This window comes from Bacillus sp. FH, from assembly GCF_052216825.1.
Taxonomy (GTDB): domain Bacteria; phylum Bacillota; class Bacilli; order Bacillales; family Bacillaceae_G; genus Bacillus_A; species Bacillus_A paranthracis.
Map to the genome: position 1 here is coordinate 2602564 of NZ_JBQOUU010000001.1, position 57671 is coordinate 2660234.

56 protein-coding genes and 4 tRNA genes (1 of these 60 running past the window's edge) are annotated in these 57671 nt (G+C 35.5%); 13 read left to right on the plus strand and 47 right to left on the minus strand.

From position 1 onward, the window contains the following. Positions 1 to 106, plus strand: the end of a protein-coding gene (locus ACTT1L_RS13725; RefSeq protein ID WP_242277064.1) for an efflux RND transporter permease subunit. The gene continues 3011 nt to the left of window position 1, outside the view; only the last 106 of its 3117 coding nucleotides appear in the window; the start codon falls outside the window, past its left edge; its stop codon occupies positions 104 to 106. 28 nt (positions 107 to 134) lie between these two features. Here the strand turns inward: ACTT1L_RS13725 and msrB are convergent, their stop codons facing one another. Continuing rightward, positions 135 to 1100, minus strand: a complete 966-nt coding sequence (msrB, locus tag ACTT1L_RS13730) for a peptide-methionine (R)-S-oxide reductase MsrB (RefSeq protein WP_242277063.1) — start codon at positions 1098 to 1100, stop codon at positions 135 to 137. A 318-nt stretch (positions 1101 to 1418) separates the two neighbouring features. On the opposite strand from msrB, the gene ACTT1L_RS13735 reads away from it, so the two are divergent. Next, positions 1419 to 1892 (plus strand): hypothetical protein, encoded by a 474-nt coding sequence (locus ACTT1L_RS13735; protein ID WP_220779683.1) that lies wholly within the window; start codon positions 1419 to 1421, stop codon positions 1890 to 1892. Positions 1893 to 2170: 278 nt separating this feature from the next. Here ACTT1L_RS13735 and ACTT1L_RS13740 read toward each other — a convergent pair whose 3' ends face one another. From ACTT1L_RS13740 to lytS, 5 genes are all read right to left on the minus strand, one after another. After that, positions 2171 to 3205 (minus strand): AI-2E family transporter, encoded by a 1035-nt coding sequence (locus ACTT1L_RS13740; protein ID WP_442821952.1) that lies wholly within the window; start codon positions 3203 to 3205, stop codon positions 2171 to 2173. Between the two features lie 325 nt (positions 3206 to 3530). Further along, on the minus strand, positions 3531 to 4223 hold the full coding sequence (gene lrgB, locus ACTT1L_RS13745; RefSeq protein WP_000168869.1) for an antiholin-like protein LrgB: 693 nt from the start codon (positions 4221 to 4223) through the stop codon (positions 3531 to 3533). Between the two features lie 34 nt (positions 4224 to 4257). Next, positions 4258 to 4689, minus strand: a complete 432-nt coding sequence (gene lrgA, locus ACTT1L_RS13750) for an antiholin-like murein hydrolase modulator LrgA (protein ID WP_000104902.1) — start codon at positions 4687 to 4689, stop codon at positions 4258 to 4260. A 132-nt stretch (positions 4690 to 4821) separates the two neighbouring features. Continuing rightward, positions 4822 to 5562: a LytR/AlgR family response regulator transcription factor gene (locus ACTT1L_RS13755; RefSeq protein ID WP_000921833.1), complete on the minus strand. Its 741-nt coding sequence runs from the start codon at positions 5560 to 5562 to the stop codon at positions 4822 to 4824. Further along, positions 5540 to 7309 (minus strand): two-component system sensor histidine kinase LytS, encoded by a 1770-nt coding sequence (gene lytS, locus ACTT1L_RS13760; protein WP_000933579.1) that lies wholly within the window; start codon positions 7307 to 7309, stop codon positions 5540 to 5542. The genes ACTT1L_RS13755 and lytS overlap by 23 nt, the downstream gene beginning before the upstream one ends. A gap of 327 nt (positions 7310 to 7636) precedes the next feature. Here lytS and ACTT1L_RS13765 point away from each other — a divergent pair, with 327 nt between their 5' ends. After that, positions 7637 to 8935, plus strand: coding sequence for an MFS transporter (locus tag ACTT1L_RS13765; protein WP_001103440.1), 1299 nt, complete (start codon positions 7637 to 7639; stop codon positions 8933 to 8935). Between the two features lie 112 nt (positions 8936 to 9047). Here ACTT1L_RS13765 and ACTT1L_RS13770 read toward each other — a convergent pair whose 3' ends face one another. Next, on the minus strand, positions 9048 to 10616 hold the full coding sequence (locus tag ACTT1L_RS13770; RefSeq protein WP_071742901.1) for a BCCT family transporter: 1569 nt from the start codon (positions 10614 to 10616) through the stop codon (positions 9048 to 9050). A 364-nt stretch (positions 10617 to 10980) separates the two neighbouring features. Next, a complete protein-coding gene (locus ACTT1L_RS13775; RefSeq protein WP_061131924.1) occupies positions 10981 to 12051 on the minus strand; it encodes a nitric oxide synthase oxygenase in 1071 nt (356 codons plus the stop codon). 215 nt (positions 12052 to 12266) lie between these two features. Between ACTT1L_RS13775 and sodA the strand changes: the two genes are divergently transcribed. Continuing rightward, positions 12267 to 12893 (plus strand): superoxide dismutase [Mn], encoded by a 627-nt coding sequence (sodA, locus tag ACTT1L_RS13780; protein ID WP_000094046.1) that lies wholly within the window; start codon positions 12267 to 12269, stop codon positions 12891 to 12893. 88 nt (positions 12894 to 12981) lie between these two features. Here sodA and ACTT1L_RS13785 read toward each other — a convergent pair whose 3' ends face one another. Beyond that, entirely contained in the window at positions 12982 to 13863 is an 882-nt protein-coding gene (locus tag ACTT1L_RS13785) for an NAD-dependent epimerase/dehydratase family protein (protein WP_442821953.1), read from the minus strand. Positions 13864 to 13968: 105 nt separating this feature from the next. Beyond that, the gene (locus tag ACTT1L_RS13790) at positions 13969 to 14559 is read right to left on the minus strand and encodes an AmiS/UreI family transporter (RefSeq protein ID WP_000542569.1); all 591 of its coding nucleotides are present in this window, start codon (positions 14557 to 14559) and stop codon (positions 13969 to 13971) included. Between the two features lie 379 nt (positions 14560 to 14938). Between ACTT1L_RS13790 and ACTT1L_RS13795 the strand changes: the two genes are divergently transcribed. Next, entirely contained in the window at positions 14939 to 15340 is a 402-nt protein-coding gene (locus tag ACTT1L_RS13795; RefSeq protein ID WP_071742905.1) for a hypothetical protein, read from the plus strand. A 567-nt stretch (positions 15341 to 15907) separates the two neighbouring features. On the opposite strand, the gene galE is transcribed toward ACTT1L_RS13795, so the two are convergent. Together galE and trhA are read right to left on the minus strand one after the other, a co-directional pair. After that, on the minus strand, positions 15908 to 16924 hold the full coding sequence (galE, locus tag ACTT1L_RS13800) for a UDP-glucose 4-epimerase GalE (protein ID WP_000996533.1): 1017 nt from the start codon (positions 16922 to 16924) through the stop codon (positions 15908 to 15910). 186 nt (positions 16925 to 17110) lie between these two features. Next, complete coding sequence (trhA, locus tag ACTT1L_RS13805; protein WP_442821954.1) at positions 17111 to 17758, minus strand: PAQR family membrane homeostasis protein TrhA; 648 nt, start codon at positions 17756 to 17758, stop codon at positions 17111 to 17113. A gap of 164 nt (positions 17759 to 17922) precedes the next feature. Between trhA and ACTT1L_RS13810 the strand changes: the two genes are divergently transcribed. Continuing rightward, positions 17923 to 18483 carry a DUF1836 domain-containing protein gene (locus ACTT1L_RS13810; protein ID WP_000427879.1) on the plus strand — a complete coding sequence of 187 codons (561 nt, stop codon included), beginning with the start codon at positions 17923 to 17925 and terminating at the stop codon, positions 18481 to 18483. Between the two features lie 38 nt (positions 18484 to 18521). Here ACTT1L_RS13810 and ACTT1L_RS13815 read toward each other — a convergent pair whose 3' ends face one another. Then, the gene (locus ACTT1L_RS13815; RefSeq protein ID WP_001290603.1) at positions 18522 to 19967 is read right to left on the minus strand and encodes a DEAD/DEAH box helicase; all 1446 of its coding nucleotides are present in this window, start codon (positions 19965 to 19967) and stop codon (positions 18522 to 18524) included. Between the two features lie 477 nt (positions 19968 to 20444). On the opposite strand from ACTT1L_RS13815, the gene guaC reads away from it, so the two are divergent. Both guaC and pepF read left to right on the plus strand, forming a co-directional pair. After that, entirely contained in the window at positions 20445 to 21428 is a 984-nt protein-coding gene (gene guaC, locus ACTT1L_RS13820; protein ID WP_000432434.1) for a GMP reductase, read from the plus strand. Positions 21429 to 21562: 134 nt separating this feature from the next. Next, on the plus strand, positions 21563 to 23380 hold the full coding sequence (pepF, locus tag ACTT1L_RS13825) for an oligoendopeptidase F (protein ID WP_442821955.1): 1818 nt from the start codon (positions 21563 to 21565) through the stop codon (positions 23378 to 23380). Between the two features lie 186 nt (positions 23381 to 23566). Here the strand turns inward: pepF and ACTT1L_RS13830 are convergent, their stop codons facing one another. From ACTT1L_RS13830 to ACTT1L_RS13945, 24 genes are all read right to left on the minus strand, one after another. After that, a complete protein-coding gene (locus ACTT1L_RS13830; protein WP_000713636.1) occupies positions 23567 to 24445 on the minus strand; it encodes a radical SAM/SPASM domain-containing protein in 879 nt (292 codons plus the stop codon). A gap of 136 nt (positions 24446 to 24581) precedes the next feature. After that, the gene (gene rlmH / locus ACTT1L_RS13835) at positions 24582 to 25061 is read right to left on the minus strand and encodes a 23S rRNA (pseudouridine(1915)-N(3))-methyltransferase RlmH (RefSeq protein WP_001027003.1); all 480 of its coding nucleotides are present in this window, start codon (positions 25059 to 25061) and stop codon (positions 24582 to 24584) included. A gap of 59 nt (positions 25062 to 25120) precedes the next feature. Beyond that, positions 25121 to 25306, minus strand: coding sequence for a CxxH/CxxC protein (locus ACTT1L_RS13840; protein ID WP_048557323.1), 186 nt, complete (start codon positions 25304 to 25306; stop codon positions 25121 to 25123). Positions 25307 to 25359: 53 nt separating this feature from the next. Continuing rightward, positions 25360 to 26535: a S1C family serine protease gene (locus ACTT1L_RS13845; protein WP_098922102.1), complete on the minus strand. Its 1176-nt coding sequence runs from the start codon at positions 26533 to 26535 to the stop codon at positions 25360 to 25362. A 63-nt stretch (positions 26536 to 26598) separates the two neighbouring features. Continuing rightward, the gene (locus ACTT1L_RS13850) at positions 26599 to 27393 is read right to left on the minus strand and encodes an MBL fold metallo-hydrolase (RefSeq protein WP_000522836.1); all 795 of its coding nucleotides are present in this window, start codon (positions 27391 to 27393) and stop codon (positions 26599 to 26601) included. Beyond that, a complete protein-coding gene (locus ACTT1L_RS13855; RefSeq protein WP_048557321.1) occupies positions 27377 to 28219 on the minus strand; it encodes a two-component system regulatory protein YycI in 843 nt (280 codons plus the stop codon). Before ACTT1L_RS13855 ends, ACTT1L_RS13850 begins: the two co-directional genes overlap by 17 nt. Next, a complete protein-coding gene (locus ACTT1L_RS13860) occupies positions 28200 to 29516 on the minus strand; it encodes a YycH family regulatory protein (protein ID WP_431086691.1) in 1317 nt (438 codons plus the stop codon). The genes ACTT1L_RS13855 and ACTT1L_RS13860 overlap by 20 nt, the downstream gene beginning before the upstream one ends. Further along, a complete protein-coding gene (walK, locus tag ACTT1L_RS13865; RefSeq protein WP_000755380.1) occupies positions 29513 to 31354 on the minus strand; it encodes a cell wall metabolism sensor histidine kinase WalK in 1842 nt (613 codons plus the stop codon). Before walK ends, ACTT1L_RS13860 begins: the two co-directional genes overlap by 4 nt. 3 nt (positions 31355 to 31357) lie before the next feature. Next, the gene (gene walR / locus ACTT1L_RS13870; RefSeq protein ID WP_000971872.1) at positions 31358 to 32065 is read right to left on the minus strand and encodes a cell wall metabolism DNA-binding response regulator WalR; all 708 of its coding nucleotides are present in this window, start codon (positions 32063 to 32065) and stop codon (positions 31358 to 31360) included. A 402-nt stretch (positions 32066 to 32467) separates the two neighbouring features. After that, positions 32468 to 32540: transfer RNA gene (locus tag ACTT1L_RS13875), tRNA-Phe, on the minus strand. A gap of 41 nt (positions 32541 to 32581) precedes the next feature. Beyond that, positions 32582 to 32657: transfer RNA gene (locus ACTT1L_RS13880), tRNA-Asp, on the minus strand. A gap of 21 nt (positions 32658 to 32678) precedes the next feature. Then, positions 32679 to 32750 (minus strand) — tRNA-Glu (locus ACTT1L_RS13885). Between the two features lie 13 nt (positions 32751 to 32763). Continuing rightward, positions 32764 to 32839 (minus strand) — tRNA-Lys (locus ACTT1L_RS13890). Positions 32840 to 32979: 140 nt separating this feature from the next. Next, the gene (locus ACTT1L_RS13895; protein WP_000100224.1) at positions 32980 to 34269 is read right to left on the minus strand and encodes an adenylosuccinate synthase; all 1290 of its coding nucleotides are present in this window, start codon (positions 34267 to 34269) and stop codon (positions 32980 to 32982) included. A gap of 214 nt (positions 34270 to 34483) precedes the next feature. After that, entirely contained in the window at positions 34484 to 35845 is a 1362-nt protein-coding gene (dnaB, locus tag ACTT1L_RS13900) for a replicative DNA helicase (RefSeq protein ID WP_001286244.1), read from the minus strand. Positions 35846 to 35872: 27 nt separating this feature from the next. Next, positions 35873 to 36319 (minus strand): 50S ribosomal protein L9, encoded by a 447-nt coding sequence (gene rplI / locus ACTT1L_RS13905; RefSeq protein ID WP_000864231.1) that lies wholly within the window; start codon positions 36317 to 36319, stop codon positions 35873 to 35875. After that, positions 36316 to 38289 (minus strand): DHH family phosphoesterase, encoded by a 1974-nt coding sequence (locus tag ACTT1L_RS13910; RefSeq protein WP_001113897.1) that lies wholly within the window; start codon positions 38287 to 38289, stop codon positions 36316 to 36318. The genes rplI and ACTT1L_RS13910 overlap by 4 nt, the downstream gene beginning before the upstream one ends. A gap of 78 nt (positions 38290 to 38367) precedes the next feature. Next, complete coding sequence (locus tag ACTT1L_RS13915; RefSeq protein ID WP_442821956.1) at positions 38368 to 39303, minus strand: YybS family protein; 936 nt, start codon at positions 39301 to 39303, stop codon at positions 38368 to 38370. 80 nt (positions 39304 to 39383) lie between these two features. After that, positions 39384 to 39617 carry a 30S ribosomal protein S18 gene (gene rpsR, locus ACTT1L_RS13920; protein ID WP_000918873.1) on the minus strand — a complete coding sequence of 78 codons (234 nt, stop codon included), beginning with the start codon at positions 39615 to 39617 and terminating at the stop codon, positions 39384 to 39386. 45 nt (positions 39618 to 39662) lie between these two features. Then, a complete protein-coding gene (gene ssb / locus ACTT1L_RS13925; protein ID WP_000981967.1) occupies positions 39663 to 40184 on the minus strand; it encodes a single-stranded DNA-binding protein in 522 nt (173 codons plus the stop codon). Positions 40185 to 40210: 26 nt separating this feature from the next. Continuing rightward, positions 40211 to 40501, minus strand: a complete 291-nt coding sequence (gene rpsF / locus ACTT1L_RS13930; protein ID WP_001233779.1) for a 30S ribosomal protein S6 — start codon at positions 40499 to 40501, stop codon at positions 40211 to 40213. 191 nt (positions 40502 to 40692) lie between these two features. Further along, entirely contained in the window at positions 40693 to 41793 is a 1101-nt protein-coding gene (gene ychF / locus ACTT1L_RS13935; protein ID WP_000524669.1) for a redox-regulated ATPase YchF, read from the minus strand. Between the two features lie 115 nt (positions 41794 to 41908). Next, positions 41909 to 42106, minus strand: coding sequence for a DUF951 domain-containing protein (locus tag ACTT1L_RS13940; RefSeq protein ID WP_000436051.1), 198 nt, complete (start codon positions 42104 to 42106; stop codon positions 41909 to 41911). A 20-nt stretch (positions 42107 to 42126) separates the two neighbouring features. Beyond that, positions 42127 to 43008 carry a mechanosensitive ion channel family protein gene (locus ACTT1L_RS13945; protein ID WP_000382911.1) on the minus strand — a complete coding sequence of 294 codons (882 nt, stop codon included), beginning with the start codon at positions 43006 to 43008 and terminating at the stop codon, positions 42127 to 42129. A gap of 259 nt (positions 43009 to 43267) precedes the next feature. Between ACTT1L_RS13945 and yyaC the strand changes: the two genes are divergently transcribed. Further along, positions 43268 to 43864 (plus strand): spore protease YyaC, encoded by a 597-nt coding sequence (gene yyaC, locus ACTT1L_RS13950; RefSeq protein ID WP_001020719.1) that lies wholly within the window; start codon positions 43268 to 43270, stop codon positions 43862 to 43864. 20 nt (positions 43865 to 43884) lie between these two features. On the opposite strand, the gene spo0J is transcribed toward yyaC, so the two are convergent. The 10 genes from spo0J to rpmH all read right to left on the minus strand — a co-directional run bounded on the left by spo0J (position 43885) and on the right by rpmH (position 52929). Further along, positions 43885 to 44736 carry a stage 0 sporulation protein Spo0J gene (gene spo0J, locus ACTT1L_RS13955; RefSeq protein ID WP_001051838.1) on the minus strand — a complete coding sequence of 284 codons (852 nt, stop codon included), beginning with the start codon at positions 44734 to 44736 and terminating at the stop codon, positions 43885 to 43887. Then, positions 44729 to 45490: a sporulation initiation inhibitor protein Soj gene (soj, locus tag ACTT1L_RS13960; protein WP_000516114.1), complete on the minus strand. Its 762-nt coding sequence runs from the start codon at positions 45488 to 45490 to the stop codon at positions 44729 to 44731. Before soj ends, spo0J begins: the two co-directional genes overlap by 8 nt. 189 nt (positions 45491 to 45679) lie before the next feature. Beyond that, on the minus strand, positions 45680 to 46552 hold the full coding sequence (noc, locus tag ACTT1L_RS13965) for a nucleoid occlusion protein (protein ID WP_000799029.1): 873 nt from the start codon (positions 46550 to 46552) through the stop codon (positions 45680 to 45682). A gap of 104 nt (positions 46553 to 46656) precedes the next feature. Next, positions 46657 to 47376, minus strand: a complete 720-nt coding sequence (gene rsmG, locus ACTT1L_RS13970) for a 16S rRNA (guanine(527)-N(7))-methyltransferase RsmG (protein ID WP_001019621.1) — start codon at positions 47374 to 47376, stop codon at positions 46657 to 46659. A gap of 21 nt (positions 47377 to 47397) precedes the next feature. Continuing rightward, a complete protein-coding gene (gene mnmG, locus ACTT1L_RS13975) occupies positions 47398 to 49287 on the minus strand; it encodes a tRNA uridine-5-carboxymethylaminomethyl(34) synthesis enzyme MnmG (protein ID WP_000541033.1) in 1890 nt (629 codons plus the stop codon). A 46-nt stretch (positions 49288 to 49333) separates the two neighbouring features. Then, positions 49334 to 50710 carry a tRNA uridine-5-carboxymethylaminomethyl(34) synthesis GTPase MnmE gene (gene mnmE / locus ACTT1L_RS13980; protein ID WP_000393773.1) on the minus strand — a complete coding sequence of 459 codons (1377 nt, stop codon included), beginning with the start codon at positions 50708 to 50710 and terminating at the stop codon, positions 49334 to 49336. A gap of 226 nt (positions 50711 to 50936) precedes the next feature. Next, entirely contained in the window at positions 50937 to 51554 is a 618-nt protein-coding gene (gene jag, locus ACTT1L_RS13985; RefSeq protein ID WP_000022804.1) for an RNA-binding cell elongation regulator Jag/EloR, read from the minus strand. Beyond that, positions 51551 to 52318: a YidC family membrane integrase SpoIIIJ gene (spoIIIJ, locus tag ACTT1L_RS13990; protein WP_000727751.1), complete on the minus strand. Its 768-nt coding sequence runs from the start codon at positions 52316 to 52318 to the stop codon at positions 51551 to 51553. Before spoIIIJ ends, jag begins: the two co-directional genes overlap by 4 nt. A 52-nt stretch (positions 52319 to 52370) precedes the next feature. Beyond that, positions 52371 to 52718 carry a ribonuclease P protein component gene (gene rnpA / locus ACTT1L_RS13995; protein WP_000726630.1) on the minus strand — a complete coding sequence of 116 codons (348 nt, stop codon included), beginning with the start codon at positions 52716 to 52718 and terminating at the stop codon, positions 52371 to 52373. A 76-nt stretch (positions 52719 to 52794) separates the two neighbouring features. Next, complete coding sequence (gene rpmH / locus ACTT1L_RS14000; RefSeq protein WP_000831901.1) at positions 52795 to 52929, minus strand: 50S ribosomal protein L34; 135 nt, start codon at positions 52927 to 52929, stop codon at positions 52795 to 52797. A 565-nt stretch (positions 52930 to 53494) separates the two neighbouring features. Here rpmH and dnaA point away from each other — a divergent pair. The 4 genes from dnaA to recF all read left to right on the plus strand — a co-directional run bounded on the left by dnaA (position 53495) and on the right by recF (position 57633). Then, a complete protein-coding gene (gene dnaA, locus ACTT1L_RS14005; RefSeq protein ID WP_000428025.1) occupies positions 53495 to 54835 on the plus strand; it encodes a chromosomal replication initiator protein DnaA in 1341 nt (446 codons plus the stop codon). 178 nt (positions 54836 to 55013) lie between these two features. Beyond that, a complete protein-coding gene (gene dnaN, locus ACTT1L_RS14010; RefSeq protein ID WP_001212896.1) occupies positions 55014 to 56153 on the plus strand; it encodes a DNA polymerase III subunit beta in 1140 nt (379 codons plus the stop codon). A 127-nt stretch (positions 56154 to 56280) separates the two neighbouring features. After that, complete coding sequence (yaaA, locus tag ACTT1L_RS14015; protein WP_000821367.1) at positions 56281 to 56493, plus strand: S4 domain-containing protein YaaA; 213 nt, start codon at positions 56281 to 56283, stop codon at positions 56491 to 56493. A gap of 12 nt (positions 56494 to 56505) precedes the next feature. Continuing rightward, a complete protein-coding gene (gene recF / locus ACTT1L_RS14020; RefSeq protein WP_000470750.1) occupies positions 56506 to 57633 on the plus strand; it encodes a DNA replication/repair protein RecF in 1128 nt (375 codons plus the stop codon). The last annotated feature ends 38 nt before the right edge of the window (positions 57634 to 57671 follow it).

The window sequence follows — 57671 nt, forward strand, 5'->3', positions numbered from 1 at the left end:
TGTAACAGTAATTGGTGGATTAACAAGTTCAACATTATTAACACTTCTTATTGTTCCAATCGTTTATGAAGTATTAAGCAAGTTTAAAAAGAAAAAAGTAAAGTAACAAAAAAATAACCTCGCTAACTGCGAGGTTATTTTTTATTTCCAAACAAGATTAGGAAATCACCATAGCCTTCCTTTTCTAATTCCTCTGTTGGAATAAATCGAAGAGCTGCTGAATTTATACAATAGCGAAGTCCATTTGGTCCTGGACCATCTGGAAATACGTGGCCGAGATGTGAATCTCCTTCCTTACTTCTCACTTCTGTACGCGTCATATTATGACTCACATCCATTTTTTCCTTCACACTAGCTGACATAACTGGCTTCGTAAAACTAGGCCATCCACATCCACTATCAAATTTATCTAGAGAAGTAAACAAAGGTTCACCTGAAACGATATCTACATAAAGACCTTCTTCTTTATGATTCCAATACTCATTTCGAAATGGTGGTTCTGTACCATTTTCCTGTGTTACATAAAATTGCATCTCACTGAGTTTTTCCTTTAAATGAGCATTATCCTTTGGCCAATGTTGCTTAATAAACGCATCTCGCCCTGAGCCCTTACGGTATAACTCGTAGCGGAATTCATTTTTCTTATGATATCCTTGGTGATATTCCTCTGCGGGATAAAACGTAGCAGCTGGCAATATTTTTGTCGCAATCGGCTTTGAAAAGCGCCCACTCCTTGCAAGCTCTTCTTTTGAAACCTCTGCTTTTTTATGTTGTTCTTCATTATGATAAAAAATCACTGTTTCGTAAGACTGTCCGCGATCGTGGAATTGCCCGCCTACATCAGTCGGATCAATTTGTCTCCAATATATATTTAATAACTCCTCATACGGCATTTTATTTGCATCAAATGTAATTTGTACTGCCTCATAATGTCCCGTCGTTTCTGAACATACTTCTTTATATGTTGGATTCTCTTTATGACCACCTGTATAGCCAGAAACAACCTTTATAATTCCTTCCACCTCTTCAAATGGCGAAACCATACACCAGAAGCACCCTCCAGCAAATGTAGCTAATTCTACCTTTTCATTTACAACCATTCTTTCACCCCTATTCTATCTTCTCCTTACAGTATGGCATAAGAAACATCATGTTATAAAAGAAAAAGCATCGAACATCGATGCTTTTTTAATCTGTCTCCTTTGTAACGGACAGTAAAACCTCCAATGATTAAAGTTTGACTTTATTTACGAGGTTTTAAGGAATCTTGAAAATGAAAAGTATTATTTATTAGTAGCAAAATAAATATTTATATATTTGCCTTAAAATCTAATTCTAATAATATGGAATTGCAAATACATTTGTTGAAAATAAAATCATAAAGTGTATTAATTTACTTTAAAAGGAGAATTTGTGAAATGAAAAAGTTACTAGTATTACCAGCAATCGCTTTATCTTTAATTGGAACAGGGACAGCTGCAGCATCAGTACCAGAAACGCACATGAATAAAACTCCTGAAGTAACAGAAATTCAGCTAGGAAATGGCGATGATTCAATCATCATGTATTCATCATCAATATTACTAGGGAGTCAAACAGTCTCCTTTGATCATGGCTCTGGGTCCGGTTATTTTTGGAATAAATCTGGCGATGACCTTACATTTTGGATTCAAAACACAGGGCCAAGTACTTTACGCTATAAACTTATAAATTCAGCAGGCCATACGCTTTATCAAGAAAGTATAAGTCCAGGGGTGCAAAAAACTCTTTACTTTAGTACTAGTTGGTCAGATTGGGTATCAAGTGGAAAATATACCATCTCTGCATATACTGATCATGGCGGTGTTGATTCATTTAAATTTGCGGCAAGGGCATTTCCAGAAGGGTTTTAAGATCACAAAATATATTCATTTAATTATATATAAATATATATAATTATTAATTAAATTGTCTTTACGTTAATAATAAATAAAACCCCAAATCATGGACACTAAAAAAGTCTATGATTTGGGGTTTTGGTGCATTTTCACGCTCATTCCTCATTAATAATGGAAACGATGATAAAAGTGAGATACAGGAAATGAGCAAAATTATTTTTAATGAAATACAAAGGAGAATTCTTTTGTTAAATTATCCACTTTATAGGGTACAGTTCATTTCTTACTTCACTTTATTTTTTCCCAGTGTCCTTCTCCATTTCATCACTTGTCACATCTAAGACATCTAATAAGAAAATGAAGATTGGAATACCGATAATTAATCCCCATACACCTAAGAAGTGTTCCGAGAAGATTAATACCATAAACGTATAGAAAATTGGTAAGTTTGTTTTTTGTGACATAAACTTCGGATTTAACACGTAACTTTCAAGCGCATGAATGACTGTTACGATAACTAAAATATAAACAACGTACATAATACCGCCGATATTGTAAGCAATCATACAAAGCGGGAATAACGAAATGATAACCCCAGCTACTGGAATTAAACCAAGTAAGAAGATCATTAACGCTAAACCTAATAATTGTGGGAATCCTAATATCCATAATGCAATAACGGATAAAACGCAGTTAACAACTGCAATTAAAAATTGTGCCTCAATTACTTTTCCGAATGAACGTGCAAATTTCTTACCGAAGTACTCGATTTCAGTATAAAAAATTGCAAGTCTGCTCTCTTTAAATTTTGCAGTAAAAGCAACGATACGAGCTTTCTCCAATAAGAAAAATAAACTTAAAATTAAAGAAAGTAACACTTGAAGGCCAAATTTCCCAACATTCGTAATCGATTTATACAAAATGTCAACGCCTTGTCCTACATACTTCGAAAGTTCCATATGATTAACAGCATTAACTGCATACTTAATTAATTCACTGTCCGGTGGGTTTCTTAAAAATACGTTAAATTGATAAATCAATTGTGAAATTTGTATCGTTAATACTGGTAAATATTTAAATAGCGTAATAGCAATTCCACCAATTAACATGACATATAGAAATGCTATAATGAGTTTTCGATTAATGGGCATGAAATGATCTAATTTGCGGGAAATAAACTTTTGGAATCGATCCATTAAATACGTAAGAATAAACGTAATTAAAATTAAATTCAACATACTTTGCAGCCCGTATAACACGAGAGCAAGTATTACTAATACGAGTAACCTCTGAAATCCTTTGCTTTGAAACAGGTTTTTTATTTGCATAATCGACGAGTACTCTCTCCTGTCCTATAAAGTAAAACGTTAATAAGTAGATTTTTCTCTCTTTTCTACTTTTAATTATTCATTCATATTAAAATTTTTATAAGCTCATTATACGCCTACCTTAGCAGATCTATAGTAGCTTACTTCTTATTTTACAATACAATGACCTAATTCAAAACGTATTCTACACAGTATTAATGAAGATTTAAGGAAACTTACATTTTGTCACAATAGGTCTTACCACTACTGTAACATAAAAAGCAAGCTATCAGTAGGAATCTGTCCTACAAATAGCTTGCTTTTCTCATTTTTTAAGTAAGTTTTACTATCCAATGAATGGCATGAACATCGGTATGACAACTACCGTTACAACTCCAACTACTGTTACAGCAATACTTGCCATAGCTGCCTCTACTTCACCCATTTCAATTCCTACTGCCACTCCTAATGCATGACCTGCTGTTCCAAGTGCTAAACCTTTTGCAATTGGATGTTTCACTCTAAATGTTTTTAAGAATAACGCTCCTAATGCGTATACGATGACTGCGTTAAAGATTACTGCAAATGATGTAATTGCTGGTATACCACCAATACTTTCAGAGATTGGTAATGCAATTGCTGTTGTTGCCGCTTGTGGTAACATTGAATTCATTACTGCTGTATCTAGGCCAATTGCTTTTGCAACAATGAACACGACAATTACTGAACAAATAGATCCAACCACGATAGCTGATAAAATTTGCCACCAATATTTTTTCAACTTATCCACTTGTTTATATAATGGAATTGCAAACGCGATTGTTGCTGGCTCTAAGAAAAAGCTAATCATTTTTCCACCAGTATTATATTCTTCGAAAGTAAAGTTACCTACTTTTAAAAAGACAATCCCTAATACCATCGCTACGAATAATGGTGTGAATAAGAAGAACCCTTTTGAATGCTTGAATAATAATGTTCCGATTCCGTATGCGATTAATGAAACGACGATTCCGAAATATGGAGTCATTGTGCTTGCCATGTTCATTCCCTCCTAACAATATATACTAAAATGGTTACGCAACTTTTCCGTGCTTGCGTCCTTTATTTACTACTTTCAATTCTTTTGTATCTTCTGTTTCTTTTTTATCTTTTCCTAAAATAAATTGTGCAAATAATCCTGTTACAGCGAGTAAAATAACTGTTGCAACAACAATTACAGTTAAAATTTGTACAAAATATTGTCCCATTACACCAAGAGAATTAATAACCGAAATACCTGATGGGACGAAAAGGAATCCGATAATACCTGTTAAAGCTGTTCCAAGTGATTCAACTTGTTCCAATTTAATAACCTTTAAACATAATAGACTAAATAAAATGACTAACCCGATTACCGATGAAGGCATCGGAATTGGTAAATGTGTTGCAATAATATTAGAAATTAACATAATAGCTGAGAATATGAATGCTTGTGATAAGAAACTATATACTTTTTTCGTACTCATTTTGGCCACCTCTTTCGATTTGGTACCCTTATTGTATAGGATATAACTGCCTTAGTAAGCGTTTACATAACAGAACATCAAAAATACAGAATCAGTTACAAATATAAAAGGATGAAATACAAAAGCTGCTTCTTAAATACGAAGCAGCTTCTTGAGTTCTTTTGCATATGTACGACTAACAGGTACTTTTGATCCTTCTTTCATAATTAAATTATAAGTAGAATTGAACCACGGCTGGATTTCAGTAATATGATTAATATTTGCAATGAAGCTACGATGTACACGCATAAAACTTGCTTGCGGCAACTTCTTTTCCAAAATCACAAGTGTATCGTGTGTTATATATGTGTCCCTCATTGTTTTTACTGTTACTTTTCCATCCACAAGTCCTACATATATAATATCTTCAATATTCACAAGTACGATTGATTCTTCAATTGGTAATGCTAATTTATGCATATCTGCCGTTACATCTGCCCCTTTTATTTCTTGCTTCGTTTCTATTTGCGACTGCTTTTGTTTTTTATACTTCTTTAATGTTTGTACAATACGTTCTTCATCAAATGGCTTTAAAATATAGTCTAACGCATCTACTTCAAATGCTTGCAACGCGTATTGATCATAGGCAGTCGCAAATACAATGGCAGGTGGATTTTTCATCTTCTTTAATATATTCGCGATTTCAAATCCGTTATCATCAGATAACTGAATATCTAGGAAAACAATATCTGGTTTGTTTTTCATTAGCTCTTCTAATGCGTCCTCTACACAATCAGCCTCACCAATTATCTCAACTTCCTTCGTTCTTTCTAATAAATACTTTAGTTCATCGCGTGCTAACATTTCATCATCAACTACTAGTACTTTTAACAATCTTCTCTTCCTCCCCTACTTTTTTTGGAATAACAAAAGTAATCTCTGTCCCCTCGTTTAATTTACTTTCGATATGAAGCATCGTTTCTTTTCCAAATAGCCCAATAAGACGTTCATTAATATTATATAAAGCTGTTCCAGTCCCTTTCTTGGACGAAACTACCATCTTTCCTAATTGTTCTAAACGTTCTTCCTCAATTCCTTGCCCATTATCTTTTACTTCAAAATGAACCATACCCTCTTTTTCAAAAACATGCACTTCCACTTGGCATACTGGTTGCTTCTTCGGGAAAGCGTGTCGCAATGCATTTTCAACCAATAGTTGAAGAACAAATGGTGGTACTAAAGTTGTCTTTAGCTCTTCCTCAATATACACCTTTACTTCATACTTATTTGGAAACCTTGCTTGTTCTAGCGATAAGTATGCTTGTACATGGTTTAATTCTTGTTCTAGTGGAATCAATAACTGACGTGCCCCTTGTAAATTACAACGGAAATACACACTAAGCTGTAATAATAACTTCCTTGCTTTTTCTACATCTGTTCGGCATAAAGCTGATACTGTATTAATCGCATTAAATAAAAAGTGTGGGTTAATTTGTGCTTGTAATGCCTTTATTTCCGCATCTTGCAATAATTTACTTTGCAACTCAGCTTCCCCTAATTCAAGTTGTGTAGAGAATATTTTTGCTAACCCTTCTGCTAATTCCTCTTCCACACGACTTAACTGGTTAGGGTTTTTGAAATACAGTTTTAATGTCCCTATCGTATTTCCATGTGAAGTTAGTGGAATAACAATCGCCGCTTGCAAAGGGCATCCTTCATGTTGACAATTAATGACCTCACGTGATTTTGCCTTCATTATTTTTCCTGTGTGTAACACTTCTTTCGACAAACCAGTTATTAAACTATGTGAAGGAATATGGTGATCTGATGCTAATCCAACATGAGCTAATATTTTCTCTGTATCTGTTAAGGATACCGCATCAGTTCCTGTAAAGCGGTGAATAATTTGTGCCACATGCTTACACGATTCTTCTGTTAAGCCTTGGCGAAAATACGGTAACGTTTTATCTGCAATACGTAATACCTTATGAGTCTGAAGTGCCTTTGCATTCTCTTCCTGGCGCAAAATAGCTTGTATCATAGAAAGTAAAATAAAACTTCCAAAGCTATTTACAAGGATCATTGGTATCGCAATTGTTTTCACAATACTCATTCCATCCTCTACAATTAATAAGATCATAATCATTTCTAAAGAAACGATAAACACACTTAAAACTGCTGAAAATTTAGGCGTAATTGTACGATTATACTTTTTGAAAATGTATCCAATATAACCTGTTATAACCCCCGCTAAAATTGAAGAGATTGCACAACTTAGTGCAGTCGTCCCGCCAAGCATATAACGGTGAATACCAGCAATCGATCCTACTCCAATTCCAACGATAGGTCCGCCAAGCAATCCACTAATTCCAACACCCATAATACGTGTATTCGCGATTGTGCTCGATGAAGAAACACCCTGTAGCCAATTTTCATTCATAATCGTATTACCCGCTATTTCAATCCCAGTGTAATTGCTTACAATTGTAAACACCGAAAAAATACAAATAAGCTTAAGCTTATCTACATAACCATCTTGCTTATGAAGGAGGCGCCTAAATGTTTTAATATGCGAAAGTAAAAATCCTAAAATAACAATAAGTCCGACGCGTTCAATCATCATAAGTACTAAATTTAGCATCTGTGATTCATTCCTTTTTATAGTAGTTAGTTTTATTATCGGAAAATAGTGAAGTGGGCGTCAAGAAGAATGAAATACCTTTTGCAATATTTTACACATAACAATTCCCTCTTTATTTGACAATCTAATAGAAGAGTGCTAAAAATAAAGTAATATAATACAGTCCTTTAACCCAACCCCGTGAGGTTGAGAAGGAAGTCGGAATACAATATACGTATGTTCTTTTCTAGGAATACGTATGCTTTTTGGCCTTCTCATCATATCAGGTGAGAAGGCCTTTTGTTATTCTTCCATAGCGACTGTAGAAGAAAATAAGGAGGAATAATGATGAACGTCACTACTGATGTACAATCAACAACAGAGGAGACGAAAGGGAAAAGATATAAAACATTATTTGGGTCTGCGCTAGGATATGCAGCAGAAGGCTTAGATATGTTGCTCTTATCTTTCGTACTCGTCTACATTTTAAAAGAATTTCATTTAAGCCCTGTTGAAGGTGGGAACTTAACTTTAGCTACTACAATAGGAATGCTAATTGGGTCTTATTTATTTGGATTTATTGCTGACTTATTTGGGCGTATCCGTACGATGGCCTTCACAATCTTACTATTTTCACTCGCGACAGCACTTATTTATTTCGCAACAGATTATTGGCAATTATTAATTCTTCGCTTTTTAGTAGGAATGGGAGTTGGTGGTGAATTCGGAATTGGGATGGCCATCGTAACTGAAACATGGTCGAAAGAAATGCGCGCAAAGGCAACATCTGTTGTGGCACTTGGATGGCAATTCGGCGTACTAGTCGCTTCACTCCTACCAGCATTTATCGTTCCACACTTTGGATGGAGAGCCGTTTTCTTATTTGGACTCATTCCCGCACTACTAGCTGTCTATGTCCGAAAAAGTTTAAGTGAACCGAAAATATGGGAACAAAAACAACGATACAAAAAAGAATTGTTACAAAAAGAAGCTGAAGGTAATTTAACAACTACTGAGGCAGAGCAATTAAAGCAAATGAAAAAGTTCCCACTTCGAAAGCTATTTGCAAATAAAAAAGTAACGCTAACAACAATTGGTCTTATTATTATGTCATTCATCCAGAACTTCGGATACTATGGAATCTTTACATGGATGCCAACTATTTTGGCGAATAAATATAACTACACATTAGCAAAAGCGAGCGGTTGGATGTTCATCTCTACGATTGGCATGCTCATTGGAATTGCAACTTTTGGTATTCTAGCCGATAAAATTGGTCGCCGTAAAACTTTTACAATCTATTATGTTGGTGGTACTATATACTGTCTCATTTACTTCTTCTTATTCACAGATTCAACATTATTGCTATGGGGAAGTGCATTGCTTGGATTCTTTGCAAATGGCATGATGGGAGGATTCGGAGCAATTTTAGCTGAAAACTATCCCGCTGAAGCCCGTTCTACAGCAGAAAACTTTATTTTCGGTACTGGACGTGGTTTAGCTGGCTTTGGACCTGTTATTATCGGATTACTTGCTGCAGGTGGTAATGTAATGGGAGCATTATCTCTTATCTTCATTATCTATCCAATCGGTTTAGTTACAATGCTATTATTTGTCCCAGAGACGAAGGATAAAGTATTAGAATAGATTGAAACTACACAGTGTACGATCTTCCTTCAAGAAAGATAGTTATATAAATAGTAAAGAGGAAGCATCTCTAATGAAATGCTTCCTCTTTTGATATAAAATATACAATTATTTATTTTGATCTACTAGCTTTTTGGAACAAGAAAGAAGTTTGCTCTTCTTCTTTTACAATACCTTGTTTTAATGCTAGTTCCCCTGCCACTTTAGGCGCTAGCCATAGCATTGGGAACAACAGAACAGATACTGGGACAGCTGTTACTACGATGAATGATTGCAATGCATTAATACTTCCCTCACCCATATATAAAAGAATTGCCGCAACTGCTCCCATAATAAGCGACCAAAAAATTCGTAAGCTAATTCTAGGATCTCCGTCTCCAGTCACTGCCATCGAAATCGAATAAGCCATTGAATCTCCTGTTGTCACTACAAATAAAATTGTTAATAAAAGAAATGCCGGTCCAATAATATGAGAGAGTGGCAGTTGCTCTGTAATTGCAATCATAGCTGCCGGCATACCAGATTCACTTAATGCGGTCGATATAGAACCAGGATTCATTAACTCATAAAACACACCTGATCCTCCCAAAATCGTAAACCAAAACGTTGTAATAATAGGTGCAATAATTCCAATTGCAACGATGATTTCTCGAATCGTTCTTCCTCTTGAAATGCGGCTCACTAAAATTGCCATCATTGGTCCATATCCAATAAACCATCCCCAGAAAAAGATTGTCCACGACCCTAACCAACCTGTATCACCACGGTATGTGCTCATTGGAATAAATTCATTTACATAAAATCCAAACGAAGAAACAAATGCATCAATAATAAATCCACCTGGTCCACATAATAATACAAATACCATTAATAAAATCGCTAATTTAACATTTAAATCGCTTATAATTTGAATCCCTTTATTAATTCCTGTTACTGCAGATATAGTAGAAACCGCAACTACACAAATGATAATTGCTAATTGAGTAGTAAACACATCAGGAATATTAAACAACGCTTGTAGACCATAACTTGCTTGTAGCCCTAAAAATCCGATTGGACCAATCGTCCCTGCAGCTACCGCAATAATGGCAAATGCATCAATCATTGTTCCAAGCAAACTCTTTCGCAATTTCTCACCAAAAATAGGATATAAAAGCGTTCGAGGTTTTAACGGCATACCTTTATGATAATGCCCATACATCATAACTACCGCACTGATTGTACCTAAAATCGTCCACGCTAGGAAACCCCAGTGCATATAACTTTGTGCTAAAGCAGGCATTACTGCTTCTTTCGTTCCAGCAGATATACCTTCATGTATCGGCGGCACCGTCATCAAGTGGTACATTGGCTCTGCAGCTGCCCAAAAAACGCCACCTCCGGCAAGTAATGTCGACATAATAATAGCAAGCCACTTTGCCGTACTAATCTCAGGTTTTTCTAATCCCCCAAGTTTAACTCTTCCATATTTCGAGAACGCCATACACATTGCAACAATAAATGTACCAATTAATAAAACTTGCCAGAAGGCACCAAAATATTTAATTGAAGCTGCAAAACTGCTATTAATGACTCCCTCTACATAATTTTTATTTAAAAAAACCGCAATTACAAATAATAAAAGCGAACCACCACTAATAAGAAATACAGGCCAATCCGTTTTTCGACTCTTCATCCTCATTTACACTTCCTCCTTCCTCAGCAATCTAAAAAAACAACTTTATTATGTTTTATTGTTTACACCCAAAACACAATGATTATATAAGCATAATAATTTATCTATTTACTACACACTTATGTTGTCCCTAAAAATATGCTAAATCCCTTATTTAAAAGAAAATTTCTATTCCTCTTACATAAAAAAGCAAAATAAAAGACCTTATATTTCTATAAGGTCTTCGAAACAGAAATTTGATTATAACATAAGGAACTCCTTGGTTCAAAAAGCTCCTTCCAAAAATAACCGAGGGTAAAGGCTTCCATTTGCTACGTAACAGTAGTTAAAAAAAAATTATATTTTTACAGAAAATGCCCTATACTACAAACTATTTATGAAAAAAATTCGGCTTCAAAATTTCATTCGGATACGGTTTATGATAAATATGAGTAGTAGCTGGAGATAATGGCGGAATGAGCCACACCCAATTGCCCGTTACAATACGACCGGAAGCAGCTTCTTGCTTCTCAAATTGCTGAAATTGTTGCGCCGCAGTATGATGGTCAACAATACTGACTCCTTGTTTTTTAAAGGAATGTAAAACAGCCACGTTTAATTCAACTAATGCCTTATCTTTCCATAACGTACCGTTTCTTGATGTATCCAAATCCATCATTTCCGCAACTGCTGGAAGTAAATTATAGCGATCATGATCCGCTAAGTTACGTGCCCCAATCTCTGTTCCCATATACCATCCATTAAACGGAGCTGCTGTATAGGAAATACCGCCAATTTCTAAGCGCATATCTGAAATCATTGGAACCCCGTACCATTTTACTCCAAGTGACGAAATTGGGTATTCTGGGTGTTCAATTGGCACCTCTTTTACTTCTTCTTTCGGAATTTCTTTATATATCGGCGCTTTTCCATCTATAGAAAACACAAGTGGCAATACATCGAAATTCGTACCTTCTCCTTGCCAGCCAAGTTCTTGACAAAAATCTGTAAACACAGCGGAATGAGAGTCACCAATCACTCCCATTTCTGTTTTATATCCTGCATACCGAATCAATTGGTGATTATAAATTCGTATATTATTTTCTTCACCTTGATATTGCTTAAAAATTGTAATGGTCGGTTTCACTTTTCCGTCGTTCGTTGCATATTGAATATGATGAATTAATGCATTATATACACCTTCCTCATCATTTACTTCACGTGCATCTAATATGTGCATCTTACTCCAAAATAGTCTTCCGATACATCGATTACTATTGCGCCATGCCATTCGCGATCCGTGAACAAGTTCTTCAAATGTATGTTCATACGTCCCCGTCTTCTCTATTTCAACTCGAATTTCTTTCATGCGTTCTTCTATGAATTGTTCTTTATTAAGCTCTTTATAGCAAATCGTAATAAAATGACTCGCTTCCTCTATTAATTGCTTCGTTTTACTCATAAGCGATCTCCTTCTATTTCAACAAAACGTTACTACTTTACAGTATAAGCAAAAAGAATAAGAGTCACAAACGAAAGTCGAAGTGTTACTTTTATTGTACTATCTTTCAGAAAATTAAGAGATTACTATTGACTTTCATGAAAAATAGGTGTATTTTTTACTCAGGTAAATTATTTTTACCTAGACCAACTTTTAGAGAGAAAGGAGGAAATGTCATGTCTTCATTTCAATTGCCAAAGCTTTCATATGACTATGATGAACTAGAGCCATATATCGATAGCAATACACTTTCTATTCATCATGGAAAGCACCATGCGACATACGTAAATAATTTGAATGCCGCATTAGAAAACTATTCGGAATTACATAATAAATCTTTAGAAGAGTTACTATGTAATTTAGAAGCTTTACCAAAGGAAATTGTTACAGCTGTCAGAAATAACGGTGGTGGACATTATTGTCATAGTCTTTTTTGGGAAGTAATGAGCCCACGGGGTGGCGGCGAGCCTAATGGAGACGTTGCAAAAGTAATTGATTATTATTTCAATACCTTTGACAACTTAAAAGATCAACTGTCTAAAGCAGCAATTAGCCGTTTTGGAAGTGGTTATGGATGGCTTGTCCTTGATGGTGAAGAACTTACTGTAATGAGTACACCTAATCAAGATACACCTTTGCAAGAAGGAAAAATTCCATTACTTGTCATTGATGTATGGGAACATGCCTATTATTTAAAGTACCAAAATCGTCGCCCAGAATTTGTTACCAACTGGTGGCATACAGTGAACTGGGACCGGGTAAATGAAAAATATTTACAAGCAATTCAATCACAAAAACATTAGTCGTGCGTATAAGGTAAGTTTGGTAATGTAAAATTAGTATTGTCGAAATCCTCCAGAATCCCCCGGATTGCCACCGGGGGATTTATGATCATTTCATTGCATGTATGTAATAACGTAATACTTTTTCTATTTCTATTTTCAACCCTCGGAACGGGAATCCTAATTCATTAGCTTTTCCATTATGTAATGTACAATTAGTCAATTCATTATAAGGTGCTACATGATCTCCTACTTCTTGAATGAGTGATTTTATTCCCGTATTTTCTTCTATAAAATGAATAATTTCCCGAGTAGAAACTACCCCGTTGCTACAAGCATTAATTGGCCCTTCTATATCTTTCATCCCACACCAAGCTAAAAATTCCCCGGCTTCTTCTTCATGTATAAACGACAATTTTCCATCTAGATCATTCACTGCGATAGTTTCTTCTCTCACAATATGTTCAACGTAAAATTGTAACCTTTTCGTATAATCGTTTTCTCCAATAACAACCGGAAAACGAGCTGCAACAACTGGGAATGTTGCTTGTTGAAATACAACGGCTTCGGCTAATCTCTTTCCTTCACCATAATTGAAGTCATTCCTATCTCCATACGCGATTGCATACTCGTACGGATTAAAGTCTTCTTCTGATAAGCTTAGTGCAGGTTCATAGACAGCCATTGAAGATGTCATAACATACTTCTTCGTTTTCCCTCGTAACACTTCACATATTATCTTCGCTGCATTCGAGCTATAGCATAAATTATCGTATACAATATCATAACTTTTATCTGTTAGACGCTCTGTTAGTTGTTTTTCATCTTCTCTATCTACAATAAGTCTTTTTACTCTACTCCCAAAAAAATCTTCCGTAATTCCTCTCGTCGCAATCGTTACATCGTGCCCGTCTTGCAAAAGTGCTTCTACTAAATGTTTACCAAAAAATCTAGTTCCCCCTAGCACCAATACTTTTTTCAACTTTATCATCCCCATTTCGATAAATTGTAAAATACTACCTCTCTATTATAAATGCTAACATATAAAAAGCATGGAACTCGTTTAGCGATTCCATGCTTTTCTACAAAAAATATATTAACGTACTCGATATTTATAAATACAATAACAGAAGTATAAAATAGAAATTACAGATACATAAACCCATAATTCATATACGAATCCCTCTCCCCATACTCCCATAAAATAAAAGAGTGAAGGTAACGTCAATGTTACCCATGATTGTACGAAGGCAATCCTTCCAAGATATTGATTGATGTTCTTTTTTTGTGTATTTAATACAAAGAATAAATACCAAAGTAATGCCCACATAAACCACGTTAACGCATTCACAACATCGTGGAATTGAACAAATGAAACAACCATATAGAATAAAGCAATAATTGCTACCCAAATGCAGAACCAACCTAAACCGCTACTATCCATTCCTTTTATAAAAGTAACACCTACATATAAATAGGTTAATCCGAATAAGAAAGTAGCTGCATATGAATATACCGTCCAATTACTTTGATCAGAAATCATGATTAAATAGAACGGAATAATAATTTGTAGTGCACCCACAAATAAATTAAAAACACCTGCACTTTTCATCTCTGCTTTTCCTAATATAACAAGACTATTTAAAAATAAAGCTGCACCAGAAAGTAATAATCCTACATAACCCATGTATCCTCATGTGAAAACCTTACATTTTCACACTGTACCCTCCCTATCTTGTAAAAATTACATTATTCCTTATTCTCCTTCTTACTTACAACTCCATACAAAGTTTTTTCGAAAATAAGTCAGACTTCCTACCTTAAAAACAATAAAAAAAATCTCTTCGATACATGTCATACAGTGGTGATATTAATCAAAACGCATCACATAATAAAAACGCTTTCAATAATGCGCAACGCAATCAAAAAGCTAATAGGATTATTTGATTATAAACGCACTTTAACAATGATACAAGTATTGAATAATATATTTTCACTATCTCATTCTACTACTTATTCTCATAAAATATTGTACAATCATATTAATTTAGAAAGGTCTGTTATTTATGCCTTTTCATTATTCAATTCACTTTCCTATTTGCTCAACTGGAGTTTTAACGAGAGAACCCGCTACTGTTTCTGCAGTAGTAAACATTGTAAATCTAGATGTATATTACGAACACCCCATAAATCTAGAGGTTTGGGATTGGTCTAATTATTCTAATCCTGTAAAGTTACCTGTATTAATTGGTGAAAATGCAGAAGTAGAATTCCCATATGTTTTACAAGGCCATCATCTCGCAGTCTTTTATGCTAATTTAGATGAGACTATTGATTTGTATGAAATACGTATTTCTTATCCGGCTCACTCCAATATTATTGCAAATTATTTCGGACGAAGTCTCCCACCATATACAAGTCAAGAAGGAAACACAGTATATCACAAACAACTTGTTCGAATTCATTAATTCCTCCTATTATGTAATAGGTGGTGGTTCGTAATATATTCTTTCTTATGAGAAAATTGTATTACGGACCTAAAAGGCGATAGTACTCCTTAGCAGTTTTTGATTGTTCAAAATCCCCAATTTTGTATAAGGAATAGGCTTGAATCAAAACCTTTAATTTCTTTTAATAAATTTACATATGCTCGTTGAAATTGCTCTTATGTTGCTGGCTGATCATAAAGTGAAACTTTAATCAGTAGCATTTTACGGGTAGTTGATTACCCACCTATATCCTTTCCAATAATTTTCCTTATTTATAACAATACCTTTGTAACACTTTTCAATCTTCATTCACTTACTACTAGGCTATATTAAATGCACTTTCGTTCTAAGACGAGAAATAGAGCGTATACTTAATAATCAATATCTTTACTGACATTGAAAATATTGATTCCTACACGTGTTGCCAGTCAAATATTCCTATAAAACAGCGAACGTTCTTTTCTAGGTTAGCTAATAAACTTAGTAGAAAATGAATATAAAAAATGACCTCTTGCTTTTATGCAAAGGTCATTTTTTTATTTATCATTAAACTTCCAAATAGCCATTTTTATTATTTGATTGCCATCTCCAAGAATCTGCACACATTTCTTCTAATCCACGTTTTGCTTCCCATCCTAGTTCACGTTTTGCCTTTGATGCATCTGCAAAACATATTGCCACATCGCCAGGACGACGCTCTGTAATTTTATAAGGAACCTTTTTTCCTGAAACCCTTTCAAATGCTTCAACCATCTCAAGTACACTATACCCTGTACCTGTGCCCAAATTATAAGCATCTACTCCTGTTGTATTCAGTACTTTCTCTAGCGCTTTTACGTGACCTTTTGCTAAGTCTACAACATGTATGTAGTCACGGATGCCTGTTCCATCTTTCGTTGGGTAGTCATTTCCAAATACACTTAATTCTTTTAGCTTACCTACTGCCACTTGTGTGACATATGGCATTAAGTTATTTGGAATTCCATTTGGATCCTCTCCAATACGTCCACTTTCATGTGCACCAAATGGGTTGAAATAGCGAAGTAACGCGATACTCCATTCTCTATCTGCAAATGCTACATCACGCATAATTTGCTCAATCATTAATTTCGTTTGACCATATGGATTTGTTGCACTTAATGGAAACTCCTCTGTAATCGGTGACGTTTCCGGGATACCATATACAGTTGCGGATGAACTAAAAATCATCTTCTTTACATTATGTTTCTGCATTACTTCACATAGCACTAAAGTGCTCGTAATGTTGTTATGATAATATGTTAATGGAATTGCTACTGATTCCCCTACAGCTTTAAATCCTGCAAAGTGAATAACTGCTTCGATTGCATTTTCTTCAAAAATCGCGTCAAGTGCTTCTTGATTTAAAACATCTTCTTTATAAAACTTAAATTGCTTTCCTGTTATTTCTTTCACTCGATTTATAGATTCTACCGAGCTATTCGAAAGATTATCAACTACTATAATTTCGTAACCGCTATTTAGTAATTCTACACATGTATGACTACCAATATACCCTGCTCCACCTGTTACAAGTATTGCCATAATTATAGTCCTCCATATTTCATTCATTATAAACTTCTCAAAGTATATCACATATTTCTTATCCTATGTTTAATATGCGAACACATAAACTTACATTTTATCCCATAATAATTTTATAACATATACGATTCCAATCAAGTAATAAGAAAAACGCCACATAATTTTTGTTATGTGGCGTTTTTCTTATTAAATTACGTAACAATATACACTTAGAAAATGTGCAAGACTACCTAATAATACAAAAACGTGAAAAATTTCATGATGTCCCATATATTTAAACTCTAGCCATTTTGGCTTTGTTCCATAAATACATCCACCAATTGTATAAAAAATGCCCCCAAGTACTAAGAAAACAATGCCTCCTGTACTTAAATTCTCAGCTAACGGTGCAAAGAATAAAACAATTAACCAACCCATCGTAATATAAATTGCTGTCGATAACCATCTTGGACAATTAAACCAAAACATTTTAAACACAATGCCGCAAATCGCAGTTGCATAGACTAAACAAAATAATAGCAAACCACTTGCTGAATTTAATGTAATTAAGCAAAAGGGTGCATATGTACCTGCAATTAATATAAAAATCATAGAATGATCTAGCTTCCTAAAGAAGTAAATAACACGTTCATTGGCCACAACACTATGATATACAGCTGATGCCGTATAAAGGACCATCATTCCAATCCCAAACAAAATAACAGCTGTAATTGCAGCAAATGATGGCATCTTGATAGAAACTTTCACAAGCATAGCTAATAAGGCAATAAATGATAATATCGCTCCACCTAAGTGAGTAAATGCATTAACTGGTTCCCTTACGTAAGTATTCATAATAACACCCCTCATATAATTACATGTAGTTTTAATAACTACGTGTAATTATATACACATTTCTTTTTAAGGTCAACATTTACAATTTATTTGTTTCGTAATACCATATTTAAGGATGTATTAGACATTAAGTTCCACTAAGTTATAAAAGTGAGGGATTCTACGTGGAAAATATAAATGAATTACTTGAGACATTGCATTTAGAAAAAAATATTAAACTTGAGGATATTCCAAATGTCGACTTATATGTAGATCAAGTTGTCCAACTATTTGAGAATACTTATGCAGATACAACGAGAACGGATGATGAAAAAGTATTAACAAAAACGATGATTAATAATTACGCAAAAGGGAAACTATTCATCCCTATCAAAAATAAAAAGTATTCAAAAGAGCATATGATTTTAATTAGCTTAATTTATCAATTAAAAGGTGCTCTTTCCATTAACGACATAAAAAGTTCATTAGAAACTATAAATGACTCCTTATTAAATGATGATTCATTCGAATTAAATACGTTATACAAAAATTATCTTGCTCTTACTGAAAGCAATGTCGAAAGCTTTAAACAAGACGTAAATAACCGTGTTACAGAAGTAAATGAGATTTCTTCCTTAGAAGACACAAAGCTAGAAAAATTTCTACTACTAACATCCTTCGTGACTATGAGTAATATGTATAGACGTTTAGCGGAGCAACTAGTGGATGATTTAAAAGAATCATAAATAAAAACTATCCACCTATTAAAGTGGATAGTTTTTATTTACTTAATTGCTTCATGAACTTTTAGTTGTTTCCCTTTAATCGTTGTAGTCTTCATGACTTTCAAGACAAGTGGTCCTTTTCCATTTAATATTTCAACGTAAGAAACATTATCTTGTATCGTAATAATGCCTATATCTTCTGCTGTAATACCTTTAATTTTAGCGATTGTACCGACGAAATCTACCGCCCTAATTTTCTTTTTCTTCCCGCCATTAAAGTAAAGCTTCATAATGCCTTTGTTGATGTCTGCATTTTTATCTTTCTTTATAATTGGTTTCGCATGTATCTTTTCTTCAAATGCAGCTTTCCCTTTCATAACTTCTTCTTTTGAAGGTCCAATTGCCTTTGGAATTTCAAAGCCAATATACTCCTCAATCTCTTCTAAAAATCTATTTTCATATGGTGTTATAAATGTAATAGCTTTTCCACTATTTCCAGCTCGTCCCGTTCTTCCAGTACGATGTACATAGCTTTCTTTTTCAAGTGGAATATCATAATTAATAACATGTGTAATATTATCAATATCAATTCCCCTCGCAGCCACGTCTGTTGCTACTAAATAACGAAATTTTCCTTTTCTAAAATCATCCATGACTTCAAAACGATCTTCTTGTACCATACCACCATGTATTTTGTCACAAGGATAGTTAGCTCGTTTTAATTGTCTATATACATGATCTACATTTTCTTGTGTACGGCAGAAAATAATACAGCTATCAGGATTCTCAATCGTTGTTACATCTTTAAGTAGTGAAAGCTTCTCGTCTTCTATCGCCTCAAAAAGAGTATGTTCAATTTTATCCGTCGTAATCCCAGCCGCTTTAATTTCAATATGAGTTGGTGCATTCATATATGTACGTGATAACCTTTCAACATCTTCCGGTAAAGTTGCTGAAAATAGCATTGTCATTCTATTTGTAGGTAATTCATCAATAATTGCCTCTACTTGATCGATAAAGCCCATGTTTAGCATTTCATCCGCTTCATCAATCACTAAATATTTTAATCGCTCTAAAGAAAGGGTCCCTTTTTCAATATGATCCAATACACGCCCTGGAGTCCCTACTACAATATGCGTCTTTTGCTTTAACTCTAATTTTTGACGTGCAAATGGGGATTTACCATAAATTGCGGCGGCTTTAATTCTTTTGAATCGCCCTATATTTGTAATATCTTCTTTCACCTGTACCGCAAGCTCTCTCGTTGGTGTTAAAACTAATGCTTGTGGTTTATTCTCTGCCCACTCCACCATTTCACAAAGTGGAATACCAAATGAAGCTGTTTTTCCACTTCCCGTCTGGGACTTCACAACAAGATCCTTCTTTTGTAATGCGACTGGAATAACCTTACCTTGTACTTCTGTTGGATGATCATACCCTAAGCCAGTAAGTGCCCTTACAATTTCTTTACTTAATTTATACTCAAAAAACCCTTTTTCACTCATATATTAACCTCATTTTATTCTGTATTATTTTCTTTTTTATCTTTTGTATACGTTACTATCGCCCTACTTATTATACTTGAAACCTCACATAAAAAGATGGATTATGCCAGATTCATCTTTTTACATAGAAATAAACCTTATCATTTCATATATTGTTCAACTACTTGATAACATCTTTTGCTCGTATTGTTAGCATTAACCTTTTCATAGAATCCTACATCCACTCAAAAAAAATAAAAAGAATACATACATCCTTGTATAATTATCTTAATTTTTCAACCTTTTTTATAGACGAACAATATAAAACAAAAAACATTTTAAATTCGTTTTTAACGTTGTTTTTTACATATAAAATCTACTTTTTAAAAAAACGTTAAGAAATCCTTTGACTTTTTAATGAAAACAATGTAAATTATCATATGGACGAACATTTTTGATTAATAAAAATAAAATATTCGTATTTTAGGGGTGTAAATGATGGAAAACGTATTCGACTATGAAGATATTCAATTAATTCCTGCAAAATGTATTGTGAACAGCCGCTCTGAATGTGATACAACTGTCACTTTAGGTAAACATAAATTTAAATTACCTGTCGTACCTGCAAATATGCAAACGATTATTGATGAAAGAATTGCAACTTATTTAGCTGAAAATAATTACTTCTATATCATGCATCGTTTCCAACCAGAGAAACGAATCTCATTCATTAGAGATATGCAATCACGTGGATTAATCGCTTCTATTAGCGTTGGTGTAAAAGAAGACGAGTATGAATTCGTACAACAATTAGCTGCTGAGCACCTTACGCCTGAATACATCACGATTGATATCGCACATGGACATTCTAATGCTGTAATCAACATGATTCAACATATTAAAAAGCATTTACCAGAAAGCTTCGTTATCGCTGGAAACGTTGGAACTCCAGAAGCGGTAAGAGAATTAGAAAACGCTGGTGCTGACGCAACAAAAGTTGGTATTGGACCTGGTAAAGTTTGTATTACTAAAATTAAAACAGGCTTTGGAACTGGTGGTTGGCAGCTAGCTGCACTTCGCTGGTGTGCAAAAGCTGCAAGTAAGCCAATTATCGCTGACGGTGGTATTCGTACACATGGCGACGTAGCTAAATCTATTCGATTTGGGGCGACTATGGTTATGATCGGTTCTCTATTCGCTGGTCATGAAGAGTCTCCAGGGGAAACAATCGAAAAAGACGGCAAACTTTATAAAGAGTACTTCGGTTCAGCTTCTGAATTCCAAAAAGGTGAGAAGAAAAACGTTGAAGGTAAGAAAATGTTCGTTGAGCATAAAGGTTCTTTAGAAGACACTTTAATCGAAATGGAACAAGATCTTCAATCTTCTATCTCTTACGCTGGTGGAACAAAATTAGACTCCATTCGTACTGTAGATTATGTAGTCGTGAAAAACTCTATTTTCAACGGTGATAAAGTATATTAATTTTTAAATTTAACTCGAGGGACAAGCATTTTTATGCTTGTCCTTTTTCATATATAGAAATGTAAAATATTTTCATTTTACTGAATTTTCTAGTATCATATTTTTAGATACTTATAATAAGGGGGATATAATATATGAAAGATGTAATTGAGAAACGCTATATTCGTGCAGAAGTTCCTACTGAATTAACATGGGACCTCTCTGATTTATACGAATCTGATAAAGAGTGGGAAACTGCATTACGTGTATTAACAGATGATATAAAAAAACTTGATGCGTTTAAAGGACAATTACACAATAGCCCTACCACCTTATTACATTGCCTACTTTTAGAAGAAGAGCTTTTAATGAAGTTAACAAAACTATATTCATATGCAAATTTAAAAGAATCTACTGATCGTACAAATCCAGTTATTCAAGCGAACTCTTCCAAAATTGCCGCTTTATGGACGAAAGTACATACGGCGCTATCCTTTATTCATAATGAAATTCTCTCATTAGAAGAAGGCACAATTGAAAAATATTTAACGGAAGAAACAAAACTTGAACCTTTCCGTAAATCATTACTAGACATATTACAAAAAAGGCCGCACACGCTCTCTCCTGAAACTGAAGAAGCACTTGCTGCACTTGGCGAAGTACATAGTTCTCCATACAAAATTTACGGTATGACTAAATTAGCCGATATGGATTTTAACTCCATACAAGATGAACAAGGAAATGAACTCCCTGTGTCGTTTGCATTATTTGAAAGCAAATATGAGTTTTCTCCAAGCGCAGACATACGTAGGAAAGCATACTCATCATTTGTTTCCACCTTGAAACGATATAAGAATACAGTGGCAACAACATATGCGACTGAAGTAAAAAAACAAGTAACACTCTCTCGCTTACGCAAATTTGAATCTGTTACTCATATGCTTTTGGAACCTCAAAAAGTTCCACTTGAAATGTATAACAATCAACTCGATATTATTTATAAAGAATTGGCGCCTCATATGCGCCGTTTTGCAGATTTAAAAAAGAAAGTATTAGGACTCGATGAAATGCTGTTCTGCGACTTACACGCACCTTTAGATCCCGAATTTAATCCGACAATTACTTACGAAGAAGCTGGAAAACTTATTCAAGACTCTTTACAAGTACTCGGGGATGAATATAGTTCCATTATCGAAAAAGGATTCAAAGAAAGATGGGTCGACCTTGCAGATAACGTAGGCAAGTCAACTGGAGCATTTTGTTCAAGTCCATATGGTTCTCATCCGTACATTTTAATTACATGGCAAAATACGATGCGCGGCTGTTTCACATTGGCTCATGAATTTGGGCATGCTGGTCATTTTTATTTAGCAAATAAAAACCAGCGTATTATGAATGTACGTCCATCTATGTACTTCGTTGAAGCACCATCTACAATGAATGAATTACTATTAGCCCAGCATTTATTAGCGACGAATGACGATAAGAGAATGCGTAGATGGGTGATCCTGCAACTACTCGACACATATTATCATAACTTTGTTACTCACTTACTTGAGGGAGAATATCAAAGAAAAGTATACAGCCTAGCAGAAGAAGGTGGAGCACTTACAGCTACAACTTTAACTGAAATAAAAGCAAATGTACTTTCAACATTCTGGGGAGATTCCGTAAAAATTGATGAAGGTGCTGGATTAACTTGGATGCGTCAACCTCATTATTATATGGGCTTATATTCTTACACGTATTCCGCAGGCCTCACTGCATCTACTGCGGTGGCTCAAATGATTAAAGAAGAAGGACAACCTGCTGTTGATCGCTGGTTAGATGTACTTCGCGCTGGTGGTACGATGAAACCACTGGAATTAATGAAACATGCTGGAGTCGATATGTCAAAACCAGATACAATCCGCAGAGCTGTTTCTTACGTTGGTTCCTTAATTGATGAATTAGAGCGCTCTTATCAAGAATAAAGTGAAACTTTAATCAGTGGGGGCCATCCCCCACTGATTATTAGCCCTCACCAATCGGGCTTTTACGGACAGTTGATTCCCTACCTAACTTCTTTGCTTCCGCTGAATTTTGAGGTAGGAATCTTACTGCCCGGCAAATAGCGGGATAAAAAATAAGCCCTCGCTTTATGAGGGCTTATTTCATGTTTACTTTCCAAATCTTTTACGGTATCCACATTTTCTACATAGCTCTTCAACTGCAACTCTTCTGGAAAATCCATCAACAATGTTTGTTGCTCTTTCGCCTTCTATAATGTTAGAGAATGAATCATTATTAATATTTCCAAGGTTAATAATCCCTTCACCATCTAAACAACAAGGAATAACCGTTCCGTTCGCTAAAATACCAGCTTGATTTCGAAGCCCATGACAGAATCCTTTTCCATCATCCTCTTCTTCATGCAATGCTGGCCACTGGAATTCATAGTCTTGATTAATAAAGACACGTTCCGCAATTTTTATACCTTTTCCTGGTGTAAGCTTCTCTTCAATTTGATAAGATAAATTAAACTCATTTTCAATGATAGATAATAACTCTCTATTCTTCTGGATTTCAGCATTTGTTTTATTATCCTGCGTTAAGTTCCATAATCTAAGTGAAACGATTAAATCCGATTGACTTGTCGCCTCTCTAATGAAGGAAAGTATACTTCTTACATACCCCTCTTTGTCTTGTGAACCTGGGTGCCCATCAAAACTATGCAGTGAAAAATTCATTTGTCTTAAAGCAGGCTTATTTAACAATCTATGCCTTCTCTTATTAATTAACGTTCCGTTCGTTGTAATATTAACTTTAAACCCTTTTTCATGGCTTAAATCTAACAATTGATCTATTTTTGGATGCAGCAACGGCTCACCCTTCACGTGCAAATAAATGTAGTCTGTGTGTGGTTTAATTTGGTCTAACCTTTTCGCAAAATCCTCCACAGAAATGAATTGCTTCTGTCTTTCCGTCGGCGGACAAAAGCTGCACGCAAGATTACATACACTCGTAATCTCCAAGTAAAATTTCTTAAACTTCTTCACCTTTAACTCCTCACTTCTATGACTACTTATACTTTTTCCTCTTCATATTACAGCATACTTTTTTAGAAATAGAAACATACTTATTTTAGGAAATATAGAAAACGGCCACATCTGTAGCCGTTTGAATGTACTATTACTATTTATGATACGGTTCTCCACGATTAATCCGAAACGCCCTATACACTTGCTCAAGCAATACTAATCGCATTAATTGATGTGGTAACGTCATCTTTGAAAAAGAAAGAGATTCGTTTGAACGTTTCATTACTTCTGAACTTAGTCCAAGTGATCCACCAATCACGAAGGCAACTTTACTTTTTCCATATGTAGCAAGACGATCTAAGCTTACTGCAAATTCTTCTGATGATTTTTGCTTTCCTTCTATCGCTAACGCAATGACATGCGTATCATCAGAAATTTTATCTAGTATACGTATACCTTCTTTTTCTTTTACAATTAACATTTCTGCTTCACTTAAATTTTCTGGTGCCTTTTCATCTGGCAATTCAATTACTTCTACTTTTGCGTATGCAGATAATCGTTTTAAGTATTCTGCTATACCTTGTTTTAAATATTTTTCTTTTAATTTCCCAATTGAAATAATCGAGATATTCACACGTATTCCCCACCTTACAAACATGTTATCCACATAACTTATCCACATATCCACAATTGTTACCCACATATTGTGTGGGAATCTGTGTTCGATACAACATATGTCGCCTCATTTTGACAAAATTCACATGTTTTTTTCTCTTTTTCTGAGTTATCCACATTGTTAATAACTGGCGCGACTTCACACTCATCCACAACAATATCTAAAGCTAATTCAACATGTTCTAAACAACAAGGTAAGTTCATATTCTTCACCTCACTTTTCTACAATAGAAAACAGGAGGTAGACCCTCCTGTTTTTAATACTTTTGAATGCCTAGTTTAACCGTTGTTGTTGCTCGTTTTGTACCACGATAAAACGTAAGAGTCATTTTATCATTAATTTTTTTATCATATAAGGCCGTACGGAATCCGATAATATCGCGAACTGGTTTCCCATCTACTGCTACAATCACATCGTGTTCTCGCAAACCAGCATCTGTACCTGGCGAAGGGCTTTTCACATCTAAAATGCAAACTCCCTCTGTTACATTGCCTGGTAAATGCAATGTTTTTGACCAATAGTAGTTTGGAATTTCATTTAATGATCTCAGTTCAATTCCAACATACGGTCTTCTTACTTTTCCGTACTTCTCTAATTCATTCATAATTGGAACAGCTCTAGTAACAGGAATAGCTAGCCCAATTCCTTCTACTTCTTTTGCCGCAATTTTCATTGAGTTAATACCAATTAATTGACCTGCTGCGTTTACAAGCGCACCACCACTATTACCCGGATTAATTGCTGCGTCTGTTTGCAATACTTCTACTTGCCAATCATAATGTCCATCTTGATCTAAATCTACAGGGACAATACGCTCATTAGCCGAGATAATACCTTGTGTGACAGTTCCAGAAAATTGTAGACCGAGCGGGTTTCCAATCGCAATGACTGGTTCTCCTCTACGAACAGTATTAGAATCGCCAATCTCAATTACTTTTTTCACATGCTTTGCATCTATCTCTAGTACAGCCAAATCTGTGACCACATCGGTTCCTAATACCTTTCCAGGAACCTTCTTACCATCACTTAAACTTACTTCAATACGATTTGCTCCAGCAACAACATGATTATTCGTTACAATGTAAGCTTGACCATCTGTCTTCTTATAAATTACACCTGATCCCGTACCTGCTTCTGAATCTGCCTCTGAAAAATTATCTCGTTGAATATTAATAACTCCGACAACAGCTTCAGACGCACGATCAACAGCATCCACAAAGCTAATCTGTTTAATGCCTTGAGCTTCCGCCATATTACTTCCACTTGCTTCAGCTTGCGGAAACGCGTCCGTATCATTTGAAAATAAAGGAGCTCCAAATGCAAATAACGAAGCTCCTACAATTGTTCCTGCTATGCTAGAAATAACAATACCTTTATGCTTCTTTTTCTTTGCACGTTTCATACGATAATTTTCTCCATCAATAAAGGACATATTTGTTCACCTATCTTCCTGAAAACAACTATATTCACCTTTATTGTTTACTAAAATGGAGAATTATACGTATTGAATTTTTGTAGGCATTTTTGGATCTGTATCGTGGATTTCAAAGGCTTCTCCCACTCCAAATCCCTTTTCCTCTAATACTTGTGATACTGACATACGTGCTAGTTCTTTCATGTTATTATCTAAACTTAAATGGGCTAAATAAATATGCTTTGTCTCATCTGTAATTACATCCGCCATTGCTAATGCAGCATCTTCATTACAAACGTGCCCCACATCACTTAAAATACGTCGTTTAATACTCCATGGATAACGTCCCATACGAAGCATTTCCACGTCATGATTGCTTTCAAACACGAAAGCATTAGCCCCCTTAATAACACCTTTCATACGGTCACTCACGTATCCTGTATCTGTAATAAGAGCCAACTTTCTATTATTGTTATGAAAAGCATAGAACATCGGCTCTGCCGCATCATGAGACACCCCAAATGACTCGACCTCAATATCACCAAATGTTTTCACATCCCCAACTGAGAAAATAAACTTTTGCTCAGTTGGGATATTTCCTATTAAGTGTTCCATTGCATTCCATGTTTTCTCATTTGCATAAACAGGTAAATCATATTTACGTGCCAATACACCTAAGCCTTTAATATGATCACTATGTTCATGTGTTACAAGAATACCCGATACATCATTTATATTTAATTCTGCCTGTTTAAATAAAGCCTCTGTTGCTTTACCACTTAAACCTGCATCGACAAGTAACTTCTTTTCATCTGTTCCTACATATAGCATATTCCCTGTACTTCCACTTGCAAGTACGCTAAAGTGCAAACCCATTCTTTCTCACTCCAGTATGTTCATCAACCACTTGATTTTCCTTTTCCCCTAATTCCATAACTTGTCCTTCAATTGCATTTACAAAGAAGTCCTGCTTCTGCTCCGTCTTTAAGTTCCACGTTGGAGCAAGTACTTGGTTATTAGAAGTAGATGCGGTAAGGTTGGCATAACCAATTTGCGCTTCTTTTACATGTGTATTCCCATGAATTTTATTTTTTAAATACAGATTTTCTAAAGCGGTTTGGGCAGTAATAATTTCTTGCTGTTTCGTTTTTTCACTTTCGCCCATTTCTTTTAAATCTGTTAACATCGTCTGCGTGTACGACACAAGTTCATTTTTTTCATTTAATTCCACAACAATCATCGCCTGATCGTTATAGAAAATAGGCTTATCTTTATACTTTTGGAAGAAGTAAATTTTAGAGTCTTTCATCGCTCCAAACTCATACTTTTGTCCATCCAATACATAGTTCTTCAAAAAATCATTATACTTATCTTTTGATAACGATTTTGTATTTAAAAAGGGCTCTTTTAGCTTACTTTCTATCTTGTACATATTTTGTATATGCGCCGTTTGATTTTTTAAAGACTGTATGTCTTCTTCTTTAAATGCCTTGTTTTCAGCCCTAATAAATGACTCTTTTTTCGGTTCTTTAGGGAAATTACCCATAGTAATTTTGTTTGCTTTTAATTCTTGATCTATCTTCGTTTCTGCAATAAGCTCCAATTGATTACTATCTTGCTTTTGAATGAATTGAAAAATGAGAAAGAGGTCCAAAACAAAAAAGGTCACAATAAATATGGTTTTAATCCGATCCCAATCCATTTAGTCCCCCCTCATTCCACTCATATATTTTTTGTTTGCCAGCTTCATCTTCAACAAACTTTACATACCAAATTGGCTGTAGTCGCGCTACTTGCCCATCTAGTGATAATTTGTATCCAATCCCAATGTCTTTAATGGATCTTTTATCTACCGCGGCATTATTTTCTAAGGATGCTATTACAACATGACCTGACGGAAGAGTAACCTTCTGCTCTATACCTTTCGTATTTAAAGAAAGCAACGGTCTTTCATATTCCATTACTTCTTCTGATCCCCATACTTGTCTCAATTCAGCTAATCCATCAGTATTGAATACGGGATATCCATCTTCCTGTAAGCGGAATACTGTCTGTCCTTTATTCATATAGTCCAAACGATATGAATCCAAACTCCCACTGTGACCATTTACAAAATCAAAACTTTTTTGTAAAAGCATTAAATTATCTGGCTTTTTCTCATTTAAAACAGAAGAATTTTTATACTTTAGCATATGCTGATCATTTTCAATCTCCATAGACCTAATACCATCTGTAAATATTTCTTTCGATCCCTCGATAATAGGGCTTAAATAACGTGGGTCACTAAAAAGAGCATTCTTAAATGTATCAACCGCCAAATTAGATGAAATATATGTTATATTACTTAATTCTGTCGTTCCATCTGGTAAAAATAGCTTTTTCATATCATTAATTTGATAGTCAAAATAAGGTTTCGCTGATACTATAAATTGATTTTGTGCATTTACAATATCTTTTAAATACACACCACTTAATTTTGCTTCATATATTCTAGAGTTATCACCATCGGAAACAAAATTAATTTTAATTTCTTGATCCCTACTTCTAGAAGGGTCAAGAATAATTCGATTAAAGTGTTTAGGCTTATCTATACTTTTTTCTTTCATACTAAACATAGATTTAACTGCATCAAATGGGATGTTGGTAGGGAAAATAAGTTCAATTTTCCCTTCACCATGCACATAAGAAAGAAAGTCAGCCTTAGCAATCGATATCTCTTTGAACTCATGTAATTCCCCTGCTTCCAAAGTTCTATAGATTGATTCTATATCTCCCTCTCTTTTGCTCCCGTAATGATTTTTATCTTTATGCACAATGATAGAAGTAGGGCGGACAACATCAGCGATTTTCGTTTGAGTATTTCCCTCATTCCCCTGTACAAATTTTGCGTTTTGCATAGATGTGGAATCTGGCACATACGTCCATAAGTTAAAAGTAAGAAATAGACTAATTACAACTAAATTAATTAAAACTATCGTTTTAACATTCTCCATACTCATTCCCATTCGTCCTCTTCATCTGCTGCCATAGGCAATGTGAAATAAATCGTTGTCCCTTTTCCTTCCTCACTCTTTGCCCAAATCGAGCCACCATGTGCCTCAATCATTTCTTTCGCAATTGCTAATCCAAGTCCTGTACCGCCCATTTGTCTTGAACGTGCTTTATCTACGCGATAAAAACGTTCAAAGATTTTATCGACGTTTTCTTTCGGAATACCCATTCCTTGATCACTTACACTAATCTCCAATAATTCTCCGCGATCACGTAAACGATATGTTACTGTTCCACCTTCTGGTGAATACTTTAATGCATTCGAAATAATGTTATACAATACTTGCGTAATTTTATCCGTATCCATATCAATAAATCGAGATTTTTTAGAGAAAGATCGTTTGAAGCTTACGTTTTGCTCTTTAGACATTTCAAAACGATCAATAATGTTATTAAAGAAGTCAGTAAAGTCGACCCATTCTTTCATTAAACGATGTTCTGTACTATCGAGTTTAGATAGTTGCAATAACGCATTTACAAGTCTAATCATTCTTTCTGTTTCTTCTTGTGTAACTGTTAAAAACTGTGGTGCAATATTTGGATCTTGCCACGCACCGTCTGTAAGTGCCTCTAAGTAACTGCGCATTGTCGTTAATGGCGTTCTTAATTCATGAGAGACGTTTGCTACAAACTCGCGGCGTTCTCTTTCTATACGCTCCTGCTCAGTCACATCATATAATACGGCAATTAAACCATTTGCTTTCCCTGTCTCTTTTTGAATAACAGAGAAACTAGCGCGTAAAATATATGGCTCATTTCTCGTACTAAAATCTAATAAAACAGAATCCGGCTCTTCGTATAAATGATCGAGCGTAAATTCTTCTTGTATTCCCAATACTTCTAAAACAGATTGATCGAGCGCCGTTTCACGCGAAACATTTAGCATCTTTTCCGCAGGATCATTTAATAAAATAATGTCCCCTTTTCGGTCAGTAGCAATTACTCCATCTGTCATATGTGATAATACGGATGACAATTTACGTCTTTCACTTTCTGTTGAAGAACGAGCTTGTTGTAATTTTTTTGATAAATTATTGAAAGATAATGCTAATTGTCCAATTTCATCATGGCTATGCACTTTTACTTTTCTTGAATAGTTTCCTTTTGCCATTTCAATTGCTTGTCTTCGCATATCAGAGATTGGTCTCGTAATCGTTTGAGCTAACAAAATTCCAAGTACAGCTGTTACGAGTAATGCAATAACGGTTCCGGTCGCAAAGATTTGATTAATATCCTTCATCTGCTTATAAACATCTTCCATGGATGCAACAACGTAAATAGCACCAAGTGCATCTTTATTGTTATCATCCATAATAGGAGTAATCATAACTTGTACACGGTGACCTGTACGACCATCCTTCTCAATTTTCACTTCTGGTTTTTTTTGTACCAATACCCGCTGAACAGCTATATCAGTTGACGTTCTATTTACCTTGTTTTGCTTTGACTCATCTGAAATAGCGAGCAGCTTTCTATTCGCATCAAATACACTTACCTCTTGAATATCCTTCTTTCGATCAGAGGCAAATTTTCGAATGGAAGTTTTAATCGTTTCACCTGTTGATTCTGTCTCTGCTTTTGTATAACTTTTTTTAAACTCTTGTTTCAAGTTATACGATAATAAGTTCGTTTGTTGCGTTAAAGAATCTCTAAAACCTTGTACAAGACTCTTTTCTAACTCTCTTACGAAATATACCCCAATAACTTGCATAGCTATCAATATTAATAGCATATATATGAGTACAAATTTTAAATGAATAGATTGAAAAAAACCGACTTTCTTCATATACTATTCCTGCTCTGGGTCACGCAAGTAATACCCTACTCCACGTCTAGTGACAATTAATGTAGGATGACTTGGATTATCTTCAATTTTTTCACGTAGACGACGTACTGTTACATCCACTGTACGTACATCTCCAAAATAATCATAACCCCAAACTGTTTGCAATAAATGTTCACGTGTCATAACTTGTCCTAAATGTTTTGCTAAATAATGTAATAGCTCAAATTCACGGTGTGTAAGCTCAATATTTTCCTCACGTTTCGTTACACTATACGCATTTGGATTAATAACAATTGGTCCAATAACCATTTCCGTATTTTCTTCTTTTTCTGCCGCACCACCTTGCTGATGGCGACGTAAATTCGCCTTCACGCGAGCAAGTAATTCCCTCGTACTAAATGGCTTCGTTACATAATCATCTGCCCCAAGCTCAAGTCCTAACACTTTATCGATTTCAGAATCCTTCGCTGTAAGCATAATAATCGGCATTTCTGAGCTTTTACGTATTTCCCGGCAAACCTCTAAGCCATCCTTACCTGGTAGCATAATATCTAATAAAACCATATCTGGCTGTTCTTCAGTCGCTTTTTCAATTGCTTCATCACCATCGTGCGCCATTACAATTTCAAAACCTTCTTTTTCTAGGTTGAACTTCAAAATATCTGCAATCGGCTTTTCATCATCAACTACTAAAATTTTCTTTCCCATCATCGTCTATTTCCTCCTTATAAAGTGAAACTTTAATCAGCCCTCACCAATCGGGCTTTTACGGGCAGCTCGCTTCCCACCTAACTTCTTTGCTTTCGCTGAATTTTAAGGTGGGGGTCTTACTGCCCGGTAAATAACAGGGTAAAAATATGGCCAATATCCTTAAACACATTGATGTCTACATAGTATGTCCCTATATGACCGCATCTTTGCTTAAGTAATTTCTACTCTATTCTCACAGACTCATGTATAATCCACTTTTACACGGAATCCTATACGATCTATAGAAAAACCTCTAGCTTCAACTGCTAGAGGCTCCTCATTCTATTTTAAAATAACTACTCAATTTTGTAAAATTACACAAATAAAAAGGATATTAAGTGGGCCCACTTAATATCCTGAGAGTGGCTCGGGACGGAATCGAACCGCCGACACGAGGATTTTCAGTCCTCTGCTCTACCGACTGAGCTACCGAGCCAAAACTATATATAAAACCACTAATGGTGGTATAAACAAAAGTGGCGGTCCCGACCGGGGTCGAACCGGCGATCTCCTGCGTGACAGGCAGGCATGTTAACCACTACACCACGGGACCAAAAATGAACATAAAAAAACATGACCCGTACGGGATTCGAACCCGTGTTACCGCCGTGAAAGGGCGGTGTCTTAACCACTTGACCAACGGGCCACGAAAAATAAAATGGTGAGCCATGAAGGACTCGAACCTTCGACCCTCTGATTAAAAGTCAGATGCTCTACCAACTGAGCTAATGGCTCATACTCACCAACGTCATATTTTCGTGACGACAAGATGTATCATAACATATTTTCTTTATATTTTGCAATACCTTTTTTATTTTTTTATAAAAGATAAGAAAAAACTCATGCGGACATGAGTTTTTTCTTAAAAATATCAATTAAGCTTCGTATACGTTACGAACGATATTCGTTTGGTTACGATCTGGTCCAACTGAGAACATAGATAATTGAATTCCTGTTAACTCAGAAACACGTTCTACGTATTTTCTTGCATTCTCAGGAAGCTCGTCTAATGATCTTACACCAGTAATATCTTCTGTCCAACCTGGAAGCTCTTCGTATACAGGCTCACATTTCGCTAAAATGTTTAAGTTTGCTGGAACTTCATCGATAACTTCGCCATTGTATTTGTAAGCAACACAAATCTTAAGAGTTGGAATACCAGTTAGAACGTCGATAGAGTTTAATGATAAATCTGTTAAACCACTAACACGACGCGCATGTCTTACAACAACGCTATCAAACCAACCTACGCGGCGTGGACGACCAGTTGTCGTTCCATACTCACGACCAACTTCACGAATTTGATGACCAATTTCGTCATGAAGCTCAGTAGGGAACGGACCATCACCTACGCGGCTTGTATATGCTTTACATACACCTACAACGCGAGTAACTTTTGCAGGGCCAACTCCAGTTCCAACTGTTACACCACCAGCAATTGGGTTAGAAGATGTAACGAACGGATACGTACCGTGGTCGATATCAAGCATAACACCTTGTGCACCTTCAAATAATACACGGTGATTATTATCTAATGCATCATTTAATACAACAGACGTATCACACACATATTGCGCGATTTGTTGTCCGTACTCGAAGTACTCTTCGAAGATTTCTTCTACACTGAAACCTTCTGTATCGTACATTTTTTCAAACAAACGATTTTTTTGTGCTAAATTGCGCTCAAGCTTCTCTTTAAATGCTTCACGGTCTAAAAGATCAGCCATACGAATACCAATACGAGCAGCTTTGTCCATGTATGCAGGACCGATACCTTTTTTCGTTGTACCGATTTTGTTATCACCTTTACTTGCTTCTTCTAACTCATCTTGTTTTAAGTGATAAGGCAAAATAACGTGCGCACGGTTACTTACACGTAAATTATCCGTACTTACACCACGATCGTGTAAGTATTTTAACTCTTCAAGTAATGCTTTCGGATCTACTACTAAGCCGTTTCCGATTACACAAATTTTCTCTTTATAGAAAATACCAGATGGAATTAAGTGTAATTTATATTTAACTCCGCCAAAAACAATTGTATGTCCTGCGTTATTTCCACCTTGATATCTTGCAACTACTTCCGCATGCTCAGAAAGAAAATCAGTGATTTTACCTTTTCCTTCGTCGCCCCATTGTGTTCCTACAACTACTACTGAAGACATTATTAAAGCACCTCCGCAATTTTCAAACGATCTATTCAAACAATATAATTGTACCAAAACCGAAAAAGAAGTCAACCAAAAAGCGAACATTTTTTTATCAAAAAACTTTTTCGTTCGTAAGAATTATATTTTCACACTATGAAAGCCCTATCTTTTCTATAAAAAAAAGAAACACATCTTATTATAAGAAATGCGTTTCTTTTTTATACTATCGTTATGCCGGCGGCGCATGTCCATCTTCGAAACGACGTTCTAAGTTAACGAACTTATTGAACTCTTTAACGAATGCGAGCTCTACTGAGCCTACTGGACCATTACGCTGCTTTGCAATAATAATTTCAATCGTATTTTTATTTTCCGTTTCTCGGTCATAGTAATCTTCACGATATAGGAAGGCTACGATATCGGCATCCTGCTCGATACTTCCCGATTCACGAATATCAGACATCATCGGACGTTTATCTTGACGAGATTCTACACCACGAGATAACTGTGACAAGGCAATAACAGGAACTTGTAATTCACGCGCAATCCCTTTTAGTGTACGAGAAATCTCAGATACTTCCTGCTGACGGTTCTCCCCTGATTTCCCACTTCCTTGAATAAGCTGTAAGTAGTCAATCAAGATCATACCAAGACCCTGTTCTTGTTTTAATCTACGACATTTTGCTCGAATCTCATTTACTTTAATCCCCGGCGTATCATCAATATAAATACCAGCATTAGAAAGGCTACCCATTGCCATCGTTAATTTCGCCCAATCATCAGAAGTTAACGATCCGGTACGAAGTCTTTGTGCATCAATATTCCCTTCTGCACAAAGCATACGCATAACAAGCTGATCAGCACCCATCTCTAGACTAAAAATCGCTACATTTTCATCCGTTTTCGTTGCTACGTTTTGTGCGATATTTAATGAAAATGCCGTTTTACCTACCGACGGACGTGCCGCCACGATGATTAAATCATTTCGCTGGAATCCTGCCGTCATCTTATCTAATTCAGTAAATCCAGTCGGTATCCCGGTCACTTCACCTTTTTGATTATGCAAAAGTTCGATTTTATCGTAAGCATCTACAAGAACGTCTTTAATATTTTGGAATGCTTTCGCATTCGTCTGATGAGATACTTCTAATATTTTTTTCTCAGCCTCATTTAAAAGACCATCCACATCATCTTCTCTCTCATATCCATCAGACACAATATGAGTCGCCGTTCGAATTAAACGACGTAACAGTGCTTTTTCAGCGATGATTCTTGCATAATACTCTACGTTAGCAGCAGTTGGAACAACTTCTGCTAATTCTGCTAAGTAAGAAACCCCACCAACTTCTTCTAGTAATCCTTGATCAGCCATTGCTGACGTCATCATTACTAAGTCAATTGGCTCCCCCTTATCAGATAGCCCAAGCATGACTTCAAAAATCTTTTGATGTTTCGTTCGATAAAATGAGTCAGGTACTAATAGTTCCGATGCCGATGTTAACGCATCCTGATCAATCAATATAGCACCTAAGACTGCCTGCTCAGCTTCTATATTATGCGGAGGGGTACGATCAGCCATTACATCACTCATACGCAATCCTCCTTGCTTAACTTAGTTTTATTGTTCACTAACATGAACTTTTACTGTTGCTGTTACTTGCGGATGCAATTTCACAGTAACGTTTGTATAGCCTAAGGCACGAATTGCATCATCCATTTCAAATTTACGCTTATCAAGTTTAATATTGTGAGATTTTTGCATTGCATCTACGATTTGTTTACTTGTGATTGAACCGAAGAGACGGCCACCTTCTCCAGATTTAGCCTTTAATTCTACAGTTAATTTCTCTAACGTTTCTTTTAATTGTTTTGCATTTTCAAGCTCTGCTGCTGCATCTTTTTCTTCTTTGCGCTTTTGAGCTTCTAAAGTTTTCATACTGCTATTCGTCGCTTCAGCAGCTAATCCTTGTTTTAGTAAGAAGTTATTTGCATAACCATCTGGTACGTTTTTTACTTCCCCTTTTTTCCCTTTACCTTTTACGTCTTTTAGAAAAATTACTTTCATGATTGTGTGCCTCCCTGTAAATAGTCATCAATAACAAATCGAAGCTTCTCCTCAGCTTCATCTACTGTAACATTTTTCATTTGTGTGGCTGCATTCGTTAAATGCCCGCCACCACCTAAGTTTTCCATAATTAGCTGCACATTCACTTCACCTAAAGACCTGCCGCTAATTCCAATGAAATTCTCGCCACGTTTTGCAATAACAAATGATGCAATAATTCCTGTCATTGTTAATAATGTGTCCGCTGATTGCGCAATAAGCACTTGATCGTAGTAATCATCGCTATCAACTTTTGCAATCGCAATTCCATTTTTATAAATGTACGCATTTTTAATAGCTTTTGCAACCCGTAAATACTGATCCATATCTTCTTTTAAAAGCTCTTGTACAAGTACAGTATCTGCACCGTGTGAGCGTAAATAAGAAGCAGCATCAAACGTACGAGCACCTGTCCGGAATGTAAAGCTTTTCGTATCAACAATAATACCTGCTAATAATGCTGTTGCTTCTAACATTGTCATTTTTAAATTTTTCGGTTGGTATTCAAGTAATTCCGTAACAAGTTCCGCCGTGGAAGAAGCGTATGGCTCCATGTAAACAAGCAATGGATCTTCAATAAAATCTTCTCCTCGGCGATGATGGTCAATAACAACTACATTTTCAATTTTGCGTAACAGCTTTTCTTCCATCACCATTGAAGGCTTATGCGTATCAACAACAACAAGTAATGAATCATCATTTGCAAATTCCATCGCTTGTTCTGGTGTAATAAAGTGAGACCATAACTCTTCATTTTGTTTCACTTTATCCATTAAACGCTTAATTCCCTTATCAGAATCATTTTCATCGAGCACAATATATCCTTTGCGCTCATTTAATTGCGCTACCTTTAAAATACCAATCGCAGCACCAATTGCGTCCATATCAGGAGCCCTATGCCCCATTATAATGACATTGCTACTTTCTAATACTAAATCCTTTAATGCATGCGAAATCACTCTGGCACGTACACGAGTACGTTTTTCCACCGGATTTGTCTTACCACCATAAAACTTAACTTTACCTGTCGCTTGTTTAATAGCTACTTGATCTCCACCACGCCCAAGCGCAAGGTCTAGACCTGATTGAGCCATCGCCCCAAGCTCGGATAAAGGTAAATCACCTGATCCAACACCTACACTTAATGTAAGTGGTATATTCCTTTTGGATGTTTCTTCACGTACTTGGTCTAGAATACTAAATTTCCCTTTCTCCATCTGCGCTAAAATACTTTCATTTAGTACAACGAAGAATCTTTCCGAAGATGCACGTTTTAAATATGCCCCATACTTAACGGCCCATTCATTTAGACGGGATGTCACAAGACTTGTTATATTCGTACGTAATTGATCATCTAATCCTTGTGTAACTTCATCATAATTATCTAAATAAATGACAGCTAAAACAGTACGTTGATCCTCGTACATCTTTTCAATCTCTGTTTGTTCTGTTACATCAAAGAAATAAATTAACTTTTCTTCTTTCCTTACAAAGACACGAAACTTTCGATTATTTAAAGAGACTATATCATCGGATGTTTCTCCCTTAATAAAAAGAAGTAACGTTTCTGATACATCATAAAGGTGCCATCCAGCTAATGCATGCTGCCCCAGACATGAAGATAAATAAGGATTTGCCCAATCAATCCCATAATCCTTATTGTATAACAAAATACCAATCGGCATCTGGTTAAATGCCTCATTACTCACTTTCTTTACCCTTGTAATCATATCTGTCGTATGTTTTTCAAAATTCTTTTGGAAAGTAAGTTCAAATCGTACAACAACAAAAAGGACGATACAAAAAATAAAGAAGGAGACTATCCCCATTAGTAAATGAAAATAACAGAGGATTGAAATGAGCACAAACACAAAAAATGCCAATACGTAAACAGGATATAAAAACCACTGTTTCTTATAAAATTCAGGCATGTATACAACTCCTATAAAGTAAAACTAACTTATCTTCCAGTTAGTAATACAGATTAAAATAGTATAAGGAATATTATTTTATCCTCCTATTTTAGAACGCAATGAAATCCCTAAATCAATTATACCTAAGATTGTCACAAGAGGAAACAGCATCGGGATAAACATGCAGGCGATAAAACTAATAATAGGAACCCCTTTCGTAAAACCTTTGCTATGCGCCAGAAAAGCGATAAACGTCAAACCTTGCAGCACGAGTAGTAAAGCAAATATGACATATAGGTTAGAAAATACCATATGTAAATATGATGTCGGTTCTACTTTTATAAAAGTTGATAGCAAAATAAATATAACGTAATACCAAACAATACTCTTTGGTAATTGTATATCTTTGAACTTAGGCCAAGGTATAACATCATGCTTTAGCTTTCTTAAAGCACTACCTGATATTATTATGGTAATCCAAGAAAGACATACAGAAACCATCACAAGTATACTCGGGAATACCGCTTGTAATATATCATTCATTTGTACAAATAACTCTTTTTGCTCTTTACTAATCGGCATACCAGCAACACTTGCTATCTTTTCACTTTGCACTATGCTTTTATTAAACATATTTTGTATTTGCTTTATAAAATCTATGTTAAAAAACTTTATACTGGCAACATAAATTAGCATAATACTGATTAAGTATGCAAGTGAACCGGTTATTAAAATCTCCAATGGCTTTCTTTGTTTTTTATACATGCACCCTAAAACAATACCCATCAACCCAAATACGATCGTCTTTACTAGACCTATCGGCTGACTTACAAAAACAGCAATTAAAAATGCAGCCGTAAAAATTACAAATGCATTCGATAATTTATATCTTATCGTTAACAATATAAATGGCAACGGCAACGCAAACGTTACAACTGTACCTAAAATCGGAACATACATAGATATAAACAATAACATTACATATATAGCCAACAACGCGGCTCCTTCAGTAATAAATCTCGCTTGCTTCACATTTTAACCTCTCTTTCAAAAAAGAAAAGCATAGCAAAATGCACAGTAGAGTCGGACTCTACTGTGCATTTCATACGCTATTATTCACCAACATATGGTAAAAGTGCCATTTGACGAGCACGTTTAATTGCAACTGTAAGTTTGCGTTGGTATTTTGCGCTTGTTCCTGTTACACGACGAGGTAAAATTTTACCACGCTCAGAAACGAAACGTTTTAATAAATCAACATCTTTATAATCGATGCGAGTGATGCCGTTAGCTGTGAAGAAACACACCTTACGACGTTTCGCACGTCCACCTTTGCGTCCTGCCATGTCTATTTCCCTCCATTCTTTGTTAAAACTAACAAATTTACTGTATTAGAACGGTAAATCGTCGTCGGAAATGTCGATCGGTTGACCTACATTTGAAAATGGATCGTCATTCTTCGTAAATCCAGAGTTTCCTTGGTTACCTTGGTTGCCTGAATTACTAGATTGACCAAATGGGTTAGAGCTTTGGTTACCGAAACCAGCTCCTGATGGTTGCTGATTAAATGAACCACGTTGCTCCCCACCGCCATTACGCGGCTCTAAAAATTGTACGCTTTCCGCAAGAACTTCTGTTACATATACACGTTTACCATCTTGTCCCTCGTAATTACGAGTTTGAAGACGCCCATCTACGCCTGCTAAGCTACCTTTTTTCAAATAATTTGCTACGTTTTCTGCTTGTTTACGCCATATTACACAATTAATAAAGTCAGCTTCACGCTCACCTTGTTGATTCGCAAATGCGCGATTCACAGCTAACGTAAAAGTAGCTACTGCAACACCATTGGGCGTGTAACGTAAGTCAGGGTCCTTAGTTAAACGACCAACGAGGATAACACGATTCATCAATCGAACCACTCTCCCTTATATATCAATTATTTTTCTTCTTCTTTAACAACGATATGACGAAGGATATCTTCGTTGATCTTAGCTAAACGATCGAATTCGTTAATCGCTTCTGCGTTAGCATTCACGTTTAAGATCATGTAGAAACCTTCACGTAAGTCGTTGATTTCATAAGCTAAACGACGCTTACCCCACTCTTTCGTGTTAATGATTTCTGCACCATTGTTTGTTAAAACACCTGCAAAACGTTCAACTAAAGCTTTTTGAGCTTCTTCTTCAACGCCAGGACGAATGATGTACATAATTTCGTACTTTCTCATTACACTTTCACCTCCTTTTGGTCTAAACGGCCCGTAATGGGCAAGGAGCAATTAATTTATAGTAATTACTCACGAGTTTAGATTATATCATAGTAAGTTAGATGAATCAACTCACCCATACATAAAAAACTTGGCAAACACATAATATATTTGCCAAGTTCATATCTTTATTTTTCCTAGGAAATATTAAATTAAACGTTGAAACGGAAATGCATAACGTCTCCGTCTTTTACGATATACTCTTTTCCTTCTAAACGAACTTTACCAGCTTCTTTTGCAGCTGTCATAGAACCGTTTGTCATTAAGTCTTCGTAAGAAACTGTTTCTGCACGAATAAATCCACGCTCAAAGTCTGTATGAATTACGCCGGCACATTGTGGTGCTTTCATACCTTGTTTGAACGTCCATGCACGTACTTCTTGCACACCTGCTGTGAAGTAAGTAGCAAGTCCTAATAAATCATATGCAGCACGAATTAATTGATCTAAACCAGATTCCTCAATGCCCAGTTCTTCAAGGAAGACTTTTTTCTCTTCCTCGTCTAGCTCAGCAATTTCTGATTCGATTTTTGCACATACAACGATTACTTGAGAATTTTCATTTGCAGCAAATTCTTTTACCATTTGTACGTATTTGTTTTCAGAAGGATCGATAACATCGTCCTCGCTTACGTTTGCTACGTATAACATTTCTTTCGTTGTCAGTAAATGAAGACCTTTAACAATCTTCATTTGCTCTTCTGTAAATTCAACAGTACGAGCTGGTTTACCCTCTTCAAAAGCTTCTTTTAAACGTACTAAAATTTCATGCTCATATACTGCTTCTTTATCCTTTTGTCTTGCTAATTTCGCAACACGTTCGATACGTTTATCAACAGATTCTAAGTCTGCTAAGATTAGCTCTAAGTTGATTGTTTCAATATCATCAATTGGGTCTACTTTACCTGAAACATGCGTAATATTTTCGTCTTCAAAACAACGAACAACTTGGCAAATTGCATCTACTTGGCGAATGTGAGATAAGAATTTATTTCCTAAACCTTCACCTTTACTCGCACCTTTTACGATACCTGCAATATCAGTAAACTCAAATACAGTCGGAACAGTTTTTTTCGGTTCTACTAATTCCGTTAATTTATTTAAACGCTCATCTGGTACTTCTACAATTCCTACGTTTGGATCAATTGTACAGAATGGATAGTTTGCAGATTCTGCTCCTGCTTGTGTAATTGCATTAAATAAAGTGGACTTCCCTACGTTAGGTAATCCAACAATCCCAGCCGTTAATCCCATATTTTTCACTCCTATGTCTCAATCTTTCATCATTATAGATAGTAACGAAAAAAATGACAAGTTTCCTCCAAACGAAAAAAAGTAACAGCTACCCACTGTAACTGTTACTTTCTCTCTATTCTTCGTGCTTCACAAGTATTTTTTTCACCTTACGATCAAACTCTCTTCGAGGAATCATTACTGAATGGTCACATCCCTCGCACTTAATGCGGATATCCATTCCCATACGAATAATCTTCCAACGATTCTCCCCACATGGGTGGGCTTTCTTCATTTCCACAACATCGTACAAGTTATACTGCTTTTGCTCCATTCTCCAAACCCCTCTCCATATTAAATTGCTTTTCCACTCACTAACTCTTCACGATTATATAAAACCATACGTGGATATGGAATTTCAATACCATGTAAATCTAGACGATTTTTAATTTCTTTACGAAGTGCCCTTGCAATAACTGCATGTTGCATCGGCTCTACTTCTGCAATAACACGTAATATAACTTCTGATGCAGCTAATGTTTGCACGCCTAATAACTGAGGCGTTGTTACCATTTGCTCATATTGTGCAGGTAATTCTTCTAATAATTCTTCAATGACTTGCTCTGCTTTTGCTATATCAGCCTCATACGAAATAGATACGTCAACAAATGCTACACTATTACTAACTGAATAGTTGGTAACCTGAACAATACTTCCGTTTGGTAAAGTATGAATTTCACCTGTCCAACTTTTCACTTTCGTTGTACGAAGTCCAATTTCTAAAACGACACCTTCAAACTGACCAATTTTCACATAGTCTCCAACTGAAAATTGATCTTCTAACAAGATAAATAACCCTGTAATAACATCTTTCACTAAACTTTGAGCACCAAATCCGACTGCTAAACCAATTACCCCAGCACCGGCTAATAAACCTGATGCATTAATATTAAACACACCTAAAATCGCAATTAACATAATGAACATAACAACGTATGCCACAATATTTTCAAGTAACTTCGCTACTGTAACTGTACGACGTTCTGAAATTTGAATTGGAGAACGACTTCCCATACGAAACGCATTTCGTACAACCGCTCTTGCAATTCGCACTACAATTGCACCAATTGTTAAAATGATACATATTTTTAATGTCGCAATTCCAATATGAGCCCAACGATCAGCATCTAATAAATACTGTTTCGTAGCATTAAACCACTTCGTTAATACATCCATGTACCTCTACCTCTCCAGCCAAAATTTCTTTTTAGTTATCCTTCTTATTGTATCAGAAGTCTCCTAATTGCTGAAAAAATTTTATGTCTTTAATTCCATTTGTTAACCGCCATGCAGGTATAAAATGGAACGAATATATATATACTAGTACTATTATTTCCGTTCTCACTTAAGTTTTACAGCAAGTACGCACTTATAGTTTTCCATTTTACTCACCATATAACATATTTTGAAAATTTATTAAAAGGATGGGTGCTTCATGAATATTGGAAGTTTTCGCTTACCTTTTTTCGAAAAAGAAACTCAAAATGTTATGCACCAAGATTTAGAAGCCTCCGAGACAATTAGTAACTTCTTACTTTCCCATATCCCTATTAAAACTCATATACCAATCATTCTCGTTTGTATCGGAACAGATCGTTCCACGGGAGATGCACTCGGTCCGTTAGTCGGTACGAAACTAGAACAAGTAGAAATTACAAACTTCCAAGTGTTCGGCACACTAGATGATCCAGTACATGCGCTAAACTTAGAGGAAAAAATTCAAAATATACAGAAAGATAATCCTACTTCATTTATAATTGCGGTTGATGCCTGTTTAGGAAAGTCTCAAAGTATCGGTTCCATCACTACCGGAATGGGACCTAGTAAACCCGGAGCTGCTATGAACAAGAAATTACCAGCAGTTGGTGATTTACATATTCATGGCATCGTAAATCTAAATGGTTTTATGGAGTTTTTCGTCCTGCAAAATACAAGATTAAGTTTAGTTATGAAAATGGCTGATGTAATCGCACAAAGCATAAAAGAAACAGACCAAAAATTATCTGTATTAAAAAAAGCAAACCATCTATAAATAATAAGATGGTTTGCTTTTTAGTTTTGCTGCGCTAATAATTCTAAAATGCGATTTAAATCTTCTTTATTGAAAAATTCAATTTCGATTTTACCTTTTTCCTTTTTTGTTTCTTTAATTTTTACCTCTGTGCCAAACTTTTCTCTTAAGAACGTTTCGCGTTCTACGAAAAATATGTTTCTCTCTTTTTTTACTTGCTTTGTTTCACGTGAAACGCGTTGATTAATCTCCTGAACAATTTTCTCTAATTGACGAACATTTAATCCTTCTTTTTCAATTCGTTTCAGTAAAGATTTCAACTGCTCTTCATCTTTTATCGTAAGTAAAGTTCTCCCATGAGCCATTGAAAGTTGACCGTTTGCAATCATATCTTGCACAAAAGAAGGGAGGCTTAATAATCGCGTATAGTTTGCAATATAAGGTCTACTCTTACCAAGACGTTTTGCTAATTGTTCTTGCGTCACATTTAGCTCATTCATTAACATTTGATATGCCATTGCTTCTTCCATTGGATTTAAATCTTCTCGTTGTAAGTTTTCAAGCAATGCAAACTCCATCATTTGCTGCTCATTTAATTGTCTTACAACGGCAGGTACTTTTTCGAGTCCCGCTTCTTTAGCAGCACGATATCTTCTTTCACCTGCAACAATTTCATATCCTTTAATACTCTTTCTAGCAATTAATGGTTGTAATATGCCGTGCTCTTTAATAGAGGCCGATAATTCCTGAATCGCCTCTTTATTAAAGTGTTTACGTGGTTGATATGGATTCGGTCTTAATTCAGTTATCGTAATCTCCTGAATTGTCTCTTCTTCTTTCACATCTAAATCAGGAAAAAACACATTGATTCCTCTTCCTAATCCTTTAGCCACCTGCAATCACTTCCTCTGCTAAATCTATATATACTTCTGCCCCTCTTGATTTAGCGTCATACTGCATAATTGGTTTCCCATGACTTGGTGCTTCACTCAAACGAACATTACGAGGGATAATCGAACGGTATACTTTATCTCTAAAGTATTTTTTCACTTCATCTATAACCTGAATCCCTAAATTTGTACGGGCATCTAACATTGTTAGCAATACGCCTTGAATTGCTAGATTTTTATTTAAGTGCTTTTGCACAAGTCGAACTGTATTTAATAGCTGACTTAACCCTTCTAGTGCGTAATATTCGCATTGAACAGGAATAATAACAGAATCTGCTGCAGTTAATGCATTAATCGTTAATAACCCTAAGGACGGGGGACAGTCGATAATAATATAATCATATTCATCACGAACTGGCTGTAATGCCCTTTGCAAACGTACTTCCCGGGAAATAGTCGGTACCAATTCAATTTCAGCACCTGCTAATTGAATTGTAGCGGGTAGAACATCTAAGTTTTCAGTTGCGGTTTTCTGTATAACCCCTTGAACATCTGCATCTTCCACAAGAACATTGTAAATACATTGATCTAATTCGGATTTTTCAATTCCCACACCCGTCGTTGCATTTCCTTGAGCATCAATATCTACAAGAAGGACCTTTTTACCTACTTGTGCCAATCCAGCCCCTAAATTAACAGATGTTGTTGTTTTTCCAACGCCACCCTTTTGATTGGCTATAGCAATGATTTTTCCCATGATGTCACCTACTTTCAACCTTTCTATCTTATTCTAGTAACAATTACGTTTATTGTAACATGAAATAAAAGTTTTTCTTTTACGTCCTTATTAAACTTCAAAATTTATTTGTAAACTCCTTCTTCATCTAACAAGAAAATATAGTAAAAGAGACCTATCCAATAGGATCAGGTCTCTAACACACCATTATTATTTTTTCTTCGGAATTTGAATTGTAATTTGATAGTACTCGTCAAACTCTTCTTCCTCAGAATTAACATTTAAACCACTGTCAGCAACCATTTGTAATGACTGCCTAATTGTATTCATGGCAATTCTCGTATCTCGACTTACTGCTTTTTGCTTTGCCTTACGCTTCGGTTTTGCTTCCTCTAGTAATTTCGCAATTCGTTCCTCTGTTTGCTTTACATTCAGTTGTTTCTCCACAATTTCCTGTAAAACCTTCAGTTGTAATTCCTCATTCTTTAAAGGGATGAGCGCACGGGCATGGCGTTCTGTAATACTTTTTTCTAATAACGCATTTTTTATTTCTTCAGGCAACTTTAACAATCGCAACTTATTTGCGATTGTAGATTGTCCTTTTCCGAGTCTTTGTGCCAATGCTTCTTGCGTTAAATTATGTAACTCAATTAGCTTTTGATATGCCACAGCTTCCTCGATTGCTGTTAGTTCCTCACGTTGCAAGTTTTCAATTAAAGCCACAGAAGCTGTTTCTGTATCATTTAAGTTTTTTATAATTGCAGGAACCTTTTCCCACCCTAACTTTGTTGCTGCACGGAAACGCCTTTCTCCAGCAATAATCTCGTACTTCTCATCCTCATATTGCCTCACAACAATTGGCTGAATAAGTCCGTGTGTACGAATCGTTAATGCTAGTTCCTCAATACGCGCGTCATCAAAAACTGTTCGTGGTTGATAACGGTTAGGGGTAATATTTACTATCGGAATTTCTTGTATTTCTTCATATACCTTTTTATCTATTTCTTCATGGCTTTCGTCTTGTAATTCGAATTCGCTCTCTTTATCTCCAAAGCCAAATAAACGAGAAAACGTATTTTTCATACATATTCCACCACCTTTAGGCCTATTGACTATTCTCCATAAAATGTTTCCTATGAAACATTTACGTTTTCATTTATATAATTTAATCTTACGTCTAATAAGATTTATTTTTCAATAGGTAATTTATTGGGTGTTCCCGGTTTGCGTGGATATTTCTTTGGTGTCTTGCGCTTTTTCTCGATTAATAAAATATTACGTTCACTTTCTTCAAATGGTAATTGGAACGTAGACATTTCTTTTAAATCCCCGCCTAGCACCTCTAAAGCATACTTGCCATTTTCAATTTCTTCGTTTGCTGCAGCACCTTTCATTGCAATGAATGTTCCCCCAACTTTTACAAGTGGTAAACACAGCTCACTTAATACTGAAAGACGTGCGACTGCACGTGCCATTACAATGTCGTACGCTTCACGTACACCTTCTTTTTTTCCAAATGTTTCAGCACGATCATGACAAAACGCGACGTCACTCAATTCCAACTTTTGTGCTAAATGATTTAAGAAATTAATACGTTTTTGCAATGAGTCTACAATCGTCACTTTTAAATGCGGGAAACAGATTTTTAAAGGAATACTTGGGAATCCAGCTCCTGCGCCAACATCACAAATTGAGAATGGTTTTGAAAAATCGTAATAAAAAGCAGCTGTAATGGAATCAAAAAAGTGTTTTAAATATACTTCCTCTTTTTCCGTAATAGCCGTTAAATTCATTTTTTCATTCCATTCTACTAATGTTTCGAAGTAGATTTCGAACTGCTCTAACTGTCTAGAAGAGAGGGTGATACCCTTCTCTTCTAGCATAGATTGAAATTGTTCTATGTTCATCTAACAATATCTCCTTACTATTTATTGGTTCGATACTCGCGCAATTTTTCCTTGTTCAATATACACAAGTAAAATGGAAATGTCTGCTGGATTTACGCCCGATATACGTGAAGCCTGCCCCACTGAAAGTGGACGAACATCTTTCAATTTCTGTCTAGCTTCTGATGCAAGGCTAGAAATCGCATCATAATCAATATCGACAGGAATTTTTTTACTTTCCATCTTCTTCATACGCTCTACTTGTTGTAAAGATTTTTCGATATATCCTTCGTACTTAATCTGAATTTCAACTTGTTCTGTAACTTCATCACTTAATTCTACTTCACTTGGTACTAAAAGATGGATATGCTCATATGTCATCTCTGGACGACGTAATAAGTCACTTGCACGTATTCCATCTTTCAATTCACTTCCACCAATATTGCGAATTAATTCTTGAACTTCAGGACGTGGTTTAATAATAATGCTACTTAAACGTTCCTTTTCCTGTTCAATTTGTAATTTTTTATTTGTAAATCGCTCATAGCGTTCTTCTTTAATTAATCCAATTTCATGACCAATTTCAGTTAAACGAAGATCCGCATTATCATGGCGTAATAATAGACGATACTCTGCACGAGACGTTAATAAACGATATGGTTCATTCGTCCCTTTCGTTACAAGATCATCAATTAAGACACCAATATAAGCATCCTCACGACCTAAAATAACTTCTTTTTTACCTAAAGAACGACATGCTGCATTAATTCCGGCCATAAGCCCTTGTCCTGCTGCCTCTTCGTAACCAGAAGTTCCGTTAATTTGTCCTGCTGTATATAAATTTTTAATTTTTTTCGTTTCAAGTGTTGGCCATAGTTGCGTTGGCACAATTGCATCATATTCAATTGCATAACCTGTACGCATCATTTCAACATTTTCTAGACCAGGGATTGTTCTAAGCATATCACGCTGTACGTCTTCTGGTAAGCTTGTGGATAAACCTTGTACGTACACTTCTTGTGTGTTACGTCCCTCTGGCTCTAAGAAAATTTGATGACGTGGTTTATCATTAAACCTTACTACTTTGTCTTCAATTGAAGGACAATATCTAGGACCTGTTCCCTTAATCATACCAGAATACATAGCTGAGCGATGTAGGTTTTCATCTATTAAACGATGTGTTTCCGTACTTGTATACGTTAACCAACATGGAATTTGATCCATAATAAACTTTGTCGTTTCAAAAGAGAAAGCGCGTGGCTTATCGTCACCTGGCTGAATTTCTGTTTTACTGTAATCAATCGTATTACTATTTACGCGCGGAGGTGTACCTGTTTTAAATCTAACAAGATCAAATCCAAGCTCCTCTAAATGTTCCGATAAAGTAATAGATGGTTGTTGATTATTTGGACCACTCGAATATTTTAAATCTCCCATAATAATCTCACCACGTAAAAACGTACCAGTCGTAATTACGACTGTTTTTGCTGTATATTCAGCACCAGCTTGCGTAATTACCCCTTTACATTCGCCATCTTCAACGATCAAACGCTCTACCATTCCTTGGAACAACGTTAAGTTTGGTGTTTCTTCAATTGTTTTCTTTAATTCATGCTGGTAAGAGAACTTATCTGCTTGTGCTCGAAGTGCACGTACAGCTGGCCCTTTACCTGTATTTAACATACGCATTTGAATATGCGTTTTATCAATGTTGCGTCCCATTTCTCCGCCTAATGCATCAATTTCACGAACAACAATCCCTTTTGCTGGTCCACCAACAGAAGGGTTACATGGCATAAACGCTACCATATCTAAGTTAATTGTTAACATTAATGTTTTGGAGCCCATTCGTGCTGCCGCAAGACCAGCTTCACATCCTGCATGACCTGCACCGATTACTATGACATCGTATGAACCGGCATTGTATCCCATTGTTTATTCCTCCTAATAATCTCTATCTTTCTGAAACATCACTATATTATTTTCCTAAACAAAATTGAGAGAACAACTGGTCAATTAAGCTCTCATGAACGGTGTCACCAGTAATTTCACCAAGTATTTCCCACGTTCTTGTTAAATCAATCTGCACCATATCAATTGGAACACCATTTTCTATCGCCTCAATTGCATCTCCAATTGTTTTTCCTGCTTGTGTTAATAATCCAATATGTCTCGCGTTAGAAACATATGTTACATCTGCAGAATCAATTGTTCCTTCAAAGAATAAATCAGCGATTGCCGTTTCAAGCTCATCTATTCCCTGTTCCTCAATTAACGACGTTGTAATAACACGATTCCCCGCTGCTAATTCTATAACACGTTCCATATCAATTGCTTGCGGTAAATCTGTCTTATTTACAATAACAATGAAATCTTTTCCTTGTACGGCACGGAATAGATCTTCATCCTCATTCGTTAAAGCTTCGCTATAATTAACGACAACTAACACTAAATCAGCTTGACTCATCATTTCTTTTGAACGCTCTACACCAATTCGTTCAACAACATCTTCTGTTTCACGAATTCCGGCCGTATCTATAAGTTTAAGTGGTACACCACGCACATTAACGTACTCTTCAATAACATCACGAGTTGTTCCTGCAATATCAGTTACAATTGCCTTTTTCTCCTGAACGAGACTATTTAATAGCGATGATTTCCCAACATTAGGTCTACCAATGATTGCAGTAGCAATACCTTCACGTAAAATCTTTCCTTGCTTTGATGTTTCTAATATTTTTGCAATTTCAGCACGAACATGTGTAGCTTTCTCAATTAAAATATTATGTGTCATTTCTTCCACATCATCATATTCCGGGTAATCTATGTTTACCTCAACATGAGCTAACGTTTCTAATATATCCTGACGCAGACGGCCGATTAATTTAGATAATCGTCCTTCCATTTGATTAATCGCTACGTTCATTGCTCGATCTGTTTTTGCACGGATTAAGTCCATAACAGCTTCTGCTTGTGATAAATCAATACGGCCATTTAAAAAAGCACGTTTTGTAAATTCACCAGGCTCCGCTAATCGTACTCCTTGCGCTAAAATAAGCTGCAATACTTTATTTACCGAAACAAGCCCACCGTGACAGTTAATTTCTACTATATTTTCACGTGTAAAAGTCCTCGGTGCACGCATAATAGACACCATTACTTCTTCAATAACCTGATTTGTATCTAAATCAACAATATGACCATAATGAATTGTGTGAGAAGGAACCTCTGTTAAATCCTTCCCTTTAAAAATACGATTAACCTTTTCAACCGCATCATCCCCACTTACTCGAACAATGGCAATTGCACCCTCTCCAAGCGCTGTGGAAATCGCGGCAATTGTATCAAATTCCATGTCCTTTCACCTCACTTGCTTATTTATCTCTATTTCAACATGATTATTTTCTTCACTAAATTATTAGAATACCATAACGAACCTATCTACAAAAGAATAATAACTCATTTTATTATGTCCTCATGTAAAAAACACTAAACTTATTCACAGTGGATAAGTTTAGTGTTTTTTAGTTATCCACACCTATTTTTCCCTCAAAAAAACCGGCACTCAATTGAGTAACCGGTCACTTGGAAGATATTACAACATGTCGATGTGGTTCTTTTCCTTCAGAAGTTGTAATGATATTTTGATGATTAGATAATGCTTGGTGGATAATCTTTCGTTCAAAAGATGGCATAGGCTCCAATACAACTCTTTTTTTCGTACTTACTACTTGTTTGGCTAATCGATAAGAAAGTGCTTCTAGCGTAGCTTTTCTTTTACTACGATAATTTTCAGCATCTAATGTGATACCAATGTACTGCTTCGTATTACGATTCGCCACAAGTTTTGTTAAATACTGTAAAGAATTCAAGGTATTCCCTCTTTTTCCAATCAAAACACCCACATTTTCGCCGTAAATTGTAAATTCAACTTCGCGTCCTTTTACAATTTTACTAATCTCAGCTTCCACACCCATATCGTGAATAACATTTTTTAAATATTCTTCACATTCTTGAATTGGATCTTTCTTCAATACAACTTCTACTACTGCAGGTCGGTTCCCAAATAAACCTAAGAACCCTCTCTTACCCTCATCGATAATATTTATATCTACTCGGTCTTTTGAAACATTTAATTGTCTTAAAGCATCCTGTACTGCCAGCTCGACTGTTTGTCCTTTAGCAGTAATTATACTCACTTGCTTGATCCTCCTGCCTTACTAGCCTTAATTTCCGGCCCTTTGATCAAGTACATTTGAGCGATACCAAAGATATTACCAACAACCCAGTAAAGTGATAATGCAGCTGGGAAGTTAATTGCAAAGATTAAAATCATGATTGGCATTAACCAAATCATCATTGCCATTTGCGGATTTTGACCAGCAGTTCCTGCCATTGCAAGTTTTTGCTGAATAAATGTCGTAATTGCCGCAACAACCGGTAAGATATAGAACGGATCTGCTTGTCCTAAGTCGAACCATAAGAATGTATGCTTACTAATTTCTGATGTTCTCATAATCGCATGGTAAAACGCGAATAAAATAGGCATCTGAACAAAGATTGGTAAACATCCTGCTAATGGATTTACACCATTTTTTTGATACAACTGCATCATTTCTTGTTGTAGTTTTTGCTGCGTTGCTTGATCTTTAGAGCTATATTTCTCTTTTAACTTCACCATTTCTGGTTGTAACGCTTGCATTGCTTTCGTACTCTTCGTTTGTTTAATCATTAATGGTAATAATGCAAAACGAATGATAAGAGTTGTAACAACAATCGCTAAACCGTAATTACTACCAAATAAGTTGGCAAAATACGTAATTAACTGAGAAAGCGGGTATACGAAGTATTCATTCCAAATTCCAGTGCTTTTTGGTGTAATTGGCTGATTTACTTCACTACAGCCAGCAGTAATCGCCATTAATACAACAACCATGGCTAGTAAACCTAATTTCTTTTTCAAAGCCTACTCCTCCTTGTATCGGTATGTATATAGTGTAATTCATTTCCTTACGCTACTTTTTTATTCTTTTCATACCAGAGCGTTTAAAGACATGAATTAAGCTTTTCTTTACTTCTTCATATGTCATCTCTGCACAAGGCTTCCTTGCTATTATAACAAAATCTTTTCCAGAATCTATCTCATCTTTTAATTCTGTGATCGACTGGCGAATCATACGTTTAATTCGGTTACGCACTACTGCATTTCCTATTTTCTTGCTGACAGAAAGGCCAATACGAAAGTTTGGCTGCTCTTCTTTATCTAGTTGATACACAACAAATTGACGATTCGCAGTCGATTTTCCTTTTTGAAAAACCGTCTGGAATTCATCATTCTTTTTTATACGATGTTTTTTCTTCATATCAATTGACACTCCTGTAGTTCATCAGCGGAAATTCACTATTATTAGAAAAAAAGACCACTGAACGATCAGTGGTCTACGCAGATAATACTTTTCTTCCTTTACGACGACGAGCTGCTAGCACTTTACGTCCGTTCGCTGTGCTCATACGGCTGCGGAAACCATGTACTTTGCTGCGCTTACGTTTATTTGGTTGGTAAGTTCTTTTCATTATATGACACCTCCCTGAGGAATATCTGTTAAAGACAGTCTTATAAATTATAGTTAATCAACTAGGAAAATGTCAATGGTTCTAGAAATTTTCATCAAATATTCATTTTGAACCTATTCACATACTTTTTCACAGACGCTATATTTCCTTGTGGATAAATGTTTTTTTCTGTTTTTTATATCCACAAACTCTTTTCGTACTTTTACACAGTATATCGTGTTGTGGACAAGTTTATTCCACAAGGTATTGATTTTGTGGATAACTTTCTTAATTTCATTGCTATAGCTACTTTTTTTTGATATTATAGTTGTGTTTTCACTTTGAATAAGTTTTCCACATCATTATCTTATCCACAATTTGTGTATAACATGTGGACAGTTTTAATCACATGTGGGTAAATGATTATCCACATTTGCTTTTTTTGTCGAAAACCCTATCTCATATACAAACGACGTTTTTAGGTTTTAAAATACGTTTCGTATAAATATACATTTTATATTTATTTAGGTTGTACATTTGTTGCGCAACCTTATTCTTTTACCATCTTAGTAAAGGAGGGACACCTTTGGAAAACATCTCTGATTTATGGAACAGCGCCTTAAAAGAACTAGAAAAAAAGGTCAGTAAACCAAGTTATGAAACATGGTTAAAATCAACGACCGCACATAATTTAAAGAAAGATGTATTAACAATTACGGCTCCAAATGAATTCGCCCGCGATTGGCTAGAATCTCATTATTCAGAGCTAATTTCAGAAACACTTTATGATTTAACAGGGGCAAAATTAGCTATTCGCTTTATTATTCCCCAAAGTCAAGCCGAAGAGGAGATTGATCTTCCTCCTTCTAAACCGAATTCAGCACAAGATGATTCTAATCATTTACCACAGAGTATGCTAAATCCAAAATATACGTTTGATACGTTTGTTATTGGCTCTGGTAACCGTTTTGCTCACGCTGCTTCATTGGCCGTAGCCGAAGCGCCAGCTAAAGCATATAATCCCCTCTTTATTTATGGGGGAGTTGGACTTGGAAAGACCCATTTAATGCATGCAATTGGTCATTATGTAATTGAACATAACCCAAATGCCAAAGTTGTATATTTATCATCAGAAAAATTTACAAATGAATTCATTAATTCTATTCGTGATAATAAAGCTGTCGATTTTCGTAATAAATACCGCAATGTGGATGTTTTATTGATAGATGATATTCAATTTTTAGCGGGAAAAGAACAAACTCAAGAAGAGTTTTTCCATACATTCAATGCATTACACGAAGAAAGTAAACAAATTGTAATTTCCAGTGATCGGCCACCAAAAGAAATTCCAACTTTAGAAGATCGTCTTCGTTCTCGCTTTGAATGGGGACTCATTACGGATATTACGCCACCAGATTTAGAAACGCGGATTGCAATTTTGCGCAAAAAGGCAAAGGCTGAAGGACTTGATATACCAAATGAGGTCATGCTTTATATTGCAAATCAAATCGATTCAAATATTCGTGAACTAGAAGGTGCACTCATCCGAGTTGTAGCTTATTCATCTTTAATTAACAAAGATATTAATGCTGATTTAGCAGCCGAAGCACTTAAAGATATTATTCCAAATTCTAAACCAAAAATTATCTCCATTTATGATATTCAAAAAGCTGTAGGAGATGTTTATCAAGTAAAATTGGAAGATTTCAAGGCGAAAAAGCGAACCAAATCAGTTGCCTTCCCTCGCCAAATTGCAATGTATTTATCACGTGAACTGACAGACTCCTCCTTACCTAAAATAGGTGAAGAATTTGGTGGACGTGATCATACAACAGTTATCCATGCTCATGAAAAAATTTCTAAGCTACTTAAGACGGATACGCAATTACAAAAGCAAGTTGAAGAAATTAACGATATTTTAAAGTAGTAGCTGAATAGTGTGAATAACTTTCCTTGTTTTACGCACAGTCTATCCACATGTAGATAGACTGTTTTTACATCCTTTAACAGGGTTATCCACATATCCACAAGCCCTATTACTATTACTACTATTTTTTATCTTTATTAATTAAATAAAATCTTATACTTACCGGAGGTTTTTCTTTATGCGTTTTACAATACAAAAAGACTATCTTGTAAGAAGTGTACAAGATGTAATGAAGGCTGTTTCTTCTCGTACAACAATTCCGATCCTTACGGGGATTAAAGTTGTCGCTACAGAAGAAGGAGTTACATTAACAGGAAGCGATGCTGATATTTCAATTGAATCTTTCATTCCAGTTGAAGAGAATGGAAAAGAAATCGTAGAAGTGAATCAATCAGGAAGTATTGTTTTACAGGCTAAATATTTTAGTGAAATTGTAAAGAAGTTGCCTAAAGAAACTGTAGAAATTTCTGTGGAAAATCATTTGATGACAAAAATAACTTCTGGAAAATCAGAGTTTAATTTAAATGGTTTAGATTCTGCAGAATATCCATTGTTACCACAAATTGAAGAACATCATGTTTTTAAGATTCCAACGGATTTACTTAAACATATGATTAGACAAACTGTATTTGCAGTTTCCACTTCTGAAACAAGACCAATCTTGACAGGTGTAAACTGGAAGGTATATAACAGCGAACTAACTGGCATTGCTACAGATAGTCACAGACTAGCTCTTCGAAAAGCAAAAATTGAAGGCATTGCAGATGAGTTCCAAGCAAATGTTGTTATTCCAGGAAAAAGTTTAAATGAATTAAGCAAAATTCTAGATGAGTCTGAAGAAATGGTAGATATCGTTATTACGGAGTATCAAGTATTATTCCGTACAAAACATTTATTATTCTTCTCAAGATTGTTAGAAGGAAATTACCCTGATACAACTCGCTTAATTCCAGCGGAGAGCAAAACAGATATTTTTGTAAATACAAAAGAATTTTTACAAGCAATTGATCGTGCATCTCTTTTAGCAAGAGATGGTCGTAATAATGTTGTAAAATTATCAACTTTAGAGCAGGCAATGCTAGAAATTTCCTCGAATTCACCAGAAATCGGAAAAGTAGTAGAAGAAGTTCAATGTGAAAAAGTAGATGGAGAAGAGTTAAAAATATCTTTTAGTGCAAAATATATGATGGATGCACTAAAAGCATTAGATAGTACTGAAATTAAGATTAGCTTTACTGGAGCAATGAGACCATTCTTAATTCGTACAGTAAATGATGAATCCATTATTCAATTAATTTTACCGGTTCGTACTTACTAAGTAAGAAATAAGGGTTGCTAGTTTTCAGATGCTAGTAGCCCTTATTTGATTTTTGGGTATTACTTTCCTAATGCTAGTTTATTTAGTACAATGAAAGAATGAACACTTTCAGAAAGTGAGCGATTTTATGAAACGTATTAAAATTTCAACAGAGTATATTACACTAGGGCAATTTTTAAAGTTAGCCGATGTAATTGATACAGGTGGCGCTGTAAAATGGTTTTTACAAGAATATGAAGTGTACGTGAATCAAGAACTTGAAAATAGAAGAGGTCGCAAACTATATGCGAACGATATTATTGAAATTCCAGGAAGCGGAAGTTTCCAAGTTCAGTCATAAAGGGGGAGCCCTTTGTTTATTTCAGAAATACAATTAAAAAACTATCGCAATTATGAAAAGTTAGAGCTTTCCTTTGAAGATAAGGTAAATGTAATTATCGGCGAGAATGCGCAAGGGAAAACGAATTTGATGGAAGCTATTTATGTTTTAGCGATGGCGAAATCTCATAGAACCTCTAATGATCGCGAGCTTATCCGTTGGGATGAAGATTTCGGTCAAATTAAAGGAAAGCTACAAAAGAGAAATAGTTCTTTGTCTTTGGAATTAAATATCTCGAAAAAAGGTAAAAAGGCAAAATTAAATCAACTTGAACAACAAAAATTGAGTCAATATATTGGCGTGATGAATGTTGTCATGTTTGCCCCAGAAGATTTAAATCTTGTAAAAGGAAGCCCTCAAGTAAGAAGACGCTTTTTAGATATGGAATTAGGCCAAATAGCTCCGGTCTATTTGTATGAATTGAGTCAATATCAAAAGGTGCTCACACAACGAAATCACTTGCTAAAAAAGATGCAAGGGAATAGTAAGAATGAGGAAACGATGTTGGATGTATTTACACTTCAACTTATTGAGCATGGTACAAAAATTTTGCAAAAACGCTTTGAATTTTTGCATTTACTACAAGAATGGGCAGCTCCAATTCATCGTGGTATAAGCCGTGGGTTAGAAGAATTAGAAATTGTCTATAAACCGAGTGTAGATGTATCAGAATCAATGGATTTGTCGAAAATAAAAGAAGTATACTATGAAAGTTTTCAATCCGTGAAACAACGTGAAATTTTCCGTGGTACGACTTTAATTGGTCCTCATCGTGATGATTTACAATTCTTCGTTAATAGTAAAAATGTTCAAGTCTTTGGTTCGCAAGGACAACAACGAACGACCGCACTGTCCCTAAAATTAGCTGAAATTGAATTGATTTACTCAGAAGTTAAAGAATATCCGATTCTTCTATTGGATGATGTATTATCAGAATTAGATGATTATCGTCAATCGCATCTGTTAAATACAATTCAAGGAAAAGTGCAAACATTTGTGACAACGACGAGTGTCGACGGAATTGAACACGAAACATTAAAAGAAGCGAAAACAATTCATGTAACGAACGGCACGGTAGATTGTGAAATAGATAGGGCGTAATCCCTGTTTAAATGGAAAAGTAGGTGATCTTTGTGTCA

Bases quoted from the DNA above. Each gene is read 5' to 3' on its own strand.
- galE (WP_000996533.1), bottom strand. From the start codon at position 16,924: ATGGCAATACTTGTAACAGGTGGAGCAGGGTATATTGGTAGTCATACA.
- guaC (WP_000432434.1), top strand. From the start codon at position 20,445: ATGGAAAACGTATTCGACTATGAAGATATTCAATTAATTCCTGCAAAA.
- walR (WP_000971872.1), bottom strand. From the start codon at position 32,065: ATGATGGGAAAGAAAATTTTAGTAGTTGATGATGAAAAGCCGATTGCA.
- yaaA (WP_000821367.1), top strand. From the start codon at position 56,281: ATGAAACGTATTAAAATTTCAACAGAGTATATTACACTAGGGCAATTT.
- ACTT1L_RS13790 (WP_000542569.1), bottom strand. From the start codon at position 14,559: ATGGGTTATGTAGGATTATTACTTTCTGGTGCAGCTTTATTTTTAAAT.
- rpmH (WP_000831901.1), bottom strand. From the start codon at position 52,929: ATGAAAAGAACTTACCAACCAAATAAACGTAAGCGCAGCAAAGTACAT.
- pepF (WP_442821955.1), top strand. From the start codon at position 21,563: ATGAAAGATGTAATTGAGAAACGCTATATTCGTGCAGAAGTTCCTACT.
- rplI (WP_000864231.1), bottom strand. From the start codon at position 36,319: ATGAAAGTAATTTTTCTAAAAGACGTAAAAGGTAAAGGGAAAAAAGGG.
- soj (WP_000516114.1), bottom strand. From the start codon at position 45,490: ATGGGAAAAATCATTGCTATAGCCAATCAAAAGGGTGGCGTTGGAAAA.
- rnpA (WP_000726630.1), bottom strand. From the start codon at position 52,718: ATGAAGAAAAAACATCGTATAAAAAAGAATGATGAATTCCAGACGGTT.
- yyaC (WP_001020719.1), top strand. From the start codon at position 43,268: ATGAATATTGGAAGTTTTCGCTTACCTTTTTTCGAAAAAGAAACTCAA.
- ACTT1L_RS13895 (WP_000100224.1), bottom strand. From the start codon at position 34,269: ATGTCTTCAGTAGTAGTTGTAGGAACACAATGGGGCGACGAAGGAAAA.
- lrgB (WP_000168869.1), bottom strand. From the start codon at position 4,223: ATGGCAAGCACAATGACTCCATATTTCGGAATCGTCGTTTCATTAATC.
- ACTT1L_RS13840 (WP_048557323.1), bottom strand. From the start codon at position 25,306: ATGAACTTACCTTGTTGTTTAGAACATGTTGAATTAGCTTTAGATATT.
- ACTT1L_RS13910 (WP_001113897.1), bottom strand. From the start codon at position 38,289: ATGCCTGAATTTTATAAGAAACAGTGGTTTTTATATCCTGTTTACGTA.
- ACTT1L_RS13940 (WP_000436051.1), bottom strand. From the start codon at position 42,106: ATGGAGCAAAAGCAGTATAACTTGTACGATGTTGTGGAAATGAAGAAA.
- ychF (WP_000524669.1), bottom strand. From the start codon at position 41,793: ATGGGATTAACGGCTGGGATTGTTGGATTACCTAACGTAGGGAAGTCC.
- rpsR (WP_000918873.1), bottom strand. From the start codon at position 39,617: ATGGCAGGACGCAAAGGTGGACGTGCGAAACGTCGTAAGGTGTGTTTC.
- ACTT1L_RS13770 (WP_071742901.1), bottom strand. From the start codon at position 10,616: ATGAGGATGAAGAGTCGAAAAACGGATTGGCCTGTATTTCTTATTAGT.
- ACTT1L_RS13740 (WP_442821952.1), bottom strand. From the start codon at position 3,205: ATGCAAATAAAAAACCTGTTTCAAAGCAAAGGATTTCAGAGGTTACTC.
- rsmG (WP_001019621.1), bottom strand. From the start codon at position 47,376: ATGAACATAGAACAATTTCAATCTATGCTAGAAGAGAAGGGTATCACC.
- mnmE (WP_000393773.1), bottom strand. From the start codon at position 50,710: ATGGAATTTGATACAATTGCCGCGATTTCCACAGCGCTTGGAGAGGGT.
- ACTT1L_RS13815 (WP_001290603.1), bottom strand. From the start codon at position 19,967: ATGAGTGAAAAAGGGTTTTTTGAGTATAAATTAAGTAAAGAAATTGTA.
- ACTT1L_RS13765 (WP_001103440.1), top strand. From the start codon at position 7,637: ATGAACGTCACTACTGATGTACAATCAACAACAGAGGAGACGAAAGGG.
- ACTT1L_RS13860 (WP_431086691.1), bottom strand. From the start codon at position 29,516: ATGAGTATGGAGAATGTTAAAACGATAGTTTTAATTAATTTAGTTGTA.
- ACTT1L_RS13850 (WP_000522836.1), bottom strand. From the start codon at position 27,393: ATGGGTTTGCACTTTAGCGTACTTGCAAGTGGAAGTACAGGGAATATG.
- ACTT1L_RS13845 (WP_098922102.1), bottom strand. From the start codon at position 26,535: ATGTCCTTTATTGATGGAGAAAATTATCGTATGAAACGTGCAAAGAAA.
- ACTT1L_RS13945 (WP_000382911.1), bottom strand. From the start codon at position 43,008: ATGGATGTATTAACGAAGTGGTTTAATGCTACGAAACAGTATTTATTA.
- mnmG (WP_000541033.1), bottom strand. From the start codon at position 49,287: ATGGGATACAATGCCGGTTCATACGATGTCATAGTAATCGGTGCAGGT.
- ACTT1L_RS13775 (WP_061131924.1), bottom strand. From the start codon at position 12,051: ATGAGTAAAACGAAGCAATTAATAGAGGAAGCGAGTCATTTTATTACG.
- walK (WP_000755380.1), bottom strand. From the start codon at position 31,354: ATGAAGAAAGTCGGTTTTTTTCAATCTATTCATTTAAAATTTGTACTC.
- msrB (WP_242277063.1), bottom strand. From the start codon at position 1,100: ATGGTTGTAAATGAAAAGGTAGAATTAGCTACATTTGCTGGAGGGTGC.
- ACTT1L_RS13855 (WP_048557321.1), bottom strand. From the start codon at position 28,219: ATGGATTGGGATCGGATTAAAACCATATTTATTGTGACCTTTTTTGTT.
- rpsF (WP_001233779.1), bottom strand. From the start codon at position 40,501: ATGAGAAAGTACGAAATTATGTACATCATTCGTCCTGGCGTTGAAGAA.
- dnaN (WP_001212896.1), top strand. From the start codon at position 55,014: ATGCGTTTTACAATACAAAAAGACTATCTTGTAAGAAGTGTACAAGAT.
- ACTT1L_RS13785 (WP_442821953.1), bottom strand. From the start codon at position 13,863: ATGATAAAGTTGAAAAAAGTATTGGTGCTAGGGGGAACTAGATTTTTT.
- ACTT1L_RS13735 (WP_220779683.1), top strand. From the start codon at position 1,419: ATGAAAAAGTTACTAGTATTACCAGCAATCGCTTTATCTTTAATTGGA.
- ACTT1L_RS13795 (WP_071742905.1), top strand. From the start codon at position 14,939: ATGCCTTTTCATTATTCAATTCACTTTCCTATTTGCTCAACTGGAGTT.
- lrgA (WP_000104902.1), bottom strand. From the start codon at position 4,689: ATGAGTACGAAAAAAGTATATAGTTTCTTATCACAAGCATTCATATTC.
- noc (WP_000799029.1), bottom strand. From the start codon at position 46,552: ATGAAAAATACGTTTTCTCGTTTATTTGGCTTTGGAGATAAAGAGAGC.
- lytS (WP_000933579.1), bottom strand. From the start codon at position 7,309: ATGCTAAATTTAGTACTTATGATGATTGAACGCGTCGGACTTATTGTT.
- sodA (WP_000094046.1), top strand. From the start codon at position 12,267: ATGTCTTCATTTCAATTGCCAAAGCTTTCATATGACTATGATGAACTA.
- trhA (WP_442821954.1), bottom strand. From the start codon at position 17,758: ATGAATACTTACGTAAGGGAACCAGTTAATGCATTTACTCACTTAGGT.
- dnaB (WP_001286244.1), bottom strand. From the start codon at position 35,845: ATGAGTGATGTAATGGCTGATCGTACCCCTCCGCATAATATAGAAGCT.